General features: G+C 51.3%; 58 protein-coding genes and 1 pseudogene. 23 read left to right on the top strand and 36 right to left on the bottom strand.

Features of this window, described 5'->3' with window-relative positions:
• Positions 1–271 precede the first annotated feature (271 nt).
• The 7 genes and pseudogenes from NDI45_RS22675 to NDI45_RS22645 all read right to left on the bottom strand — a co-directional run bounded on the left by NDI45_RS22675 (position 272) and on the right by NDI45_RS22645 (position 7,218).
• The gene (locus NDI45_RS22675; protein WP_348248896.1) at positions 272–1,381 is read right to left on the bottom strand and encodes an S-(hydroxymethyl)glutathione dehydrogenase/class III alcohol dehydrogenase; all 1,110 of its coding nucleotides are present in this window, start codon (positions 1,379–1,381) and stop codon (positions 272–274) included.
• Positions 1,382–1,564: 183 nt separating this feature from the next.
• Complete coding sequence (locus tag NDI45_RS22670) at positions 1,565–2,302, bottom strand: GntR family transcriptional regulator (RefSeq protein WP_348248894.1); 738 nt, start codon at positions 2,300–2,302, stop codon at positions 1,565–1,567.
• A 20-nt stretch (positions 2,303–2,322) separates the two neighbouring features.
• The gene (locus tag NDI45_RS22665; protein ID WP_348248892.1) at positions 2,323–2,832 is read right to left on the bottom strand and encodes a hypothetical protein; all 510 of its coding nucleotides are present in this window, start codon (positions 2,830–2,832) and stop codon (positions 2,323–2,325) included.
• A gap of 8 nt (positions 2,833–2,840) precedes the next feature.
• On the bottom strand, positions 2,841–4,643 hold the full coding sequence (locus NDI45_RS22660) for a DUF1989 domain-containing protein (RefSeq protein WP_348248890.1): 1,803 nt from the start codon (positions 4,641–4,643) through the stop codon (positions 2,841–2,843).
• 73 nt (positions 4,644–4,716) lie between these two features.
• A pseudogene (locus NDI45_RS22655) lies at positions 4,717–4,867 on the bottom strand (hypothetical protein).
• Positions 4,867–5,667, bottom strand: a complete 801-nt coding sequence (locus NDI45_RS22650; RefSeq protein ID WP_348248888.1) for an MOSC domain-containing protein — start codon at positions 5,665–5,667, stop codon at positions 4,867–4,869. Before NDI45_RS22650 ends, NDI45_RS22655 begins: the two are co-directional and overlap by 1 nt.
• A gap of 114 nt (positions 5,668–5,781) precedes the next feature.
• Complete coding sequence (locus NDI45_RS22645) at positions 5,782–7,218, bottom strand: acyl-CoA dehydrogenase family protein (protein ID WP_348248886.1); 1,437 nt, start codon at positions 7,216–7,218, stop codon at positions 5,782–5,784.
• 908 nt (positions 7,219–8,126) lie between these two features.
• On the opposite strand from NDI45_RS22645, the gene NDI45_RS22640 reads away from it, so the two are divergent.
• From NDI45_RS22640 to glyQ, 3 genes are all read left to right on the top strand, one after another.
• The gene (locus tag NDI45_RS22640) at positions 8,127–9,539 is read left to right on the top strand and encodes an ammonium transporter (protein ID WP_190790704.1); all 1,413 of its coding nucleotides are present in this window, start codon (positions 8,127–8,129) and stop codon (positions 9,537–9,539) included.
• 11 nt (positions 9,540–9,550) lie between these two features.
• Positions 9,551–9,997 carry a hypothetical protein gene (locus tag NDI45_RS22635; protein ID WP_190790705.1) on the top strand — a complete coding sequence of 149 codons (447 nt, stop codon included), beginning with the start codon at positions 9,551–9,553 and terminating at the stop codon, positions 9,995–9,997.
• A 217-nt stretch (positions 9,998–10,214) separates the two neighbouring features.
• The gene (gene glyQ / locus NDI45_RS22630; protein ID WP_190790721.1) at positions 10,215–11,102 is read left to right on the top strand and encodes a glycine--tRNA ligase subunit alpha; all 888 of its coding nucleotides are present in this window, start codon (positions 10,215–10,217) and stop codon (positions 11,100–11,102) included.
• Here glyQ and NDI45_RS22625 read toward each other — a convergent pair.
• Both NDI45_RS22625 and upp read right to left on the bottom strand, forming a co-directional pair.
• Positions 11,099–12,349 (bottom strand): URC4/urg3 family protein, encoded by a 1,251-nt coding sequence (locus NDI45_RS22625; protein WP_348248884.1) that lies wholly within the window; start codon positions 12,347–12,349, stop codon positions 11,099–11,101. The genes glyQ and NDI45_RS22625 overlap by 4 nt on opposite strands.
• A 56-nt stretch (positions 12,350–12,405) precedes the next feature.
• Positions 12,406–13,041: a uracil phosphoribosyltransferase gene (gene upp, locus NDI45_RS22620; protein ID WP_190790722.1), complete on the bottom strand. Its 636-nt coding sequence runs from the start codon at positions 13,039–13,041 to the stop codon at positions 12,406–12,408.
• A 214-nt stretch (positions 13,042–13,255) separates the two neighbouring features.
• On the opposite strand from upp, the gene NDI45_RS22615 reads away from it, so the two are divergent.
• The 4 genes from NDI45_RS22615 (at position 13,256) to NDI45_RS22600 (ending at position 16,309) form a co-directional block, all read left to right on the top strand.
• Positions 13,256–14,533, top strand: a complete 1,278-nt coding sequence (locus tag NDI45_RS22615; RefSeq protein ID WP_190790707.1) for a GTP cyclohydrolase II — start codon at positions 13,256–13,258, stop codon at positions 14,531–14,533.
• Between the two features lie 164 nt (positions 14,534–14,697).
• Positions 14,698–15,399, top strand: a complete 702-nt coding sequence (locus tag NDI45_RS22610) for a MotA/TolQ/ExbB proton channel family protein (RefSeq protein WP_190790708.1) — start codon at positions 14,698–14,700, stop codon at positions 15,397–15,399.
• A 15-nt stretch (positions 15,400–15,414) separates the two neighbouring features.
• Positions 15,415–15,822 carry a biopolymer transporter ExbD gene (locus NDI45_RS22605; protein WP_348248881.1) on the top strand — a complete coding sequence of 136 codons (408 nt, stop codon included), beginning with the start codon at positions 15,415–15,417 and terminating at the stop codon, positions 15,820–15,822.
• Between the two features lie 61 nt (positions 15,823–15,883).
• The gene (locus NDI45_RS22600) at positions 15,884–16,309 is read left to right on the top strand and encodes a biopolymer transporter ExbD (protein ID WP_190790710.1); all 426 of its coding nucleotides are present in this window, start codon (positions 15,884–15,886) and stop codon (positions 16,307–16,309) included.
• Between the two features lie 59 nt (positions 16,310–16,368).
• Here the strand turns inward: NDI45_RS22600 and NDI45_RS22595 are convergent, their stop codons facing one another.
• The gene (locus NDI45_RS22595) at positions 16,369–16,932 is read right to left on the bottom strand and encodes a DM13 domain-containing protein (protein WP_242067191.1); all 564 of its coding nucleotides are present in this window, start codon (positions 16,930–16,932) and stop codon (positions 16,369–16,371) included.
• A gap of 250 nt (positions 16,933–17,182) precedes the next feature.
• Here NDI45_RS22595 and NDI45_RS22590 point away from each other — a divergent pair, with 250 nt between their 5' ends.
• Entirely contained in the window at positions 17,183–19,243 is a 2,061-nt protein-coding gene (locus NDI45_RS22590; RefSeq protein ID WP_348248879.1) for an FAD-dependent oxidoreductase, read from the top strand.
• Between the two features lie 184 nt (positions 19,244–19,427).
• Here NDI45_RS22590 and NDI45_RS22585 read toward each other — a convergent pair whose 3' ends face one another.
• From NDI45_RS22585 to NDI45_RS22565, 5 genes are all read right to left on the bottom strand, one after another.
• Positions 19,428–19,922 carry a hypothetical protein gene (locus NDI45_RS22585; RefSeq protein WP_348248877.1) on the bottom strand — a complete coding sequence of 165 codons (495 nt, stop codon included), beginning with the start codon at positions 19,920–19,922 and terminating at the stop codon, positions 19,428–19,430.
• Entirely contained in the window at positions 19,897–21,120 is a 1,224-nt protein-coding gene (locus NDI45_RS22580) for a sulfite exporter TauE/SafE family protein (RefSeq protein ID WP_348248875.1), read from the bottom strand. Before NDI45_RS22580 ends, NDI45_RS22585 begins: the two co-directional genes overlap by 26 nt.
• Before the next feature lie 4 nt (positions 21,121–21,124).
• Positions 21,125–21,394: a hypothetical protein gene (locus NDI45_RS22575; RefSeq protein WP_348248873.1), complete on the bottom strand. Its 270-nt coding sequence runs from the start codon at positions 21,392–21,394 to the stop codon at positions 21,125–21,127.
• A 151-nt stretch (positions 21,395–21,545) separates the two neighbouring features.
• Positions 21,546–22,832 (bottom strand): glycoside hydrolase family 10 protein, encoded by a 1,287-nt coding sequence (locus NDI45_RS22570; protein WP_190790714.1) that lies wholly within the window; start codon positions 22,830–22,832, stop codon positions 21,546–21,548.
• 276 nt (positions 22,833–23,108) lie between these two features.
• Positions 23,109–23,237, bottom strand: coding sequence for a hypothetical protein (locus tag NDI45_RS22565; protein ID WP_277879052.1), 129 nt, complete (start codon positions 23,235–23,237; stop codon positions 23,109–23,111).
• 125 nt (positions 23,238–23,362) lie between these two features.
• Here NDI45_RS22565 and NDI45_RS22560 point away from each other — a divergent pair, with 125 nt between their 5' ends.
• Positions 23,363–23,584, top strand: coding sequence for a hypothetical protein (locus NDI45_RS22560; protein WP_348248871.1), 222 nt, complete (start codon positions 23,363–23,365; stop codon positions 23,582–23,584).
• Positions 23,585–23,691: 107 nt separating this feature from the next.
• Here NDI45_RS22560 and NDI45_RS22555 read toward each other — a convergent pair whose 3' ends face one another.
• Positions 23,692–23,949: a hypothetical protein gene (locus NDI45_RS22555; protein ID WP_348248869.1), complete on the bottom strand. Its 258-nt coding sequence runs from the start codon at positions 23,947–23,949 to the stop codon at positions 23,692–23,694.
• 190 nt (positions 23,950–24,139) lie between these two features.
• Positions 24,140–24,955 (bottom strand): Dam family site-specific DNA-(adenine-N6)-methyltransferase, encoded by an 816-nt coding sequence (locus NDI45_RS22550; protein ID WP_348248867.1) that lies wholly within the window; start codon positions 24,953–24,955, stop codon positions 24,140–24,142.
• Between the two features lie 250 nt (positions 24,956–25,205).
• Here NDI45_RS22550 and NDI45_RS22545 point away from each other — a divergent pair, with 250 nt between their 5' ends.
• The 3 genes from NDI45_RS22545 to NDI45_RS22535 all read left to right on the top strand — a co-directional run bounded on the left by NDI45_RS22545 (position 25,206) and on the right by NDI45_RS22535 (position 27,814).
• Positions 25,206–25,409, top strand: a complete 204-nt coding sequence (locus NDI45_RS22545; RefSeq protein ID WP_348248865.1) for a DUF751 family protein — start codon at positions 25,206–25,208, stop codon at positions 25,407–25,409.
• A 183-nt stretch (positions 25,410–25,592) separates the two neighbouring features.
• Positions 25,593–26,108, top strand: coding sequence for a 30S ribosome-binding factor RbfA (gene rbfA, locus NDI45_RS22540; RefSeq protein ID WP_348248863.1), 516 nt, complete (start codon positions 25,593–25,595; stop codon positions 26,106–26,108).
• Positions 26,105–27,814 (top strand): glycoside hydrolase family 3 N-terminal domain-containing protein, encoded by a 1,710-nt coding sequence (locus NDI45_RS22535; protein ID WP_348248861.1) that lies wholly within the window; start codon positions 26,105–26,107, stop codon positions 27,812–27,814. The genes rbfA and NDI45_RS22535 overlap by 4 nt, the downstream gene beginning before the upstream one ends.
• 8 nt (positions 27,815–27,822) lie before the next feature.
• Here the strand turns inward: NDI45_RS22535 and NDI45_RS22530 are convergent, their stop codons facing one another.
• The 3 genes from NDI45_RS22530 to NDI45_RS22520 form a co-directional block, all read right to left on the bottom strand.
• Entirely contained in the window at positions 27,823–28,938 is a 1,116-nt protein-coding gene (locus NDI45_RS22530) for a DUF3086 domain-containing protein (RefSeq protein ID WP_190790150.1), read from the bottom strand.
• Positions 28,939–28,987: 49 nt separating this feature from the next.
• The gene (locus tag NDI45_RS22525) at positions 28,988–29,404 is read right to left on the bottom strand and encodes a DUF3119 family protein (RefSeq protein WP_190790151.1); all 417 of its coding nucleotides are present in this window, start codon (positions 29,402–29,404) and stop codon (positions 28,988–28,990) included.
• A gap of 194 nt (positions 29,405–29,598) precedes the next feature.
• On the bottom strand, positions 29,599–30,393 hold the full coding sequence (locus NDI45_RS22520) for an MlaE family lipid ABC transporter permease subunit (RefSeq protein ID WP_348248858.1): 795 nt from the start codon (positions 30,391–30,393) through the stop codon (positions 29,599–29,601).
• A gap of 240 nt (positions 30,394–30,633) precedes the next feature.
• On the opposite strand from NDI45_RS22520, the gene NDI45_RS22515 reads away from it, so the two are divergent.
• From NDI45_RS22515 to NDI45_RS22495, 5 genes are all read left to right on the top strand, one after another.
• Complete coding sequence (locus NDI45_RS22515; protein WP_190790153.1) at positions 30,634–30,930, top strand: hypothetical protein; 297 nt, start codon at positions 30,634–30,636, stop codon at positions 30,928–30,930.
• Between the two features lie 129 nt (positions 30,931–31,059).
• Entirely contained in the window at positions 31,060–32,145 is a 1,086-nt protein-coding gene (locus NDI45_RS22510) for a hypothetical protein (RefSeq protein ID WP_348248855.1), read from the top strand.
• Between the two features lie 51 nt (positions 32,146–32,196).
• Positions 32,197–33,417 (top strand): lipid-A-disaccharide synthase-related protein, encoded by a 1,221-nt coding sequence (locus NDI45_RS22505; RefSeq protein WP_348248853.1) that lies wholly within the window; start codon positions 32,197–32,199, stop codon positions 33,415–33,417.
• 629 nt (positions 33,418–34,046) lie between these two features.
• A complete protein-coding gene (locus NDI45_RS22500; RefSeq protein WP_190794412.1) occupies positions 34,047–35,009 on the top strand; it encodes a pentapeptide repeat-containing protein in 963 nt (320 codons plus the stop codon).
• A gap of 259 nt (positions 35,010–35,268) precedes the next feature.
• A complete protein-coding gene (locus NDI45_RS22495; protein WP_348248851.1) occupies positions 35,269–35,514 on the top strand; it encodes a hypothetical protein in 246 nt (81 codons plus the stop codon).
• A gap of 205 nt (positions 35,515–35,719) precedes the next feature.
• On the opposite strand, the gene purM is transcribed toward NDI45_RS22495, so the two are convergent.
• Together purM and NDI45_RS22485 are read right to left on the bottom strand one after the other, a co-directional pair.
• Positions 35,720–36,742, bottom strand: coding sequence for a phosphoribosylformylglycinamidine cyclo-ligase (purM, locus tag NDI45_RS22490; protein ID WP_348248849.1), 1,023 nt, complete (start codon positions 36,740–36,742; stop codon positions 35,720–35,722).
• 69 nt (positions 36,743–36,811) lie between these two features.
• The gene (locus tag NDI45_RS22485) at positions 36,812–38,776 is read right to left on the bottom strand and encodes a protein phosphatase 2C domain-containing protein (protein WP_348248847.1); all 1,965 of its coding nucleotides are present in this window, start codon (positions 38,774–38,776) and stop codon (positions 36,812–36,814) included.
• Between the two features lie 223 nt (positions 38,777–38,999).
• Here NDI45_RS22485 and NDI45_RS22480 point away from each other — a divergent pair, with 223 nt between their 5' ends.
• Positions 39,000–39,437, top strand: coding sequence for an NfeD family protein (locus NDI45_RS22480; RefSeq protein WP_190794409.1), 438 nt, complete (start codon positions 39,000–39,002; stop codon positions 39,435–39,437).
• Positions 39,438–39,777: 340 nt separating this feature from the next.
• Positions 39,778–40,740: an SPFH domain-containing protein gene (locus NDI45_RS22475; protein WP_190794408.1), complete on the top strand. Its 963-nt coding sequence runs from the start codon at positions 39,778–39,780 to the stop codon at positions 40,738–40,740.
• A gap of 74 nt (positions 40,741–40,814) precedes the next feature.
• Here the strand turns inward: NDI45_RS22475 and NDI45_RS22470 are convergent, their stop codons facing one another.
• Positions 40,815–41,363 carry a DUF6714 family protein gene (locus tag NDI45_RS22470; RefSeq protein WP_348248844.1) on the bottom strand — a complete coding sequence of 183 codons (549 nt, stop codon included), beginning with the start codon at positions 41,361–41,363 and terminating at the stop codon, positions 40,815–40,817.
• 138 nt (positions 41,364–41,501) lie between these two features.
• A complete protein-coding gene (locus NDI45_RS22465) occupies positions 41,502–43,196 on the bottom strand; it encodes a transglutaminase family protein (RefSeq protein WP_348248842.1) in 1,695 nt (564 codons plus the stop codon).
• 125 nt (positions 43,197–43,321) lie between these two features.
• On the opposite strand from NDI45_RS22465, the gene NDI45_RS22460 reads away from it, so the two are divergent.
• Positions 43,322–43,528: a hypothetical protein gene (locus NDI45_RS22460; protein WP_348248840.1), complete on the top strand. Its 207-nt coding sequence runs from the start codon at positions 43,322–43,324 to the stop codon at positions 43,526–43,528.
• Here NDI45_RS22460 and NDI45_RS22455 read toward each other — a convergent pair.
• A complete protein-coding gene (locus tag NDI45_RS22455) occupies positions 43,519–43,677 on the bottom strand; it encodes a hypothetical protein (protein ID WP_348248838.1) in 159 nt (52 codons plus the stop codon). The two genes, NDI45_RS22460 and NDI45_RS22455, sit on opposite strands and share 10 nt — an antisense overlap.
• Before the next feature lie 563 nt (positions 43,678–44,240).
• Here NDI45_RS22455 and NDI45_RS22450 point away from each other — a divergent pair.
• Together NDI45_RS22450 and NDI45_RS22445 are read left to right on the top strand one after the other, a co-directional pair.
• Positions 44,241–44,570, top strand: coding sequence for a hypothetical protein (locus tag NDI45_RS22450; protein ID WP_190794404.1), 330 nt, complete (start codon positions 44,241–44,243; stop codon positions 44,568–44,570).
• A 236-nt stretch (positions 44,571–44,806) separates the two neighbouring features.
• On the top strand, positions 44,807–45,334 hold the full coding sequence (locus tag NDI45_RS22445) for a DUF2867 domain-containing protein (protein WP_190794403.1): 528 nt from the start codon (positions 44,807–44,809) through the stop codon (positions 45,332–45,334).
• Positions 45,335–45,549: 215 nt separating this feature from the next.
• On the opposite strand, the gene NDI45_RS22440 is transcribed toward NDI45_RS22445, so the two are convergent.
• The 3 genes from NDI45_RS22440 to NDI45_RS22430 all read right to left on the bottom strand — a co-directional run bounded on the left by NDI45_RS22440 (position 45,550) and on the right by NDI45_RS22430 (position 46,942).
• Positions 45,550–45,891 (bottom strand): DUF5615 family PIN-like protein, encoded by a 342-nt coding sequence (locus NDI45_RS22440; RefSeq protein ID WP_348248835.1) that lies wholly within the window; start codon positions 45,889–45,891, stop codon positions 45,550–45,552.
• The gene (locus NDI45_RS22435) at positions 45,888–46,121 is read right to left on the bottom strand and encodes a DUF433 domain-containing protein (protein ID WP_190794401.1); all 234 of its coding nucleotides are present in this window, start codon (positions 46,119–46,121) and stop codon (positions 45,888–45,890) included. Before NDI45_RS22435 ends, NDI45_RS22440 begins: the two co-directional genes overlap by 4 nt.
• A gap of 368 nt (positions 46,122–46,489) precedes the next feature.
• Positions 46,490–46,942: a DUF2267 domain-containing protein gene (locus tag NDI45_RS22430; RefSeq protein WP_190794400.1), complete on the bottom strand. Its 453-nt coding sequence runs from the start codon at positions 46,940–46,942 to the stop codon at positions 46,490–46,492.
• A 545-nt stretch (positions 46,943–47,487) separates the two neighbouring features.
• Here NDI45_RS22430 and NDI45_RS22425 point away from each other — a divergent pair.
• Positions 47,488–48,408, top strand: a complete 921-nt coding sequence (locus NDI45_RS22425) for an ABC transporter ATP-binding protein (RefSeq protein WP_190794399.1) — start codon at positions 47,488–47,490, stop codon at positions 48,406–48,408.
• Between the two features lie 49 nt (positions 48,409–48,457).
• Here the strand turns inward: NDI45_RS22425 and NDI45_RS22420 are convergent, their stop codons facing one another.
• From NDI45_RS22420 to NDI45_RS22385, 8 genes are all read right to left on the bottom strand, one after another.
• Positions 48,458–49,090: a GDYXXLXY domain-containing protein gene (locus tag NDI45_RS22420; protein ID WP_348248832.1), complete on the bottom strand. Its 633-nt coding sequence runs from the start codon at positions 49,088–49,090 to the stop codon at positions 48,458–48,460.
• Between the two features lie 19 nt (positions 49,091–49,109).
• Positions 49,110–49,517: a hypothetical protein gene (locus NDI45_RS22415; protein WP_190794397.1), complete on the bottom strand. Its 408-nt coding sequence runs from the start codon at positions 49,515–49,517 to the stop codon at positions 49,110–49,112.
• A gap of 126 nt (positions 49,518–49,643) precedes the next feature.
• Positions 49,644–50,243, bottom strand: coding sequence for a tRNA isopentenyl-2-thiomethyl-A-37 hydroxylase MiaE (gene miaE, locus NDI45_RS22410; protein ID WP_190794396.1), 600 nt, complete (start codon positions 50,241–50,243; stop codon positions 49,644–49,646).
• Between the two features lie 269 nt (positions 50,244–50,512).
• A complete protein-coding gene (locus NDI45_RS22405) occupies positions 50,513–50,683 on the bottom strand; it encodes a Rho termination factor N-terminal domain-containing protein (RefSeq protein ID WP_199296840.1) in 171 nt (56 codons plus the stop codon).
• Positions 50,684–50,777: 94 nt separating this feature from the next.
• Positions 50,778–51,341 carry a Uma2 family endonuclease gene (locus NDI45_RS22400; protein ID WP_190794395.1) on the bottom strand — a complete coding sequence of 188 codons (564 nt, stop codon included), beginning with the start codon at positions 51,339–51,341 and terminating at the stop codon, positions 50,778–50,780.
• Positions 51,342–51,865: 524 nt separating this feature from the next.
• The gene (locus NDI45_RS22395; protein ID WP_348248829.1) at positions 51,866–52,015 is read right to left on the bottom strand and encodes a hypothetical protein; all 150 of its coding nucleotides are present in this window, start codon (positions 52,013–52,015) and stop codon (positions 51,866–51,868) included.
• A 232-nt stretch (positions 52,016–52,247) separates the two neighbouring features.
• Positions 52,248–52,481: a hypothetical protein gene (locus tag NDI45_RS22390; RefSeq protein ID WP_348248827.1), complete on the bottom strand. Its 234-nt coding sequence runs from the start codon at positions 52,479–52,481 to the stop codon at positions 52,248–52,250.
• A 94-nt stretch (positions 52,482–52,575) separates the two neighbouring features.
• A complete protein-coding gene (locus tag NDI45_RS22385) occupies positions 52,576–52,734 on the bottom strand; it encodes a hypothetical protein (protein ID WP_348248825.1) in 159 nt (52 codons plus the stop codon).
• Between the last annotated feature and the right edge of the window lie 158 nt (positions 52,735–52,892).

Raw genomic sequence — 52,892 nt, 5'->3', positions numbered from 1 at the left:
CGTTTGACTGCCTCGATTGCTTTAGTGCGGAGGTCGTAGCTGTAGGGGGCGGACATGAGCATTTCCCAACTCTCTTCTAGCCTCTATGTTACTGTCCTATCTCTGTTGCGTAGGGCTATAGTCAGTGAGAGTGCGAATCGTTTAGTAGCCTGTACTGAAGCGATCGCGAAAGAATATTTGACGATAAATCTCAAAGTCCCCCAGGATTGGGGGATTTAGGGGGCAGTGCAAAATCTCTCCCACTGACCCACCATTCTTTAAGCTACAAATTCTAGAAAGTCAGAACTGTTCGGATCGCGCCGCCCCGGTGCATTAAATCAAAGGCTTCGTTCACTTGATCGATCGGCATCACGTTCGTGATCAGATCATCAATGTTAATTTTGCCGTCCATGTACCAGTCCACAATTTTGGGAACGTCGGTGCGTCCTCTTGCGCCACCAAACGCGCTGCCTCTCCAGACCCGACCTGTCACCAATTGAAACGGACGAGTGCTAATTTCCTGCCCGGCTCCCGCTACGCCGATGATCGTACTTTCGCCCCAGCCTTTATGACAGCACTCCAACGCTTGCCGCATCACATTCACATTGCCAATGCACTCAAAGCTATAGTCTGCGCCGCCTTTCGTCAGTTCCACCAGATGGGCAACCAAATCGCCTTCAACCTCCTTGGGATTGACAAAGTGAGTCATGCCCAGCTTTTCCGCCAGTTCGCGCTTCTGCGGATTCAGATCCACACCGACAATCATATTCGCCCCGACCATGCGGCAGCCTTGAATCACGTTGAGTCCGATGCCGCCCAACCCAAAGACGACTACGTTTGAACCGGGCTGCACCTTTGCAGTGTAAATTACGGCTCCCACGCCTGTCGTCACACCACAGCCGATGTAGCAAACTTTTTCAAACGGGGCATCTTCCCGGATTTTGGCAACGGCGATTTCGGGCAGCACGGTGTAATTAGCAAAGGTAGACGTGCCCATATAGTGATGGATCATCTGACCATCGATCGAAAAACGGCTCGTTCCATCAGGCATCAGTCCTTTGCCCTGAGTCGATCGAATTGCCTGACAGAGATTTGTTTTGCGGCTGAGGCAGTATTCGCAGTTGCGGCACTCTGGCGTGTAGAGCGGAATCACATGATCTCCAGGTTTCACTGAAGTTACGCCTGCGCCCACTTCAACGACGATCCCCGCGCCCTCGTGACCCAGAATCGCCGGAAATAGCCCTTCGGGGTCTGACCCAGACAGCGTGAAAGCATCGGTGTGGCAAACGCCTGTCGCTTTGATTTCGACCAGCACTTCGCCTGCTTTTGGTCCTTCAAGCTGCACGGTTTCAATGCTCAAAGGTTTGCCTGCTTCCAAGGCTACGGCTGCTTTCACATCCATAAATTTTCTCCTGCGATCGTTTCGGTAAAGCTTGTTTAAGCTTCTTGCATGATGGGTGGTTAAACCATTCTTTGACTATGACATATCGTTCTAGAAATTAAGGTCTGGAAAATCAGACCGCATCAATTCCCTGCGCTGATTCGTGAATATTGGTTTGAAGGCTTAGGCTGAACCGCTTGTCTCTTATTCCGATCGCCCCTGCAAGTCCTGTTTTCTAATCTCCACTGAGTATGCCAATCGATCGCCTCGCGAGAGGGCTTCTCCGGTGACGATCGGCTGATGAGCGGGGGTGTAGGCAGTGTAGCAGTAGACGATCAGCGGCTCGCCCAGAGGAACGCCTAGATATTCGCTGGTTTCGGGGTTGGCACGAGTAGATTCGAGGGTGGCGGTAATGCGATCGATCAGAACGCCATTTTGCTCTAGGGTGGGAAAGGTCATGTGCTGCTTCAGGTCTTTAGCGTAGGTTTTGCCCAGGTTTGCCAGGATGTAGGTAATATCAACGGCAACGGCAACGTCGTTCAGCAGCAGCAGTTTTTTTTGCAGATAGACTTCGGATTGATTGGGCGAAAGTTGCAGCGTTTGACGAATGGTAGACGGAGGAGAGACCGATTTAAACACAAGATTGCGAATGGAACTGGTGACACCCTGGCGAAGCATATCCGCTTCAAAAAAAATCATCGGACTGGACAGCGAATAAGTGACTTTGCGCTGTTCTTTGACAAACACGCCCTTGCCGCGCTGAGAAACGACTAAGCCCTGGTTAACCAGATTGGCGATCGCTCGTCGGGCAGTAATGCGGCTGACTGCAAACTGCAGCATGAGCTGGTGTTCGCTGGGCAACTGTTCGCCCGGTTTAAACTCGCCGTTTGTGATTTGATGACGAAGCTGCTCAGAAATTGCCAGGTGAAGGGGAATCGGCATTGAGAGGGCGATCGGGTGAGTTAAAGAGGCTGAAGCTTTGCTTGAAGTTGAGGCAAATCTTTCTGAGCGGCGTGTAGTTCAAGGGCGGGTTTTCCAGCAATTGGGTGTCGCCAGATTAGCACAGAAATTCCGTTGATGCGAGCAGGGGCAGCACAGTGCAGCGGCAGATTTTCCAGTCGGTGAGGCGGTTTAGAAATCGCAATCAGCAACAGTTGAGATAAGGCGGCTTCAGGCAGAATCAACGACCCCAGCCAGTTAAATTGTTTGATCCAGACATGCTGAGTGGACAAAGTATTCAAAACTTGAGCAATTGGGGCATTGTCTCCGCAACAGGAAATCCGAAAGTTGTTTTCACAGAGCCGCAGAATTGAGCAATGCTCGCCGCCAAGCTGAGATTCAAGAGATCGAAACGGCGCAATTCGATCGATCGCTTCACCTACGATACTTTTCATTGCTTGCAGACCATCAACGCCTGCGATATCCCAGAGGTAGGTTTTGATCTCCGTTTCTGTTCTCTCTTTCGTTTCCATTTTCGTTCTCACGATCGTACTCTGCTCTTGGTTGGATCATAAGCCGCCAGCGTTCCCACGATCGCCTTGATTCGTCGCTTCATTCCATCCATCACGCCGACTTCCAACTCAGTGCCGATCGTGCTGTATTCAGGAGCCACTTGAGCCAGAGCAATACTGCGATTTAGAATTGGTGAAAAGGTTGCACTCGTAATCATACCGACGCGCCAGCGTTCCCCGATCGCATAAATAGGGTGTCCGGGTTCTGCGACTTCATTGCCGTCTAGCACCAGTCCAACAGCGACTTTAGGTGGGTGTGGCTTGATTGCTTCCAGGGCGGCTTTGCCAATAAAATCGGGTTTCTTCAGTGCCACTGACCAGCCGATTCCCGCCTGATAGGGCGATGTTAAATCGTCAAACTCTCGTCCGGCACTCAGCAATCCGGCTTCAATTCGGGCGCGATCGAGGGCAAACATTCCCATCGGCTGCAGTCCAAACGGTTTTCCGACAGCCATTAGCGCATCCCAAAGGGCAGACCCATCACGAGGATGCACAAATAATTCGTAGCCCAGTTCTCCGGTATATCCGGTGCGCGAAATCAGAACGGGAACGTTGGCAATCGTGCCGATCGCAAAATGAAAATAAGGCAGATCGTCGATCGTGTAGGGGGTGAATTTTGAATCAAACTGGGTGATCGATCGCAGAATTTGTCGGGAGAGCGGACCCTGAAGTGCCAGATTGTGAAGTCGATCGCTGCTGGGATCGATCGTCACCGAGAAACTTTGTTGCTGTGCCAGCCGTGCCAGCCATTCCCCGTCAGAGTCGCAGTTGCCCACATAGCGAAACACCTGCGCTGCCAGTCGAAACACAATCCCATCATCCACAATGCCACCGTGGGGATTGAGCAAACAGCCGTAGGCAGACTGCCCGACTTGCAGTTTGGTCACATCTCGCGAAAAGGCATACTGAAGCAGATTCAAGGCATCGTCGCCGCAGATCTCAAACTTTCGCAGTGCGGAGAGATCCAGCAAAACGGCTCGATCGCGCAGTGCCCAATATTCGTCTTGAATGCCGTGGTGGGCAAAGGTTTGAGGAACCCAGAAGCCGTTGTATTCTGCCAAATGAGCGGTGAGCGTCTCAATGCGATCGGTGAATGCGCTGGGTTGGGTTTGTCGCAGGGGCAGCGTGGGGGAAGCTCGTCGCCCAACCGATCGCGCAAAAGTTTCGCTCCTGTCATAAATTCGCACCCGGATCGGCGTGGGATGCCAGCCATTTGCCGGATCGATATCGTCTGGACAGGAGGAACTGGCGCAGAGCAAATCGCGACTTGCCCGCAACAGCACATAGTCTCCCGGACGCGACCACGATTCGGCTGAGACGATCGCCCCGCTGCAATCTACGGCAGTATTAAAAAAGAAATTTACCGCCGCCCAGCCCGATCGGGCTGCAATGCCGTAAGGCTGCAAAACTCGATTAAAGTTATCGCTACAGCTTGGATGTCCTGGATAGCCTGCGTCTTCGTAGTATTGGTTGGTGCAGGCGAGCAGGAAACTGTCGTGTCGTCCGCAGGTGTCCTGAATCACTTCAAACAACGGCTGGAGCGCTTGCGAAAAATATTTGCCCAGCAGTCCAGCCTGAGGCATTGCCAAGCCATTCAGGGTGCGAGTCGCAGTGCTGTCCAGTTCTTCCGCATCATCGATGCCCGCAAACGCCAGAAAGTCCGAACACTGCGATCCTTCCACGTCAATGATTTGAATATACTGTCCTGCCTGCACCCTGTAGGCGATCGCCGTTCCGGGTTCAATTCGATAGTCGGCAATGACACGTCCCATCGGCTGCGGAACATCAGAGCTGATTGCAAAATCAGATTTTATCGTGTTCTTAGAATTATCTTCAGAACTATCTTTAGTTTCGAGGCGCATACATCATTACCATTACACCAAGCAATGCAATCCAGCTTCCCAACCAATCAAAGCGATCCGGCTAGCCAAACAAGATAGCCGCCCCCAATCTCACACAAACCTGCCAACAGAAAATAAAACAGCGATTGAGCGATTAGACGATCGCCACCCGATCGCCCCGTCGAATCGTACCGCCCTGCCTGACACTGGCATAAATGCCCACATGACCGCTGTTGTGTTTCACGATTGTTCTCAGCACATTCACATCGTTGGACAGTTCGCCCTGCGGCAGCGTGGTCATTACACAGCGCGGGCAAGGTTCGGTAATGCTGAGCCGGACTTCATCACCGATCGCAAGCGTTTTGCCCACCCAGTCATTTTCGACAAATCCCGTTGCGCCCTCGATCGGTTTAACCACAAAATTTGGGCGAAAGCGGCGCGGCTCAAAGCGTGAAGTCGGCGTGATCGATTGAAACTGATCGAGTGTTGCCGTCGTGAGCAAATGCACGGTTGCTGCATCAAAAAACGTATTTGGACGAATAGCAGCATTCGTTTCGCAGCCTGCATCTGGAATGTCTTCAATATCGGGTGTGTACATCTCAATGCTAGGGGCTGCTGGCGCGGCGGTTTCTAGCCTGACTTTGCGCCCAAATGCCTGAGAGAGAATTTCGTTTATGTCTGATCGATCGCCCATCACGATCGACCCATCCGGCAGCGTAATTTTCACCTGTTCCAGCGAATTGAGAGCAGCGCGACAGTCAAACAATATGCCCCACTTGCGCGGCAGCTTTGCGCTAATAATTGCTCCTGTTTCTGCATCTACCAGCGCATAGGCACGATCGCCCATCAAGCCGCGCTCCATCACTTCCGTTGCATTTAACTCCTCGCCCAGCATCGATTTAACCGGATATCGCCACATCGAGACGATCGACCCAACCACAGATTCATTGTTCATTATTAAGTCTCATTGTTAAATCCCCTTATCAAATCTCATTGGGATCTTAGAACGGTATGGGCGATCGGGTTTTTCAGGGGTTGGACGATCGCTCACACTGAGCCGAATGTATTTTCAGGCAATGCTCGCGGCAAAGGACTTTGATAAAGCTTGCGCTTCGGCGGCATCCGCTTCGGCTAAAAGCTGTTCTGCCAGTTTGCGTTTGCCTGCTGCATCTAATTTTTTGACTTCGTTGTGCAGCACGCGCTCGTTCACGTTTTGATTCCAGTAGTCCAGCGAATCGAACCCTAAAAGAGCCAGTTTGCCTACAAATTGCCGCAGCACTTCGTTCGTCGGACCCATCACCCAGCCCGCTTTACCATCGCGCAGATAGCGTTCGATCTCCATGTCTTTCTTGAACCCCGAACCGCCGCAGGCGTGCAGCATCTTGTCGCAGACGTGGGCTACACTTTTAGCTGCTGCAAATTTGATTTGCCAGTACCAGGGCAGATAAGCCGATCGCGGCAAAGCCGTCAGATCCGCGTGAATTGACCAGTCGCACCCGTTCGTCAGATCATCCATCAGTTTGCCCATAGTGAAGGTAAACGATCGACAGGTGTTGGTATCAATAATCGCTTCGCCAAAATAATCCTGAATCGTTGGATAATCTGCGACGCGCATTCCCACATCAACGTGCTTTTTGCGAGTGACGTGCCGCTTGGCAATATCGATCGCCCCCATGGCAATACCGTTCCAGCAAGCCGACGAACAGAGCAGGAAAAACGGATCGACAATTTCGTCGTTAGAAGCGGTACCGTCTCCTTTGGGTCCGACCAGGCGATCGATCGGAACCGTGACCCCATCGACTAACAGCGTTCCCGACTGGTTGCCGCGCAAACCCAGCGCATCCCATTTGTGCGGTTCTGCTTTGACTTCATTGCCGTAGATCAAAAAGCAGGACAAATCCGCGTAGTTACCGTCAAAATCGGGGCTGGTAGTCTGAACAATGTACCAGTCTGCAAAGCCTGCCGAAGTCGTCCAGGAGGCTTTTTTGGTGACGTTCCAGCCTGCTTCAGACGCTTCTGCTTTCGAGGAAACAGGATACCAGAAGTGCGATCCGGTTTCTGGGTCAGAGTAGGACAGTGTCCCAATCAAGACATCGCGATCGAGGCGTTGAAGCAACTGCTGCAATTGGGAATTTTCATGGGCACGAAACAGAGCGGCGGCGACTGCGCCCAGGTGCATCGTGTAGCACATTGCTGTACTGGGACAGCCATAGCGGGCGATCGTTTCTACAATCATTGCCGCACAGACATGATTTTCGCCCAATCCGCCCCACGCTTTCGGCACAAATAGCCCCAATAAACCGAGTGATGCCAATGCCTCAAAGTTTTTGCGCGGGTAAACCAGATTGCGATCGGAATCGATGGCGTTGGGACGCAGTACGGTAGCACACAAGTCGATTAGCTTTGCCTGAAGCTCCTGCTGAGCGGGTGTGAGCAGCCATTGGGGGTCAAAGTGATAATCTAATCCCCAGAAGGGCTCCCCCTGCCAAACCTTTGTTCTCACCATAATTTTTCACCTTTTAACAAACGCAGACTGCACGATTAAGTTTCCTGTCAATTGCCCGAATGCAAGGCTTCTGAGCAATACACGACCGGAGAGCGAGAAGTCGGAGCAATCATAACAGGTCAGAACAATCAACGATTTAGAACAATCTATTTAGAACAATTAACGATTCGACTATTGATCGAAGATTATCCTGCTGAACATCGTTGAACCACTCGAACAATGCGGCGGCTGAGGACGTGAAAGACAATCGAACAGAGAATGAATGACTGGAGCGATGATTTGAGGATTAATTTGATGAACGATCGGTTCAGGCAGGATAAAGGAACACAGATGCTGCAATCTATAAGCTTTCAGGGGTACTACGCGATCGCTCACACGTCTTACAAAAAGTCATTGCCTGAAGTTCATTCCTGACAGATTGCCAAAGTTACTCAAGGATTCAGGACAAGGGCTTAGTCATGTAGCATAAACTGCTCTAATCTCCCAGATGGTTAATTAGAATACCATTTGTTATAACAAGTTAGGTTTAACATTTGGTTCAGGATTTATCGTTCCTGCGGTATGTTCATCTTTAACTCAAGATTTTGCTGATTCAAAACGCTTGGGTTTGAGCTTGTCGCGTTCGGACTTTTAATGTCTGAACTTTTAATGTTCGGGCTTTTAATGTCTGGGCTTGCAGCGTTCGGATTTTTCTAGTTTGCGATTTTGCGATCGCGTAATTAACACTTTCATCTGAGTTTTTTGTTTAGCGAATCGAGGGCTGTTCGTTCAGCCTGATTTATTGTGCCTATCACTTACTGTGCCTATCACTTAAAGAGCGTGACAGCAAGAAAGAGTGACAGGATTCCCTGGTTACGCCGTGCGAATTGTGGTGTCTTGCAACGATAGTCGTTTATCCTCCATCAACCATGTCTCCTGAAGCGCAAGAATTTCTCGGCACATTCACTTCAGAGTCTTTTTACTACTGGTCTTCGGTGTTCATGCTACTGATCCACGCAGGCTTTCTTGCCTACGAGGGCGGCGCATCGCGCACAAAAAACGTGCTGGCAACGATGGTCAAAAACCTGCTAACGCTTGCCAGTGTCGGACTCGCTTTTTTCTTCTTTGGCTGGTGGGTATACAATGCGTTTCCATTTTTCCCATTTACGGGTGGCATTTTGGGACCGTGGACTAACCCCGAACAGAGCGAAACGATCAAGACCGCAATGACCTATGTGGATGCGTCCTATCCCTGGTCGCCTGCGCTAGGTCCAAATACTGCCGATCACATTACGGGCGTGTTCTTCTTTGCGTTCGCGCTGTTTGCCATGACGACCGCCTCGATTCTCTCGGGAGCTTTGATTGAACGAGTCAAAATCGGCGCATATCTGATTCTGTCGATCATCCTTGGTTCATTTACCTGGCTGATTGGAGCTGCCTGGGGCTGGAGTGCGTTTGGCTGGATGTTTACCCGCCTGGGGTATCACGATTTTGGCTGCGCGGCGATCGTCCACGGCATCTCTGGCTTTTTCACGCTGGGCGTGCTGATGAATCTGGGTCCCCGGATTGGCAAATATGACGAGAACGGCAACCCGCGTCCAATTCTGCCGCACAACCTGCCGCTAACAATGGTGGGGCTGATGCTGATCTTTGTGGGCTTTTATGCGTTTCTGGCTGCCTGCATGATTTTCTTGCCGGGCTACGATGGAGAGACGACGATCTACGGTACGCCGATGACGCTGGCATCGATCGGAGTAAATACCACAATGGCACTCGCTGCCGGACTAGTGGGAGCTTACCTGTCTTCTAAGGGCGATCCGTTCTTTACCATCTCTGGCGGACTGGCAGGCATTATTGCGACGGGTGGCGGCATGGATCTGTACCATCCCTCGGTCGTGATTGTGCTGGCGTTTATCGCGGCTTTCATCATGCCCAAGGTGATTGTGGCGATCGAGAAAGCAGGGATTGACGATGCAGTGGGGGCAGTGGGCGTTCACGGCTTCTCTGGACTCTTTGGCTCAGTGGTGGTCGGTATTGCAGCAGCAGGCTACCCCCAGGGCGACGGCATTCCTTCGATCAATCTGGTCGGTCAGCTTGTCGGTGCGCTGGTCTGCGTCATTCTGCTGGGCTTTATCCCGGGCTATGTTTCAAGCTGGGTGCTGAAGAAATTTAACCTGTTACGCGTTCCGCCCGAAGAGGAAATCAAGGGCTTGGATATTGCGGATCTGGGCGTTGAGGGCTATCCCGAATATGCCACTACGACCTTTGTGTCGCACTTCAGCCGCAACGATGGCGCAACTGTGCCAACTCCACACAGCTCTACTGAACTTGCACCGGAATAGGGAGGCAATCCATGACCAGTCCATTTTCCACGTTTCAGGAATTCTCCGAGGCAAAAGGACCAATTTATACCTTTGCTAATAGCTCCGCTGCAATCGGCTTTTTTCTGCTCGTCTCTCTCGCGATTAGCGTTTATTTCTTTTATGCGTCGTTTGGCTTGAAACAGGAGCAATCTCCTTCTCAAACTGCCAAAACGCTTGGGGCTTTGCTGCTTGCCGGAGGAATGTCGCTGTTCAGCACGCTGTCGCAGCCACAAAAACAGCCGGATTCCACGCGCTCTACTCGCTACGAAGCCCGTTCTAATCGCCCCTCCTGGCAACCTTTTGTTGCGCTCGGTCTGATGGGCATCGGCAGCACATCGCTGGGACGCAAAACTCGTCGCAAAGTGAAGCGATCGTCCCTTCAGGGAACTGCCAAGCAATCGACCCGTGCTGGATCGAGAGGGCGATCGATCCGATAAATTCAAGTTTCAGACTTTCAGCTGGGTATAGATCGAGGAGGCATTGCCTCCTTTTTTTCGATAGACAAAACTTGGGCAGACAAAACGAGCTTTGTTTCATTTGTCCGTTCATTCATCCAGTCATTCATCTAGCGATATCAGTGGCGAGGGCAGCATCCCGTGCCGGATTTGAGGCACAATGAATTCGGTTGAAGCGAGTTTGGGGGAAGAGACTGCCGTGAATTTTCAGTCAGTGATTGCAACGCTGCATCAGTTTTGGAGCGATCGAGGCTGCTTAATCGTTCAGCCTTACGACACCGAAAAAGGAGCAGGCACGAAGAGTCCACACACGTTTTTGAGGGCGATTGGTCCAGAACCGTGGTCAGTGGCGTATGTAGAACCCTGTCGCCGTCCGGCAGATGGACGGTATGGAGAAAACCCGAATCGGGTGCAGCACTATTACCAGTACCAGGTTTTAATCAAGCCATCGCCGGATAATATTCTGGAAGTTTATCTGGATTCGCTGCGCGCATTGGGCATTCAGCCTGAAGACCACGATATTCGCTTTGTCGAAGACAACTGGGAAGACGCAGCCGTTGGAGCCTGGGGGGTAGGCTGGGAAGTCTGGCTGGACGGAATGGAGGTGACGCAGTTTACTTATTTCCAGCAGTGTGGCGGAATTGATTGTCGTCCGGTTTCGGTTGAAATCACCTACGGGCTGGAGCGGCTCACGATGTATTTGCAGGGAGTCGATTCGATTTTTGAGATTCAGTGGAACGATCGCCTCACCTACGGAGACGTGCATTTGCAGAGTGAGATCGAAAATTCCGGCTATAACTTTGAGGCATCTGACCCGGAGCTGCTGTTCACCCTGTTTGGGCTGTACGAGAAGGAAGCAGAGCGGCTGATGAAGCTTGAACTGGTTGCACCAGCATTTGACCATGTGCTGAAGTGTTCACACACGTTTAATCTACTGGATGCGCGGGGCGTTATCTCGGTCACGGAGCGGACGCGGTACATTCTGCGGATTCGGAATTTAGCAAGACAGGTGGCACAGCTTTATTTGAAGCAGCGCGAGGAAATGGGCTTTCCGCTGCTAAAGGGTGAGCTAGCGCAAGCCGCTTAAAAAACCGTGCCGTCGCTGACGATTTGAATCGGGGGAATGCCGCCCGATCGTTTTTCTTTGGCAATTTGTCGTCCGGCTGCCCAGGTTCCACCTTCCAAGACTTTTGCCAGGGGGAGGCTTTGCTGATCAAGGTTGAGCGTTGTGCGAATGCAATCGGCAATGCGATCAAGCAGGATGACGGTGAGGGCACGCCATTCGACAATGACTTCCGAGTCTGGGGAATAGGCGGTTTTGAAGATCGTTTCGTGCTTGGGCTGAAGCAAGCCACAATCAAGGCATAGTCCCCCGTTGCGATATTCGGGAAGTCCGGTGAGCTGGTCGAGGTCGGTGATGAGAATGCCCAGCTCTTGCAAGGGTTCCAGCAGCGAATAGGTGAGCCACTGGGAAAGCTTATGAAAAGGAACGAGCTGAGAGCCAATTCCCCGATCAGGCAAGGCGGGGTGAATCCAGACATCGCCCAGATTAACGCCTGCGATCGTTTGTCTGCCAGCCCAGATTTCGCTGAAGCCCGCTAAGACTGCCTCAAAGACGCGATGAGCCGAAAGTGGGGGCTGGGAGGTCTGAAGCAAATAATCGACCAGATTGCCAGGGCGCGGCGTTTCTGTGCCAAATAAACTCGGAGCCTGATGAAGAGCATTGCCGAGCTGGTGCATGAGGGCAAGCCGTCCCTCAACCCCGACGAGCGGGTTATCTGCGCTGATTTGAAATCCTGCCGCAAATTGGGATTCGCTCAAATTTTGCAGACCGATCGCATCTGCCTGAAGTGGATGGGCAGGATCGCTGGAAAAGCCACCCGATGTGAATAAGTGAAAGCTGGCGACTGCTAGCCCTTCCGATCGCTGAAAATCCTGACCGGTTTCTGCTTCGCGATAGCGCCAGTCGGCTCCTGCGCCGGCATCAAGCAAAACGCTGGTAATTGCCAGATCAAACTTTGCTTTTGCGCGTTCCAGAGGAGTTGCATCGGTCAGCAGACGATCGAGAATTGCCGATCGCGCGACGCCCCCTGCTTCAAAATGTCGCCAGCGACTGTGGAACGGCACATTAAGGTCGGGATAGTTGGCTTGCATCACTCGAATCACATAGTCTGCGGCAGAATCGAGCTGAGTCAAATCGCAGCGAAAATGGTCGAGCTGGTCTTGAGTTGCCAGATTGAATAGAGTACCGCATCGATCGCGGATTGCCTGAGTCGATCGTAAATATTGAATGACAGTTTGTTCGGTGGGGGGAAGTTGCTCTAGTCCGATCATCAAGCCTTTTCCTTCAGCCTTAGGGGGTGGGGGTTCGGGTGCAACGAGTTCGAGGATTATTTTGTGCCGTAGAGCCGATCACCTGCATCGCCCAGACCTGGAATAATGTACCCGTGTTCATCTAAGCGTTCATCGATCGAGGCGGTAAAGACCGGTACGTCAGGGTGCTGTTCGTGGAAATGTTGAAGGCCTTCCGGGGCTGCCAGCAAACAAACAAACTTGATCGAGGCGGGGTTGGCTTCTTTGAGGCGATCGACAGCAGCAACGGCAGAGTTTCCGGTTGCCAGCATCGGATCGACCACGAGCATATCGCGCTGTTCAACATCGGGCGGCAGCTTCAGGTAGTACTCGACGACCATCAGCGTTGAGGGTTGGCGATAAAGTCCAATATGTCCCACTTTTGCGGTAGGAATCAGCTCGATCATGCCGTCGAGCAAGCCCTGACCTGCCCGCATAATCGAAACTAGCACCATTTTTTTGTCTGCTGCCAGCATCGGGGCCTGCATGGTTGCCAGTGGGGTTTGGATTTCCTCTTTTTTCAGAGGGAGATCTCGCGTCACTTCGTAGGCAAGCAGCATTGCAATTTCCTTCAGCAAGCGACGGAAATCTTGAGTGTGGGTATCGGCTCGGCGCATCAGGCTCAACTTATGCTGCACCAGCGGATGGCTAATCACAGTCACGTTTGCACTCATCGCGTTTGCACTCATCGCGTCTGCACTCATCGCGTTAGAACTCATCGCGTTTATTTACCAGGCAACTCAACCCTGCTCTTTTTCTTGCCAATTCTTGCCAAAATTCCTGAAAGCAAAGTTTTTGAAAAGATTTGGAGTCTTTGAACGGATAGAAATCGAGCGGTTTCGGATACTACAATACGATACATCTCTCTAGGGGGTATTACGCGCAGCCATGACCGATCGCCCAACCCAACCCAACTCTAATCCGTCATCTCGCAAATCCAAGCATATTATTCTGACTTCGCATCAGGCTCAGAATACCTCTGTCGCCCCGATTCGCTGGGGAGCAGCAACCCCTCAAGAACGCGGTCCCATCATTGGCTCAATTAGAAGCCAGAAATATCGCAACGTGATTGGTTCCCACGCAGGCTCTTATGGTGTTTATCGTGCCCTGGCGGTCGCAAGTGGCGTGCTTGACCCGATGCACAAAGCAGACTTAACCAATACGGCTCCCACAATGGAGATTGGCCCGTTTCCAAGCTGGAGCAATCCTGACAAAATTGTGTCGATCGATCCGTTTGGGGCACTTGCCGGAGAAGCATTTGGCAATTTTGGCTCTGATGAATACGATATTCTGCCGACGATCGCCATCACCAAGGCACATATCAACATTCCTGAACTCAAAGAAGAAATGGCTCAGGGACGGTTGCAGGCAGACGGTCAGATCCTCAAAGCCGATGCCAGCCTGCTGGTGACAAAAGCGGCGCTCGATCCCGTGTGGTATCTGCCGGGCATTGCGAAGCGGCTAAACATCGACGAATGGGATCTGCGGCGAGTGCTGTTTCAGCAAACGGGCGGAATGTTTCCTGAACTTGTTACCCGTCCTGATCTGCACGTTTTTCTGCCGCCGATCGGCGGAACGACCGTGTATATCATTGGTGATCCGACAGCAGTGACCAATCCCGATTGTCCTCTCGCGGTGCGGGTGCATGACGAGTGCAACGGCTCGGATGTGTTCGGCTCGGATATTTGCACCTGTCGTCCTTATCTGGTTCACGGCATCGAAGTTTGCATTCAAACAGCACAGGAAGGCGGCGCAGGCGTGATCGTTTATTGCCGCAAAGAAGGGCGGGCACTGGGCGAGGTAACGAAATTTCTAGTGTACAACGCCCGCAAACGTCAGGAAGGCGGCGATCGAGCAGATGCCTACTTTATGCGAACCGAGTGTGTCGCCGGAGTGCAGGATATGCGCTTCCAGGAATTAATGCCCGATGTGCTGCACTGGCTGGGCGTTACGCGGATCGATCGCCTCGTCTCGATGAGCAACATGAAATACAACGCCATTACCCATTCCGGCATTGAGGTCGTGGAACGCGTCCCGATTCCGCCCGAACTGATTCCCGCCGATGCCCAGGTCGAAATCGAGGCAAAGAAAGCATCTGGCTACTTTGCAAAGGATGAAGTGCTGACTGAAGAAGAACTGGCGGAGATTAAGGGGCGATCGTATTAATTGGAACTCAAAATCTTTATCGGGCGCGGATGGCCTGGCAGTTAAACGCGGCTTGCAGAGCGAATTCCAGCCAGGGACTCTGTTATCCTAGCGTTAGGGATTCTCATGCCTAATCTGGGAGTTGCTTTTGACCGTCGATTGATTTGTTCCTTTGGCTTTTCTCTATGGCTACTTTTTTTGATCTGATGGTAAAAGGCGGTCCGGTGATGATCCCATTGATGGGATTTTCAGTGGCGACGATCGCCTGCGCACTGGAGCGGGCTTTGTTTTGGTATCAGCTTCAAAGCAAAGAAGACCGGGTAGTGCATGACGTGCTGACAGCCGCAAAATCTAGCCTGGATGATGCGCGAGGGATTGCTGAAAGAACACAGAATTTGCCGATCGGTCGATTTCTGCTTGCTCCGCTGCGGCTAAAGCAACCCACCCCCGAAACCTTCCGGCTGGCAATGGAAGCGGCAGGCGAGAAAGAATTTGCCCAGATGCGAAAAGGAGACAAACTGCTGGAAACGACGGTGGCAGTTGCGCCTTTGCTGGGGCTACTGGGAACCGTGACGGGTCTGATCGTTACCTTTGATAACCTGAATATTGGTGGCGGAGGCGGGACAGAACAGGCAACCAAAGCCGCAGGTGGAATTGGCGAGGCACTGATCACGACCGCAGCCGGGATGATTGTCGCCATTATTGCGCTGCTGATCTACCGAGTGATGGCCAGTTTCCAGACGCATCAGGTCGATTATTTCACCGAAGTGGGAACCGAACTGGAACTCATTTATCGGCAGATCTGGTACGAGCCTTCCCAGGCAAACGCTCCGTATTTGCTGCCTGCGGCTCACTCGGCTCCTGCTTTGCCCAACGACGGAAGATGATCGAACTAAGCAGATATGCGATTTAAACGAAAGCACTGCAGCGGCTCGCTTCCAGAAGTTAATCTTGTGCCGATGCTGGATGTGCTGATGACCGTGCTGACATTCTTTATCATCGTGTCGATGACGTTAGCCACCCAGCAGGGCGTACAGGTTCAGCTTCCATCCAATCAGCCCGCCACGCCTGCGGAACCCCAGCCCGAACCGCTCATCGTCCAGATGCAAGCCGAGAATCAGCTTTTGTTAAACAATCAGCCGATCGCCAAAGCAGAGCTACTGCCCAACATCCAAGCCTATCTAGAGAAAACGCCCAAAGGCGCGATCGTGCTCCAGGCAGATCAGAAGTTGCCGTACGAGCAGGTGATTCAAATACTGGGCGAAATGAAGGATGTAGGCGGCGATCGCGTGTCGCTGGCGATCGAGTAGCAGAATCTTACCCAGGCAAAACTCCAGGCAAAAACTTCAGGCAAAAACTCCAGGCAAAACGATGCGGTTTAAAAACAAACGATCGGGGGCACCACTTCCAGAAGTTAACCTTGTGCCGATGATGGACGTGCTGATGACCGTGCTGACGTTCTTTATCATCGTGTCGATGACGCTGACCGGACAGCAAATTCTCAATCTAAATCTACCGCGAACGAGCGGAGCCGGGGCAGACGGAGAATCTGCCAAGCTAAAGACCCTGGTGGTTGGACTGAACGCCGATCGCCAAACAATTATCAATAATCAACCTGTGAGTTCCGATCAGCTTGCTCAACAAATGCAGCAGTTTCTCTCTGAAAACCCAAACGGAGTAGTGCTGCTGAAAGCCGATCGCGAACTAACGTACAATGCAGTTGCTCAACTGCTCAAAACAATGCAAGGAATTGGCGGCGATCGTGTTTCTTTGGCGATCGAGCGGAGGCCAAATTAGCCCAATTCGCACAAATGAATCCCCAATTCAGACCAATCCAGACCAATTCATCGAACAAATTAAACAGATGGTTTTAGCGTTGCTGCTCCAAATGTCGCGTTGAATAGACGACACCAAATCGCCGCAGATTTAAACTCATCAAGCTTTACGTTATCGGGAATGTCATAGCTTTGCGCGCCGCTATAGCTTTTGAGCGGAGCCAACAGAACGTAATCCCCTTCATTAATTGGAAAAGCAGGCGGAACGGTAGAACCAATCACATCGGGCGATCGATGCAAAACAACGAATAAATCGGGTCCAAAAGTTGAAGTTTTAAACGCTTGATCCAGCTCTAGAACTCGTTTGCCGCTCTGGTTTGTAATGCGAACAGTGCCCTGGGTAGGATGTTCGCCAGCAACAAAACTGCCAGAACTCAGGATTAATTCCTCGCTTGCCTCAGGGGTTGGGCTAGGAGGATTTGCTGGAGAAGAAGCTGCCTCCCCGCCAGGAGAACCGTTTTGATTCAGGCGCTCTGAGGTCGGGGCAGGAGCAGATTTTTGAGAAACTGATTTGCTGGCACAGCCTGTAGCCAAAACTGCCATAAAACTTGAGCCAGCAGCCAGGACAAAGCGACGAGATTTCATATTGCTTCCTGCTTTTGTTCTCAACAAGGAATTAATTAACGTAACTGCACAAACGATCGGTAGCAGCCAAAAGGGTCTGTCAAAAGGGTCTACAGTCAGCACCACCTATACTCCGTAAACGCTCTCAGAGAATATTTTGATCCGATGTGCTACATTCGCCCCCAGGGTCAAACCTCGTTTAGGACAGCCCTTCAGGGAACCTATCCGAGGAGAGTCCATTCGATCAACAGAGCGAGATACGGTATTCATAATGCGCTTTTCTCGACCAACCTTGTTTCGACTCAAATTTTCCCGGCTTAAAGTTCGGATGGTTGCCTTTTTCGGTACGCTTCTGGCGATCGTCTCCCATCCCAGCCTAGTGTCATTGGCTCTCGCGCAAGCTCAGCCCAGCCTTTCCACGCCCGACCAAACCGTAAACTGTGAAATTTTGATTGTGGGCGGCGGACTAGCCGGAACTGCGGCTGCCTATGAAGCTTTATCAGACGGCAAAACCGTATGTCTGACTGAAATTACCGACTGGCTGGGCGGACAGCTCACTGCTCAAGGCACTTCTGCCCTGGATGAGGCACAGCGACAGCGATCGCTCTTGTTCTATCCACGCGGCTATCTGGAACTACGGCAGCGCATCGAGCAAAAATACGGCACGCTCAATCCGGGGGACTGCTGGGTGAGCGAATCCTGTTTTTTGCCCGAAGACGCGGCAGAAATTTTGCAGTCGATGCTGAAGGAGGCCGAGCGGCAGGGCAAAGGAGAGCTGAAATGGTTTCCTGCCACCGTGGTAAAGGATTTGAAGCTGAGTGCAAATGGCAAGCAGATCGAGCAGGCGATCGCCCTCCAACACCGTCCTGCCCCCGGTCAGCCGCCGCTCAATACTGCAACCCTTTCGCAGACAATCGAGGATGCCTATCGCTACGAGGATTCCGATCGGTTTCAGAAAACAGTGATTTCCTTTGTGCCTTTGGCAAATCAAAATCGCTGGTTTGTGATCGACGCGACGGAAACCGGAGAACTGGTGGCTCTGGCAGATGTGCCTTACCGACTGGGAATTGATCCGCGATCGTACCGCAATCCTTCCTCACCCAGTGAAACAAGCGATCCGTACTGCACCCAAGGCTTTACCTATACCTTTGCAATGGAGCAAACTGAGAATCCGCAGCCCCAGGAGATGCCATCGTTTTATCCGCAGTATGCCCCTTATTACAGCTACGAGCGAGATAACGCCAACTTTGATTATGTGTTTACCTATCGGCGCATTCTCAGCCCGAAACCACGTAGGGAAAAAGGTCGCAACGGTGTATCAAATCCAAAACCGGGCGATATTTCCATGCAGAACTGGACGTGGGGCAACGATTACCGCCCGGGAACGGCTGCGGATAATTTGATTTTGAGCCGCGATCAGCTTCAGCAAATCGGACAGCTTCAACCCGGTGGCTGGATGGGCGGACTGCGATCGGACACGCTGCGAAAGGGCGAGGAGAATGCGCTCGGTTACTATTACTGGTTGGTCGAGGGCACAACAGATTCTCAGTTGGGGAATGGCAAGAAGCAGCCCGCACCCAATCACCGCTACCTGAAGGGCTTCGATGCTCCGATGGGAACAGCGCACGGACTGTCGAAATATCCCTATATCCGCGAGTCGCGCCGGATTGTGGGTCGTCCGTCCTACGGGGACGAAAACGGCTTTATGATTTCAGAAATTGATATCTCTCAGGTAGATTACAACGATTCCTACTATCAGCAAACCCTGCCGGACGCGATGTATCGACAGTTGCGGATTGCCCTGGCAGGACTGGGAGCCACCAACGCGATCGTGGAAGATACTCCTGCGAACCAGATTCCGCGCCGGACGCGATCGACCATTTATCCCGATGCGGTGGGCATCGCTCAGTATGCGATCGACTTTCACCCCTGCATGACGCTTTCGCCGCCCGAAACCCCCGGCAACACCGAACGCGAAGGAATGCGGCGGGCACACGGTTCAGCTTATCCGGCACAAATTCCGCTGCGAGCAATGATTCCGCAGAAAATTGATAACCTGATCGTCACAGGCAAGAGCATTGCCACCAGCTTTGTTGCTGCCGCTGCTTATCGCGTCCATTCCTTTGAGTGGTCTGCCGGAGCCGCCGCCGGAGAAACTGCCGCTTATGCCCTGGAAAAAAATCTCTTTCCTTACGAGCTGGTAGACAATCTGCCCCTGCCCGAACCCCAGCTTGTGGAACTGCAAACCCGCCTGCGGGCACGCCAAAACCCGATCGCCTTTCCAGATACTTCGATCTTTAATTTGGATTGGGACGAGTGGCGCGTCTGGTAAATTGGGTCAAAAATTTGGCGTTGTTGAATTTGAGTATGATTCGCCCCCTAGCCCCCCAACTTTGGGGGGAGCTAATCCTCAAAGTCCCCCAGCATTGGGGGATTTAGGGGGCGATGCAGGAGCTCACTTGGGTTCTTCATATTTCTATTCAGCCACGCCAAAAATTTCAGGAATTATTGGGCGATTATTGGGCGATCGTCACCGTATAACTCAACTGAAACGGATTAAACGCGCCAGGCGTCTTTGAACTACCGCGCAGCACCACCTCATAGGTTCCAGCACGGGGAAAGGTCACGGTTGCGCTGGGAAGATTGGCTCGCCCGGCGGCAGAGGTCGCCTGTAGAGCAGGCTGCTGAATCGGTCGATCGCCTGATTGTTGGGGCTGCGTGTAAATCGACAGGGCACAGTTGCAGTCCGAAAGCGGGATTGCCTGTCCGCCGCGTTTGACTAAGGCAAACCAGACCAGGCTAGGCGTACCTGCACGGGGGCGATCGTTCGGTTCAATGTGAATCGTCGCGCCTACGTTTCCGGAGGTTTCGACTTGATGAGCCGTCACGGGCTGAAAGCCGATCGCGCCATACAAAGCAGGAGTAACCGTCAATGCCAGTCCTAAAATCGCGAAGACCCGCTTTGAGAAACGGTTTAAGGAAAAATTATTTGGTTGGATCGGGTGGAACATAAAACTTCTCTAACGCAAAAATAGACCACAGCCAGGAGCAGCGCAGCAGCAGCACGATCGCCACCGTTGCTCCTAGTCCAATCGTCCCGCCCCAGTTCCAGGCGGTTGGCTGCATTGCACCCAGAAACTCAGAGCCGACGGTAATCGTGTGAGCGGCTACCAGAATCAACGCCGGAATCGACAGCAGATGAATCGATCGCCACAGTTTCCCCAGTTTTTGCTGGGCGCGATCGAAGCTGGTTATGGCAGCAGGTAACATCAGCAGCAGCGCAACCCCGCCCAGGACAATGCCAATTTGATACGGAACGGGCATAAAAAACAGCGCGTCAAAATTCCACTGCCAGGAATGCTCGATCATGTGCAGGCTATGCGCCAATGCCAGCAGAAACGCACTCACGCCCAAGAGACGCCGATAGCGCAACAGCGTTCCCCAGAGCCGACCGAGCGGACGCGCCGCCAACGCCAGCATCAAACAGACGATCGCGCCATACCCGGTGTAGTCGGTCATGATATCGCCTGTTCGCATCAGGGTGAGAATACCAATCAGCAGCGTAATCCAGCCGCCCAACCGAAATAGCTGACTGCGGCGATTGGCACTGATTGCTCCGATCGACACCCCCACGCCCACCATCATCGGCATTGTCCCCACTCCAAATGCCAACAGACTTGCCATGCCGTACCAGAGGTTGCCGGTTTCCGCTGCTTTGATTTGCGCTGCATACAAAAACCCGCAGGGAATCAGCCCCCACACGCTGCCCAGCAAAAACGGTGTACCCCAGTGCGAGCCAAACGACAGCTTCACCATGCTCTGGCTGAGGCGATCGTGCCATTTTCCCTGAAGCAAAGGATGCAGAAACGGCAGTTTGGGCAGCAGTCCCGGAGCTACCTGACCCAAGCCAAACCAGATCAGTAAACTTCCAGTCAGCAACGCCATGCCACGTCGCAGCAGACTGCCTACACCAGCCATCTGTCCGCCCGCAATCAAGACCGACCCCAATGCGCCGATCGCCCCGCCAACCAGGGCATAGCTGAGAATGCGTCCCAGGTTGAGCAGCAGGTGATAGCGCAGCTTTGCTCCCCGCGAGGTTCGAGCTGTATCTGAAAGGGAAAACGCTGCCGCGATCGGACCACACATCCCAGCACAGTGTCCGAAACTGCCGAGAAATCCAAGGCTGGCAAGCAAAAGTAAATCGAGCATGGATTTAACCCACTGCCATCCCAACAACGCAAATCTGATCCAGCAATTCCGGGGTTTTCTGATACGTCAGCATCATGCCCTGATGACAAAAACAGTCGGCAGCCCGCTGAACATCCTGGATGGCGGCGATCGTCCCACCCAAATCGTGATGAATCATGCCCTGACTAAGCAACCCCCGACTAAGCAACGCCTGAGCAGGGCCAGGAGCCGGATTGATTACAAACCAGAGCAGGAACATTAGAGAAAATGCCGTCAACGCGAAATCACGCTTCACCAATCGACCTCTCGCCCAAAAGTTGCACTCCCCTATCCTCGTGGAGCGTAAACCCGATTGTCAAAAGACAGGCTGTAAAACTTATCGGGGACTTTGCACAAGGGCGAAACCGAATTGCAGATTTTTGGGTAGCAGCGAAAGCAACAAGAGTTTACTCAATCGCAGAGCGGAGTGCCGGATATGGAAAGAGGGCTTGAAACCCAGACTGTCGATCGGCGATTGGCTCTGAGGCGTAATTCCACAGGCTTTCGTAATAGAAAAACGATACGCCCAAGCCGCGGCTCTGCGATGCCCGCACCTGCGCCTGGATTCGCTGCATCGAGACTGGATTATTCCTCAGCCCAGTTAAAATGCCAATTCCTGTAGGAACTTTTCGCTGGGTTTCCTGGATTTCGGAACGGTTAATTTGCTCCAGAAAACTTTGTAAGTCCGATCGATACACCTGCACAATCAGTTCATCCACCAAGTTTTGCCGCACCCACGCGAGCCAATCCTGTAAGTGGAGCCGATAAGCAAAATCATAATAATTCGGAGAAACCGAAAACACTGCCTGAGGGTTCCGCTCTTTCACGGCTTTGTGCAGTCTGGTCATGAATGCCGTAATCTTATCTGCTCGCCAGCGAACCCATGCCGCATCTTGAGGATTACTTGGAGGAGCCTTCTTTGTTTCCTGAGTGTAGAGGGCGATCGTGTAATCGTCATACCCAAACTCAGCAGGCAAGCTCATGTGGTCATCAAACTGAATGCCATCAGCATCATATTGGGTAATAATTTCCAGCACCAGACTGGTAATGAACTGCTGCACCTCTGGACGAAACGGATTGAGCCAGACCACTTCACCCGCCGCACTGATCGAAGTTTGACCCCCATCTCGCTTCTGGGTCAGCCAGTCGGGATGCTGTAATGCCAGCTCTGAAGTGGGAGGAGCCATGAAGCCAAACTCAAACCAGGGAACAACCAGTAACCCTTTTTGGTGTCCCTGAGCAATCAAATCTGCAAGAATATCCTGTCCCTGCAATCCCCGGTAAACAAAATTTTGAATGCCTGCCTGCCTGACCACCGCACTGGGATACAATGCATAACCCGCATTCCAGACAACTGGATAGACAGTGTTAAAGTTTAACCGCCGCAGTTGCGCCATCGCATCTTGAACTTTGGCTCGATCGCGAAGGACGATCGTATCGTTGGTCGTGAGCCAAACTCCACGAATTTCTGAACGAAGCGGTTGAACGGTTGCCCCCGGAACGGTACTCACCAGCAGCACGGTCACCAATGACACCACAAAGAGCAGGGCAGGCAATACCCGAAGCCTCGATCGGGTCGCGCCGTTGCCGTATGCCTTATACCGTAAAGCGATTACCCTTTTGGGAAACTGCCGGGCGATTGACTGTAAGGCAAGCAGGTGTCGCCAGTGGTCAGGGATTAAACGTACTTTCATCAGTCGAACCTGGAGTGAGCGAGTCAAATACACAGATACATCTACAACAGATTTATCTGCTGGTCAGCTTGACTAGCCCTATAGTTTACTCGCAGTTGCGCTACTCTCACCATTGCCCCTGAAAAATGCGATCGCCGTTGATCACTGGTCAAGTTCCTCCCATTACCGTTGATAGTCAGATGGTATCTGAACTGCTTTAATGGCAGGACTGGCTTAAGCTTCAGCCTTCTTTAGGTAGATGAAGGAGAATGCTGTCCAAGTCTAGCTTCATACTGCTTAAACATTCTGCGAAGTGGATAGGAGCAAGATCCCCAGGATGAGGACGATCGCCATTCCGGTCAGCGCACCGTAGGAGAATTTGAGCCAGCGATTTTTCCAGAGGGGACGATCGAGTTTAGGGTTCATGGAAGTGGGGGTAAGGGAGAGAAGGAAGGAAAGCGTAAATTATTCTGTACAGAGGCTTGATTCCTGACAGAACTATAGTACATTTGTATGGTTCTTATTTGTGGTTCTTGAGCCACTTTAAGCCCATGGTGCAGCAAATTCTCCGCCTGTTTGATACTTCTCTTATTGAAGAATTGCATGAGAAACTGCATGAGGAACACGCTACGAAACGCACTGAGGAACAGCACACTGCCGCACAGACTTTGCTCGAAGAAACACAGCAGCTTTTCCATTCTGACGGCTCTGAAGCTGAGCTAGTTGCCCTAATTCAAAAAGCGATCGACGCGATTCATGAGCTGTGTGACTAAATACACAAGAATCTTCGAAAACATCCACAGGCGAAAACATCTAGCAAAGACCCATCCCGCAAAGGCATCTAGGACATGCAGCAAAAGACATTCAGCAAAAACAGTTTCTAGGAATCTTCCTTTGCTGCCTCTGCTTCCAGGGTTTCCTGAAGGTAAAGCTGCGCTAGGCGATCGTATATTCCTGCCCCAATATACATCGGGTATTTGTGCGATCGGCTATAGACCCAGACCAGTTCACCAAGCAGGTAAATTCTGACATCTTCTGTCCATTTTTTGCACTGAGGCATGAGCGACGTTGCCGTTTCGAGAGCATCGGTCCACCGCTCAAATTCCTGAGAGTAGCGGGGTGTAACAACCTTGAACATCCAATATCCTGTCGAGGGTAAACGCGATCGATTCTTCCGATTGATAATAAGCCGATTATATCCCTGTCTCAAGCGGAGCTAGAGGGAGAAGCTAGAGGGAGTTTGAGCAGTCGTAGCGTCCTGCACTGCCTCCGTTATTTCCCTTTCTTGCTATTTCCCTTTCTAATTTCCCTTGCTATCAGAGTTACGCTCAGATGCCTTTGTAGGCTAAAACCTCTTTAGCAGGAGATCGATCGCCCGTACAGGAAATGCGTCTGGGGGCATTAATGAATATGATTTCAAAACCGAGGCTTTGATAAAGATTCAGAATGCGATCGGTCGCCTGGTTGGAAGCAACTACAGGTCCAGGATGAGCCGCTAACCATTCGGCTAATCTAACCTGATCCTGCCACTTAAAATCCTGAGCACTGTAGCGAGTAAATTTCACGTCGTAGGGCGGGTCAGAATAGATAAAATCGCCTGGAAAAATGGGAATTGCAGAAAAATCGCCGCTGGTAAACTGCCAGCTTCTTAAAACAGAAGCGTAACCTGTAAAATCTCTGATGTAGTTAATGGTTTTGTAGCGTCCAAACGGAACGTTAAACTGATTGCCATTATTGAAGCGGCACAAGCCGTTATATCCCGTACGATTCATGAAGTAGAACAGCTTTGCTGACTCTAAACTGTTTGCCTGACCGTCTCGAATCAATTGGTTAAACCGTTCTCGACATCCGTAGTAATACTCCGCGCTGTTTTCTAATGGAATATCAATACAAAGTCCCTTTTGCAGCCAGCGATAAAAGTTAATCAAATGCAGATTGTGGTCATTTAACACGGCCTGCCGAGGTTGCAAACCCAGCGCAACTGCCATCCCTCCCACAAACGGTTCTACAAGTCGCTGATGCGAATAGGGTTGCCAGAAATCCATTAGCATTGGCACAAGCCATCGTTTACCGCCAGCCCACTTCAGTGGAGGATTCAGGAGTGGGGGATTGAGGAATGCTGGACTGGCGTTTGCAGTCTTCACGAATGCTGATGCTCCTTAATCGATCGCGTCAATCGAATCAATTGTCTAAACAAAATCAGGGGATCAGTACGACAGATCTACTCAAATTGTATAGCAAAGCCTGAAATTCAGTCATCCGGGAGAAATTGAACGAAAACGCATCATCGATCATTTCGGATAAATTCGATCGCGCAGTTTATCTGCATTCATCAAACCCTCAGCCTTGTTTTGTACAATAAACAAAGTCCATTGCCCGATTATTATTTGTTCCATGCAAGACTTTTTAAATAACGTTTCTCGCTATCCCCGCTATCTCATTTCATTTTCGCTGGGCGTGCTGCTGACGATGTTCAGTCCGCTGGTTCCTCTGTTTAAGCGTCCGGTCACTGCCGTGGCAACGGTTCTTTTTCTGTTGGCTGCCCTGACGTTTCTTAGCTTTACTTTGCGTGCCATGCTGGGATTGAGTCCTGCTTAATGTCCTGATGCTTAATGTCTTGAAGTATCCTGAGCCGCTCCAGGCAAAAGCAGATTATTTCTTGAAGCCAGAATACATTTGCCCAAAGAGGCATCACGATCGCAACAGGCATCCGCTAATCTTGAGCAGAGCCTGAGCCGTGCAGGGCAAAACTGACTGTCGCGAACTATTGGGAGGAGAACTATGGCTACTGGTCGTCGGGTTGCCCGCGTGTCGGAACTGATTAAGCGGGAGGTCAGCCAGCTACTCTTTAACGGAATTAAGGACGATCGCGTCGGGCTCGGCATGGTCAGCGTTACAGATGTCGATGTATCGGGCGACTTGCAGCACGCCAAAATCTTTGTCAGCATCTACGGATCGGACGAAGCGCGAACCGCAGCAATGGCAGGGCTAAAGTCGGCAACAGGCTATGTCCGCAGCGAGTTGGGACAACGGCTGAGCCTGAGACGTACCCCTGAAGTCATCTTTGTCGAAGATCGATCGATCGAGCGGGGAACCAAAGTGCTGTCGCTGCTGAATCAGCTCAGCCAGGAGCGCAAACCAGAAGATGAGGAGGCGATCGGGGTTGATGATCAAGCCGTCGCTCTTAACGACGAACTCGACGCGCAATACGACGCGGATCTGGAACTCGACGACGATCTTGAAGACGGCGAATTCGACGACGAAGACGAACTCGAAGACAAGGACAGCCAGCGTTGACAAAAACAGGTCTACTGTCGGCTCTGCCCGACTGGGAAACTTTATCACTGCGGCAGCAAATCGCCCAGATGATTGTCGTTCGCGCTTCTGGGCATTTGTTTGATCATCAGATTGAATATCTTCAATGGGAAGCACCGCATGCGGTGCTACAGCGATCGATTCAAGAGTTGGGCGTGGGCGGCGTGATTTTGCTGGGCGGCAGTGCGGCAGAAATCGGCTTGCGAACTCAGCAGCTTCAGGACTGGGCAGAGATTCCTTTGGTGATTGCGGCAGACATTGAAGAAGGGGTTGGACAGCGCTTTGCCGGGGCAACCTGGTTTCCGCCGCCGATGGCATTGGGCCAAATTGCCCGTGAGGACGCAGCATTGGCAATCGATCTTGCCTTGCAAATGGGCAAAATCACTGCTCAGGAAGCAAAGGCGATCGGCTTAAACTGGGTGCTGGCTCCGGTGGTAGATGTAAATAATAATCCAGCGAATCCGGTAATTAATGTGCGATCGTGGGGCGATACGCCAGAGCTGGTCGGGCAGCTGGGGGCGGCATTCCTCCAGGGGGCGCAGTCGGTTTCGGTTCTAACCACGGCGAAGCACTTTCCGGGGCATGGCGATACGGCGATCGATTCTCATCTGGAACTGCCCGTGATCGATCACGATTTGACTCGCTTACAGCAAATTGAACTGCCGCCGTTTCAGCAGTCGATCGGGGCTCAAGTCGATGCAATAATGACGGCCCATATTCGTCTGCCTGCCCTCGATCCCATCCATCCAGCAACCCTGTCGCGATCGATCCTCACGGGGCTGCTGCGCCAACAAATGAACTTTGACGGGCTGATTGTCACCGATGCCCTGATTATGGGCGCGATTCTCGACCGCTATGGGGCAACCGCAGCCCCAGTCATGGCAGTCGAAGCAGGGGCAGATATCGTGCTAATGCCTGCGGATCCGGAAGGAGCGATCGACGCGATTTGTGAAGCCGTTGAAACCGGACGAATTCCGCTAACGCAAATCCAAGCATCGCTCGATCGCATCTGGAAAGCAAAACAGAAGGTCAGCGATATGCCAATTACGGGCAGTAGCACCCATGACTGGGAAAGACACACGCCGCCCCCGATCGATCTCACCCAACTTGCTCAGCCCGAAGCGATCGAAACTGCCAATGTGATTTTGCAGCACTCGACGCAAATCTATCGCTCTAACGGGGACAGGCTAGAGCAGTTCTTGAGCCAGCGCCTGATCGCAGCCCTTGCCGATCGTCTTGCACCACGCAATCTGATTCTGGTAGATGATGCCTTAAATTGTGGTTTTCTAGCGCGATCGGCGCCAGCAGTCACCCTTCCTGCCGAGTTGGGCTGCTCATTACAAGTGCTCGATCGAAATACGATCGGCTTGCTGACGGCTGAGACCAATCCTCCCCCTACGCTGCTTCAGCTTTTTATTCGGGGTAATCCATTTCGCGGCAGTGCAGGACTGACTCAGACCGTACAGGAGTTGGTGAGCCGCTTAATTCGTGAGGATTCTGCTTCGTTGGGCTTGTTTGCCCTGGTGGTGTATGGCAGTCCCTACGCACTGGAATCCCTGACTACCCAGCTTCCGCCCGATCTGCCCTATGGATTTTCATACGGACAAATGCCAGCGGCTCAGACGATCGTCCTCAACCGCTTGTTCGGGAATGGGCAGCAAAAACAGAATCAACCCTTCACCGACTGAACGAACTCTTAATACATCACCGGATTCATGGGGTCGGGTGCAAAGGCAAGCCACAGCGGAAACTGCAGCAGCGATAGGCTGATCATTTCTTCGGACTCATCGACCAGAATCAGCGGCAGTTGCTTTTGCTTCACCAGCCGATCGGCTCGCTGCACAAGCGGTTCGGGAGCTTCAAACAGCACAATGCCTTCCTCTGTGCCAAAATCGCCGCGAGAAATGCCGAGACAGTCCTGCAAGCCGCGCCGCCACTCCCCCAGCCGTTCAGGAGAATTGCCCAGAATTAGCGGGCGCAGCCGCTCTCCGTATAGCTCGTTCAGAATCGAGATCACGGCTGAGGCAATCAGAATGTTTTGCAGGCGTGACCCCATCGATCGAATTGCGCCCCGCCCACCCTGCGTAAAGAACCAGTTTGCCACTCGCTCGGCGTGAATCGGCTCAAAGGTGCGGCGCAACTGCCAGGGAGGACCATAGTAATCGGGCATGGTGCGATACTGATCCAGCAGTTTGCGAATGATTTTTGTTTCGTCCTGAAACTTCTTCTCGGCGAACTGAGGCGTTGCAGCTTCGGGCTGCGGCGGTTGTCCGCCTGCTGGGGCACTGGTTGGGGCTTTAGCGGCTACCGGACGCTGCTGGATTTCCTCGATCGGCGGCGTGAGCTGAAGCTGCTCGGCGGCGGCTGCCAGATCTTGCAAACTGCCCACCAGATAATCTTTGAAGCCCTGCACACGAATGGCTAAATCCTGCGACGCTCCGGCAAAGGTAGTTCTCATCTCATTTTTAATCCGCTCCTGCCGCCGCTCTAGCTGCTCAATCGATAGCTGAAGTGCCTGTTTGCGCTGTTCCAGATCGCCCAAGCTTTCCTTTACCAGTCGCCCGATCGCTGTTTGAGCTTCGGTGACTTGCCGTTGCAGCATTGCATTATAGGAAGTTTGCAGCGATGCAATTTCCTGCTGAAGCTTTTTCTCTTGCTGGCGCAGATCCGCGACCCGCCGCTCCAAGTCGTTTACTTCTGCCGCAGATGCCGAAGACGCTGCCGCGCTGGGAGGAACGCTGCTAGAGCCGAGATTGAGAGGAATGGGAGGTCTTCCAGTTGAGTCTGAAGGAAAAGACGAATCAGAATTCATAATGCTTAATTCGCAGTTTAATGAATCACAGCCTGAAGGCTGTACAAAATTATCGATCGCTCACTGAATCAATGCGGGGACAGCGTTGCTCCAGGCAAATTCGCAGCAGTTTCGCATCAAACAGCACAGGCAAAAAGTGAATGCTCTTCACTTCCTTGAAGTACAGCAAAATCGGAACGTTAACCCAGAAAATGCGCCAGTTTTGCCATTCCTGATAGGGAAAGCAGCGAATCATCTTTTCTCCTCGATACACCTCCAGGGCGACGGGCGTAAATCGCAGCCGCAATGTTGCTGCCTGAATGAGAAGAAACAAACCCAAAAGGGCGATCGTCCCACTCACCCAGGAATTAACAAACCAGAGGGGAATCGCCGCCAGCACCAGCACGATCGGAATTGCGTAGCTGGGTTCAAGCTGAACTGTCTCAGTGGCAGCAGGTGGAGTCGAAGCGGTGGGTGAGGTAGTCATGGCGATCGCATCCCTCAAACGTTAAACAAAGCCTTTTCTATTTTAAGGGACAGGCTTAATCTGCGACGCTGAATGTGGTTTTACCTGCTCAGCCTGATGCCCCCAGAGGAAAACCGCTTGTCACCGCCTCAGCAACTCCACCGATTAACCTTACAAATTGAACCGTTGTAAATTAACCGCTACAAATTAAACCGTTATAGATTAAACAGCTCGCTACCCGGACCCTGAAACATCAGCCAGGAAAGGAAAAAGTTTGTAATAAAGATCGTGAGCAGTGCCGTGACGACTGCCGTTGTGGTCGATTGCCCTACCCCCTTTGCGCCGCCCGAAGTCGTGAGTCCCCAGCTTGAGCCAATCACGGCAATCAGCGAACCAAAGACGCCGCCTTTGATCATGCCGCTCACCAGATCCCATGGGGTCAAAAAGTCGCGCACCGAGTTGAGAAAAACTTCGTTCGAGATGTTGTAAAGCGTATCAGCAACCAGCAATCCGCCAATCAGACCTGTCATAAACGAAAGAATGGTGAGGATTGGCAGCATCAGGCAGCAGGCGACGACTCTGGGAATCACCAGATAGTCGATCGGGTCAGTTTTGAGCATATACAGCGCGTCGATTTGCTCTGTTACCTGCATTGCGCCAATTTCAGCCGCAAAGGCAGACCCCACCCGACCCGCCAGAATCACAGCAGTCAGTACCGGAGCCAGTTCTCGCGCCAGCGCGATCGCCAACACGCCTCCGATCGCCGACCCTGCCCCAAAGCGAATAAACTCGCGAGATACCTGAATCGTAAACACCATACCGACAAAGGCCGCCGTCAGCAGCGCGACCAGTACCGAAGCCGGACCGACTGCCACCATTTGATCGATCGTATTACGCCGCTGGACTTTGCCTTTCAGCAAATGAACCACCACCTGCCCGCCCAAGAGGGTTGCAGCCAGCAGACGTCGGAGCCATCGTCCCAGATCTGTTGTTTGTCCCGTTTGAGTCAATCTTCTTAATTCCTGTACAGAGCCACCGATCGAGCTAATTCTTACAGACTATAAAAAAACATACTGTAAAAAATTGTCATCTTAAACATAACCTATGTCTGTGTGGACAGCGTTTCTTAATAACCATTTAAGATTTCTGACAGGTGCTCGGAACATCGGCGATCGGCGACTATCTTAGAACTTAAGAAATTGAACATTGAATGCAGAACCTTCCCGTTGTCCGCCACCCCTTCTGCCGCTATGACTAACATCACTCATCTTTTTCGCTCCTTGGTGCTTACTGCAATCTTTAGCTTTATCGCGCCTGTTGTTCTTACAATCGTTCTGTTTGCGATCGCACGCGGGTGGGCATACTTGCCCCAGCAGGAGTCGTTAAGCCAGTTCGCAATTGCTCAAATTGCCTACTTTTTGAGTATTTTTGGAAGCGGCAGCCAAGTCCAGGGTGTTGTATTGATTGGTACTGTTTGTAGCCTGGTGGGTGTCCTATTTAATGCTTACACCCAATACCGATATCAGAACCTCGGGAATTACGAATAGCAGCCCCAAATCGCCTGCGATTGACTGTTCCGCTGCATTATTCTTAGAAGAAAGTTTCTGATTAGCTTGATAGAACCCGCATTTCGGCTTAGGTTCTATCTAGTATTAAGTTGCATCAGGGTGAGGAATGTGTCAAAGGACTGGACAGGGTCGGTAGAAATCCTGGCAATCGCAATCTCGGTGGTCTGTTTGCTGATTGCGCTATTTACTCAAGCAGTGATTCCGGCAGTGCTGGGAATGCTGCCCCTTGTGATTGCAGTGGGTTTAAACAGTCGGCATCGTCGCCAGATTGAAGTCTCCAGGACACAAAGTCAGCTTCGGATCAACCGCCTTGAGCAGGCCTGCGCTGACCAAACGGCATTTGTTAATCGCCTTGCAGGAGCAGCCCCAACCGTGCCGGGTCAGGAAGCAATTTTGATGCGGATGCGGCGGGCAATGGCAGAATCCTACGCGAAAACTCAGAATCGTCTGATTGCGCTGGAGACAGGCGAAGTCAACAGTTTACGGCAGGATGTCTCCAGTTTGCGATCGGACTACGAGACCCTTCAGCAAAGGCTGGATGAACTGCCGCAGTTGCTCGATCGGGTGCAGCACATTGAGCAGTATTTGCACCAGCTTCAGGCACATTTGAACTATTTTTCGCAGCATTTTGCGCCAGCGGCGATCGGCGAAGAGCTTGAAGCACTGAAACACCAGCTCAGCCAGTTCCCGGAACAATCCTTAAACGAGACTATCAACGAGCTAAGCTCCCGGTTGATTCACACCGAAGCAGCCATTCAAGATCTCAACTGCCGCTTTACTGATAGCCTACAGCCAGTTCTCCCGTCGCGAGCAGGAGCCTATGTATCTGAGGAAGTTTATGTACTTCAGATTTTGAGACAAAAGCTTCAGGAGCCAGAAACCATTTTGCATCCCGATCATAGCGTTGAGCTACCCACAGGGATGGGCGTACAGATGCGATTTGTGAGACTCATCCGGCAATCTGATGCAATCTCAATTTGTGAGAAACTGGTACGAAACTCGGAATTACAAGTTCCCACAGCGACGCTCTCCTGGGTCAAAAACCGCTTTACTTCGGGGGTGCGCGACCTGGAAACGGTCATCTACCGCAACCGCTATGGCAATTCAGATAAATACCTTTTTCTTTATGAGGTAATGCGGCTTGTAGACGATCTGATTGCCGAATTTGATGCCGTCCAGGTGAGTGAGCTTTAGGCTGGGTTCACCTGATTCAGCAAATTCTTTTAACCCTGCGCCTTCTTTGCCATGCGTCTCCTTTGTATTAGTAACGGACACGGGGAAGACACGATCGCGCTGCGAATTGTGCAAGCACTCCAGCAGCAGTGCACCGCGATCGAAATAGCCGCACTGCCGATCGTCGGAGCAGGACGAGCCTACCAGCAGCAGGGCATTCCGATTGTGGGAGCCGTGAAGCTGATGCCCTCAGGCGGATTTGTCTACATGGATGGGCGGCAGCTCGTAAGGGATTTACGAGGCGGACTGGTACAGCTCACCCGCACTCAACTTCAGACCGTGCGATCGTGGGCAAAACAGGGCGGCGTCATTCTGGCAGTAGGAGACATTGTGCCCCTCTTGTTTGCCTGGTGGAGTGGTGCGCCCTATGCTTTCGTGGGCACGGCGAAATCTGAATACTATTTGCGGGATGAACATGGGTTGCTGCCCCGGCGATCGTGGTTTGAGCAGCTCGAAAGCTGGTCGGGGTCGGTGTACTTGCCCTGGGAACGATGGCTGATGAGCCGTCCGCGCTGTCGGGCTGTGTTTCCCCGCGATCGAATCACGACGAACTTTTTGCAGCAATGGCAGATTCGCGCCTTCGATATGGGCAATCCAATGATGGATGGCCTGGAGCCGAGCGGTGATTCCTTTCTGCCGTCAATGGAGCCGTCGATGGAGCCGCCGCCGATGACCGTTGCCCTGCTGCCCGGCTCACGGATTCCTGAAGCGTATGACAACTGGAATCTGATTGTGGAGTCTGCGACTGCCCTGCAAAAGATGATGCCCGATCGATCCCTGCTATTTGTGGCGGCGATCGCTCCGGGGCTAGATCTGACCCAGTTTCAGCAAACGCTCCGCGTCCAGGGCTGGCGGCAGCAAACAGATGAATCTTATGGACAAACCAATGCGCGGCTGGTGCTAACCCCTGCGTTTAACAACTGCCTGCATCAGGCAGATTTAGGCATCGCAATGGCAGGAACGGGAACTGAACAGCTTGCAGGCTTGGGTAAACCCGTGATTACGCTGCCCGGAAAGGGACCCCAGTTCACACCTGCCTTTGCCGAAGCTCAAACCCGATTGCTGGGCTGCTCGGTTACGCTGGTCAACCAGCCGCACCTCGTTCCATCTGCGGTCAAGGCGTTGCTCAATGACCCCGATCGCCTGTATCAGATTCAGCAAAACGGGCAGCAGCGCATGGGAACGAGTGGAGCAGCTCAGCGAATCGCAGCCCATCTTCTGAACGCGTTTTAGCGGAAAGTAGTCCTGGCTACAATCCCTAAAAATCATTACGTTCAGGGATAGTTACACAGCTTTAACTTATAGTCAAAAGGTTTCATGATCAAAAGGTTTCATGATCAATAAGGCTCCTGATATTGCTTCTCCCAGTGAGGGCACAAAATTAGGACAATTCAAGTCAAGACAAATTCAGATCAAGATAAACTCAGGTTAGGACAGAGAGGTACGGGGCAGTGATCCTGTACCAGAATTTTGCCTTTCCTGAAGAGCGGCTTAAATCACAAACTGCATCAGCCTCGCAGCGATCGGCATCAGCAAAAGGGTGTTTAGGAAACGGATAATCTCTTTGTTAATCTATTAAGAGACGGTTGAGAGAATAGCTTCACTGGAAGTTCAACGCAACCCATGCTTTGCCAATATGTTAGGCTTCGATGTCGTGCACCTACCTCCTTGCTCATCTACCCGTTCCAGAGGCTAGCGGCAAAGCATACTATCGCTGACGTGACAAGCATTAGTCAGGGTAATGATCAATTGAGATTGAGTATTGAGCATCGATTGAGCAGCGAGCAATCAAGGCTGGCAGGATTTGGTAGAACTACCTGCGCCAGTCAGGATGCATCAAGTTTATCCATGAGGTGAGTCACATGGTAGAAGCAGATGAAATTGTAAGACTATATCAGCAGGGCGAACGCAACTTTAGCAGGCTCAATCTGAGTGGACTGTCGTTCCAGGGACAGGATTTGTCGGGCGCAGATTTCACTCAGGCAAACTTACGCGGCACCACTTTTCGGCGATCAGTGCTGCGGGGCGCCAATTTTGCAGGAGCCAGAATCGGGTTACGGTTGCGCGGCAAAATCTTACTGACGCTGGGTTTGCTGGTGCTAGCAGCTCTGCTAGGCATTGGAGCAGGCATTATGGGAACGATCGTCAATCTCGAGATCCGTGTTCATACGACCCGATTTGAAGAAATCATTGCAGGTTGGACAACGCTGCTGCTGCTGATTGGCTATACGTTTGTTTCAACGCGGCACGGGTTAAAGGCAGGCTTCAGTCTGTTTCTGATTGCCTTTGCGGTAGCGGTTTCGGTGGCGGCGACTGGACCCCTGATCGCAACTCTGATCAACCCAATTGCCTTCTCGATTGCCTTTGCGATTGCAAACGCGATCACGATCGTTCTCACCGTCTTAGCCGCAACTGTGACGGCAACAGTGCTAGCGACTGGGGGATGGGCGGCGATCGGGATGGGGTCTGCGGCTCTGATTATTGCGGTGTTTATCCTGGGGTTTGCCTCTACCGTTGCTATCACTCACATCGTTGCCTCGATCGTGGCGGTTGTGCCTTGCGTTCTAATGCTGACAGGCTATCAGTGCTGGCGTGCTCTGAAGGGTGACGGACAACATTCAATGATTCGCCAAGCCGTAACAGCTCTGACGGTTCAGTGGGGAACAAGCTTTCAATCTGCTGATCTCACCGATGCCAGTTTCACCGGAACCCGATTGCACAACGCAAACTTCGATAATGCCATTCTGACGCGCACCTGCTGGGCAAATGGGGCACGCACCGCATCTATCCACGCGATCGGCAGTCCTTTTGCCTTCCTGGGCTAGGCAGAACGCGAACTTTACTCTTTCTAGCGGAACTTCTACATAAATTTTGTGCATTGATTGTTTACTCGTTGTTTAATTAACGCGCCTATAATGAGCTTAGATTCAGCTATAGCTGGATAAACCTCAGCACAAAATCATTGTGGGTAGGAGTAACGACCGCCATTAATCGATTTCCATCATTAGATTAGTTACGGCTATCGATTATGGGAATTGGTCACCATTACGTGTTCCACCCCAGGCAGCGCATCCTCAGATTCCGGTGGAATCCACAGACGACTACCTGCGGCAATTAGGGATCAATCCTGCAAACATCAAAATTGATATTCAGTCCGAAACGCCAGAAGAGCGTCGATCGCGCCTGCGACGAGAAGAGCGCAAGGCACAGGCTGATTTAATCAAAGAGCTTCTGCTGTACGCGGTAGGAGTTCTTTTAGTGGCGGCACTAATGATTATTAGTGTGACGGTTTTCCTTAACAAAGAATATTCTCAGGAATGGCAGGACTGAGCGCGATCGACCCTGACAGCAACGTTGACGGCTGTAGTAGGCTACATTTTTGGTAAAAGCAGCGCAGCGAGCGAGGAATAGCCCGGTTTGTGCTTGAATTCACTTACCGTTCTGCAAACCGTTTCCTTCTTTTTGTTGCAGATTTTATTGCAGATAGAGAAATTGATAGGATTACAGAGAAATCAGCAACAATTTAGAGAGAATGCTACTTTAGCAACAGTTCTCCGGTTCCAGAAACCACTTCGCCGATCGCCCAGGCAGACACCCGCTGCGCGTGAAAATGCTCCAAAGTGCGATCGACTTGATCGGGCAATACCAGTACCACAAAGCCAATTCCCATATTGAACGTGTTAAACATTTCCAGGCGATCGACCTGCCCCTGCGTTGCCAGCCATTCAAAAATCGGCGGAACCGTCCAACTCTGAGCATTCACCTGGATCGACTGATTGGCTCCCAGGCAGCGCGGTAAATTTTCCGGCAGCCCGCCACCCGTGATATGCGCCATGCCGTGAATCTCCAGACCCGATCGCAGCGCAGCTAAAACGGGCTTGACATATATCTGGGTGGGGGTCAGCAGTTCCTCGCCGAGGGTTTTGCCTTGCAGAATGGCGGGGCGATCGACCAGCGATTGTCCGCTCGTTTCAATAATTTTTCGCACCAAACTGAAGCCGTTGCTGTGAACCCCTTGGCTGGCTAGACCGATCGCGATATCACCGACCTGAACCTGCGACCCGTTCAAAATTCGACTTTTCTCCACAATGCCCACACAAAAGCCTGCCAGGTCATATTCCCCCGGCTGATAAAACCCTGGCATTTCTGCCGTTTCGCCCCCCAACAGCGCACACCCCGCCTGCTGACAGCCTTCGGTGATTCCCGCGACGACTTCTGTCAACTGATCACCGTTCAGCTTTCCGGTCGCCAAATAGTCGAGGAAAAACAGCGGTTCTGCGCCAGAAGTAAGCACGTCGTTCACGCACATTGCTACCAGATCGATCCCGACCGTGTTGTGGCGATCGCCCTGCTGCGCCAGTTTAAGCTTTGTACCCACACCGTCAGTTCCAGAGACTAAGACGGGCTGCTGATAGCCGCTGGGCAGCTCGAAAAAGCCGCTAAACCCGCCCAAGCCACTGAGCACTTCGGGGCGAAAGGTGCGCTCGACCATTGTGCGAATCTGCTGCACAAATGCCCGCCCTGCTTCTACGTCAACCCCTGCCTGTCGATAGTCCATTATTTACTTGCTCGCCTGTCTTGCAGAAGATCCTATCTTGCAGAAAATATTGTACTGGCGATCGGTGACTCATTCCCGATCCGTAGGAATGACCCGCTCGATTGTCTGCTGGAATCCGATTGGATCAGCCGTGCGCCAGATTCCGACCCCGATTGCCGCCGCAGTCACCAGGGTAGCCACCAGCCCGATCGCAATCGCCCAGGGACGGGGAGCAGATTTTTCTGACGAAGGAGCCGAGTCAGCATATTCGTCGTAGAGCAGTGCCCTAGAGGATTCGGTTAAGTCAGTTTCGGGTGTAGCGTCTGACGTGACAGGCTGAGGCTCGATCGCAGGACGCGGTTCGTAGAGCTGAATCGCAGGATTGATCTGACAGTGCATTAAAACGATCGAGGCATTGTCGTGTCCGTTTTGCTCATTAGCGATCGTGATCCAGGATTCGACGGCAGATTCGAGGGTCATTTTGCCGCGCATCACTTCTTGAGTAATCGCGTTCCAGGATTGCTCAACTCGCTGATGATCGCTCAGCCCATCGGAACACAGCAGCAGCAGACTGTCTTCTTCCACCACAAATCGCTGGACGGTAATTTGCAGCGTATCTGCGTCGCGTGTGCCGATCGCCTGAACCAGGGCTGCCGCATCCGATCGCTGCCGTGCTTCTCGATAAAGACTGCGCCCCAGGCGAACCTCTCGCACCGCCACATCATCATCCGTGGTCAACCGCAAACAGGACTGCGAATTCAGCCAGTAGGCACGGCTATCCCCCACATGAACGATATAAAGCTCATGGGAATTACTGCCGGTGGGAAGCTTTTGCGGAACTTGCAGTGCCATCACCAGCGTTGTACCCATGCGCTGCCGCATCGATCGCCCCTGAACGTCGTTTTGGGCAGCAATCTGGTTGTTCACGATTCGCACCACTTCGATGAGCTGCTGAGCGATCACCGTGGGCGACACGACTTCTGTTTGTTCGGCAATTTCGGCAAAGAACGCCCGCAGCAGAGACTTGAGCGATCGCAAGGCAAGCTGGCTGGCAACTTCACCGCCTTCGTGTCCGCCTACCCCGTCACAGACGATCGCCGTATAAGGCATCAGCCCATCGTTGGTGAGCAACTGAAACTGATCGGGATAGCAGGTATCTTCGTTGTGGGTGCGCTGAGGTCCGGTATGGGTGGCTCCGGCGATCGTCAGTTTAAGCGGAAGCTGCGCCGCCTGTTCCAGCAAGAAGGTGTTGAGCTGATGGGCGATCGTCTGAAATTCATGCTGCTCTGCCGGAGTGGCCAGGGTCTGCATTTGCTGACAGAGCGCCTGTAGGAATTCCCTGATTTCTGGCTGTGCCGCGTCTGCCCAAGGCTGCCAGAACTGTCCCAAATCTACCAGAGTGGGCGCATGGATTGGAGCGTTTAAGGGAGAATCTAAATCTGGGGATTCAATATCCGGGGATTCGGTGACGGCAAGGGCAATCTCATCCGCAATTAGCTCTCTCAGCCGAACTCGCCAACCCTCAACTCGCAAATTTTCCACCATCAGCAAACTGCGCGTCATGCCCTCGCGCTGGAGCGGCTGCCATAGATCCAATAGCTGCCAGAGCCAGTACAACTGACGCACCGGACTTGCGCTCGACCAGAGAGATGCCAAAGTAGGCAGCAGTACGCCATCTGCCGTCATTGGCGCATTCTCTAGCAGCAAAATCGGCGGCGCGGTTTGACCCTGAGCATACAAGTCATACAGTCCGGGCAGATGCAGGCGATCGGTATAGAGGTGCAGGTAGGGCAGAGCTGCATCCGGCAAATTCAAGGACGCATCCGGCAACTGAGCAGGCTGAGTATCGAGCCAGATTCGGGGACTGATCACTGCATATCGACCGCCCACGATCGCTCCCACCGGAATTTGATCTGCGTTTGCGCCCACTGCCCAGAGATACTGACGCACTATTGGCGCATTGCACTGCTCGCATTGCCGATCGGTGAGCTTTGCAGGATGACGGCACTCTGGATTTGGACACTGAATTTGCATGGTCTGCATAATCGTCTGCATAACAGCACTGCTCACGGCGACACGAACTGAAACCCTGAAACTGAATCCTGACTCCCCCCTAAGGGTAAGCTGACTGGGCAGCAAAAGAACGGACAAGCTAGGATAGATTCGTTCTTGTATATCGTGTGATCTCTACTCTGGCAAGCTTCTTCCGAAATAATTCTTGATCTTTCTGTCAGAAGCGGGGTTGAACGATCGCCTTACCTAAGGGAATTTTGGGGATATGTCGCTCAGTCTTCCGATGCTGTGGCTGATTGCAGGCGTAATTCTGTGTGTGCTGGAATTTATCCTGCCGACTGCGTTTGTGGAATTAACAATGGGCATCAGCGCGATCCTGGTGGCGATCGTGGCTCAATTTGTGCCCAGTCTGGGAATTCAGGTCGGGCTATGGCTGATTCTCTCAGTTGTGCTAACGCTGCTGACTCGTCGCCTGCTGCCCCGCAAAACCCATCACTTAATCCAGGACACCCGCGAGGCTCAAACCCTCACCCCTATCCTGCCCGGTCAAACCGGACGGGTCATCTACGAAGGCAATTCCTGGCAGGCACGCTGCGACGACGAAGGGTTAACCATTCCTGCAAACCAGAAGGTTTATGTGGTCGAGCGACGCGGTACGACGCTGATTGTGATGCCTGAGAATTTGCTGCGATCGGGGCTGTGAGGAGATGGGGAAATGGGAGTTAAGAATCTTTTTTGAGAAGAATGAAGCAGGGCGATTGGGAATTTAGGGATAAACATTTGATTCTCTTAGAGGGGAGTTGCCTTGCAGATTGGAAAAAGTTGCCTGGCGATTGGAAAAAGGGGTTCTTCGCTGCCCTCAGAAGTTACGCAGCAAGTTCTTTTTTAAGAAGTTACTCAGGGCGATTACCCCGTAGAGAGAACTGCTTCGCTCGGTTGCAACGGCAAACAAGTTTCACTTGCCCCTCCCCACGCCCTCATCTTCCGACTGACCTCAATTCGAATTATTCAATTTCAATCCATCTGGATAAGGAGTATTAAAAATGGAAGCTTTTCTCGCCTTTATCGCACTGGCACTGGGCGGCGCAGGCATTGCAGGTTCCGTGCGAATTGTGAACCAGGGAAATGAAGCTCTGGTCGAGCGATTGGGCAGCTATAACCGCAAACTGACTCCCGGATTTAACTTGACGGCTCCGTTTATCGATCGCATTGCCTACCAGGAAACAATTCGGGAAAAAGTGCTGGATATTCCGCCCCAAACTTGCATTACCCGCGATAACGTTTCGATTACCGTGGACGCGGTGGTTTACTGGCGAATTGTCGATATGGAACGCGCCTTTTATAAGGTGGAAAATCTGCAATCGGCGATGGTAAATCTGGTGCTGACCCAAATTCGATCGGAGATGGGCAGACTCGAACTCGACGAAACCTTTACGGCTCGCTCTGAAATTAACGAACTGCTGCTGCGCGATTTAGATATTGCTACTGATCCCTGGGGCGTGAAAGTTACTCGGGTGGAACTGCGCGATATCATTCCCTCGAAGGCGGTGCAGGAGTCGATGGAACTGCAAATGTCAGCAGAGCGTCGCAAACGGGCAGCAATCCTGACTTCGGAGGGCGATCGCGAGTCGTCGGTCAACTCCGCCAAAGGCAAAGCCGAAGCGCAAATCCTGGATGCCGAAGCACAGCAAAAATCCCTGCTGCTGCGGGCGGAAGCCGAACAAAAAGCAACCGTTCTGCGTGCCCAGGCTGCCCGTCAAGAGCAAGTCCTCAAAGCCCAGGCAACGGCTGAAGCCCTGCAAATTATCGGCAAAACGCTGCAATCTGACCCCAATGCCCGCGAGGCTCTGCAATTCTTGATGACGCAGAACTACATGGACATGGGCAAGACGATCGGAACCAGCGACAGCAGCAAAGTCATGTTTATTGACCCGCGCAGCATCACCGCCTCGGTGGAAAGCATCCGCGCCATGATTTCAGACGATCGATCGAACGGCAAAGGCTGAACTGAGAGAAGCAATCCCCGCGCTCCAACCTGCCTTGCAGTCCCCCAACCCTTCATGCGTGGAAGACTTCCGATTCATTCAAAATTCTCCAAAGTCGGAGCCCTCTGATACCAGTAGTTTTTGAGGGCTTCATCAATTTGCTGTTGCTCAAATTCAATAATGTTCTCTGCGTTTCGCTTTAAGGTTAAGTAAGCCACGATCGCCGCTGCTTGCTCACGAGTAAAAACCGAAAATCGGTGCTGGGCGTGGTCAAACCAGGTTCGATCTCCATAACGTCTTGGATTAATGCGATCGTTTCGAGAGGAATTCGTAAGACCGTGGGTCAGGTGAAAAATTGGATTGCTGCATTGCAAACATTCATCAATATCGGCAATCAGGTAAGCGGGAAGGTAAAAGCGAAATGCCTCCTCTGAGAAGAAGCTTAATGCCGAGGCAAAACCACCCGGAGCCTGATCTATAAATTTGGGATCAAGAACTTCCCATTTATCTTTTCCTTTAAACTCCTGTTCCAGCAAAAATGGTTCGTCGCCTTCATTGCTTCTCTTCAGACACCAATCACCGGGATATTCAATCTGAGCAAAGGTGGCTCGAATTTGAGCTTTAACTTTCTCCGTATTTTGCATGCTTGAAACAAACAGTTACTCAATCCCAAATTCAATACCAAAAAGCGCACAATTGCTTCAGGATTGTTCTCAATAATGGCTTTGAAGGTTCACCATTTCCTAAAGCTGATGCGTGCGCTGCGCTAACCTATCCTCCTCTTAATCGTTTTCTTCGGGTGGGGGTAGTTCTTCCAGGATGGTGAACCGGACGTGATTCAGGGATAGATCGCCGATCGACACATTATCGGGCAAGTCTGCTGCCGTGATCCATTCAAACGTAATGCCTTTAGCAATCTCAGCGTGATACCAGGGTAGTCCCATAAAGAATCGAGTCGGATAAGGGCCACCTTCGTTCACATCATCCACGTTCGATTCCATAGGGAGCCAGCCAAAGCCGGGAATGTAAAACTCGACCCAAACGTGGTTGAAGTCCGGTTCCAGGGAAACATTCCGCTTATCGGGGTCGGGCGGACACTTATAGCGACCCACCGTGCGACAGGCAATGCCGTTGAGCCGTGCCAGAGCCAGCAGAACTCCTACATATTCACCGCAGGAACCCACTCCTCGCTCCAGGGCGACATCCGGCGTGTCGATATGCGGCTTGATGCCGTAGGACATCCGATCGTACACATAGTTCCGAATCTTCAGCGTTTTTCGCAGCAGATTGGTTTCACTGCCGATCGCCTCTCGGGCTGCCTGCTGAATCATGGGTGTATCCATTGCCAGATCATCATCATCGACCAGATAGCGATCGGCCAACTCCTGAGACAGGGGCTGACTTTTCTCCACCTGGCGCGGCGTGACTTGGTATTTGATTCCCCGCACTTCCAGCAACGCCTTCCAGCCAAAAATGCGCCCTTCGTTAGCCGCCAGCCGATCGAACCGAAACACCGCAACGTGCTGTCCGTTCTCGATTTCCTCTGTAAAGGGCATCCCAACGGGTTCCACGCTCAACACCTTCTGGCGATCGGTCGTCGCAGGCATGGCAATTCGCCATTCGAGATTGGTCAGTGTCACTTCTTCCAGGGGCGACAGCTCTTCGACATATGCCATTTCCACCAGATAGCCATTCGACAGGGCAAAGTTGCGATCGGGGTAATAGCAAAAATGAAGCGGATGAATAAAGGTGCGATCGCGAACGGCTAGCTCTTGTGGGCTTTCAGCATCGTTGGGATTGTCGCGAATGTACATTTCCTCTCCCGCATAAGCCACATAGAGAATGGGTTCCCCGGTTTGCGGATGGGGATGAAACGACAGGGCAGACGGCTTATCGTAGGGCGTTAAAACGCTAAACTGCACCTCGCCCGTTGCCCGATCCAGGCAGTACACCGTACGTTCCTCGTCGTCGCACAGCCACAGTTCCTCATCTCGAACCGTGATGTTTTCTGCCCCAACCCCCGGCAGCGGAAACTTGGTGATTTGGCGTGCCGTTTTGCGATCGAAGATCATCAGGTAGCCTGCCCTCTGACAGGTGACATAAACCGTCGATTGCCACACTGCAACCCCATTCGCATCGTAGGGCAGGCTGACAAAATGCTGCGGCTCAAAATCGGTCAAGCTGCACCAAAAAACGTCATTCTTCTGAGTGAACCAGAGGCGATCGTCTGCTAGTGCCAGCCCTGCAGCATCTTGAAAATCCTTCACTTTCAGCGGATTCACAACCGCAGTATTATCGCTACCGCAGTCTACTTCCACCACATAGCCGCGCACCGTATCCAGCGCAAGCAACCGCTTTCCGTCTGACGCTAACCCCCGCAACGCATATACGCCGATCGGACGCACGGTTCGCCGCAGATAATCGACTGGGCGGGTAGAAGCAAATTGACGAGTCGAAAAACTAGAGTCCAGCAGCATAGCATCGAGGGCGATCGGTGGATTCCCCCAATCATAAACAAATCTCTGCTATTGAACAGGCACTTACGGATACAGTCTGTCTCTGTCATTAGATAGAAGCGATTCGCTCTGACTGGCTATGAGTGGTGGCAGAGCGCTCTAAAGAACAATCCCTGCCACGAAGAACGATCGCCCCTATCTATAAACGATCGCCCTTCTGTAAAAATCGCCCCTACAACGGAATGCGCTGTGCAGGCGGATACCAGCGTTTATACACTCGCATTACGGCTCCAGGTTGCGGTTTGATGACAGAAGCATTTTCGGGTAAAGGCAAAGCTGGACTTCAGGCATAGCTATCACAAAAGCCTTTGCGCTCCAGCTCAATCACACACTGTTCCACGGCAGCAGGATTGCCAATTAGCAGAATGTTGACCGCTTCTCGCTCAAAATACGCGGACAAAATTTGACCGACAGCCGTTTGCGACTCGGTGGGATATGTCATATTCAAATCTCCTAGGGTAAAGAAACCCTAGAGACTAACTTGAAGACTTTCAAACATGACCGATCGGCTGGAACTATAATCGTTCTAGCCTTTCAGACTGCCTATACCAGTCCGGGAGGTTAGCTGGCTTTGAGTGGTGCAAACACTCTTAGTCAGCGATCGAATTTACCCTATGTGGTAATCGAAACTCCCTCAGTCAATCTCTAGAGGATGGTGGCTCACTCGTTGCAATAAAAGAGCCATCCCAACCGTATCAAAGTTTTTCTTTGGTCGCAATACTGGTCTTTCGGGCGATCGTGCATTGAGCAAAGATAGATATCTAGAACTTTGCTGTTTATCCAACCCGACTGAGCAAGATATCCAGCAGCCTTACTGCTTAAACCCGGATTTAGGGGGAACATCCAGCAGAGAATCTGTTGATTTACTCAATACGGGGAGATAGACAGATAGGGTCCCTATAATAAATTGTTAGGCTCAGAGCCAAGACGATCATATTTGTTTGCTACCGGTAGAATTAGCTTCGGCCATCAATTCATCGTAACTTATAGCAAGGAGATTAAGGAATGAATTCAGGAGGTTTTCTAGATAGATTTCGGACAGACCTTGATGACGTAATACAGGTACTTGAACGTATCAAATCTCGCTCTGACTTTATAGATCCTATTATGTTTCAGCAAATAGGTTCTTCTTTAGACATTGATGCTTCTGATTCTGAGTACTTGGAAGAATCGATGCGAAAAAGTCAAGAAGTTCCAAAAGCTCTGCAACAATCCTCAAAAATGATAGATGATTCACTATCAAAGTTAGAGGAAACTGAGCAAGCAATAGCAAAATTGAAAAATGACCTAAAGGCAGAAAAGGAAAGGCTGCGTCGGCTAATTGATGCATCATAATAAAGTCAAGTCTGTCTTGCCTAACACGTTGGTATAGCGCACAGCACGAAGACCTCTCGCATACGACCTATCTTTTTGCCGCCGCTGACCATAGTTGTTATGCCGCAAGTTTTGAGCGGGCACGCAGTTAAGACGCTATCGGTTGGTACTCAAAATTAACTTGCTTGAGTTCAGGGCTGGGGTGGTAATCCGAAGAGTATCGTTGAAGCAATCTTCCAGGTTGAGGAGGCGAACAAATGGAAAAAATCGTTGTCCAAGAAATCGATCTTCCCAGCACCAGTCTAGCTGTGCGATCGCTACCACGCCTCGATTTTGCTGATGCGTTTAGATGTCAGCTTCCAGAAGATCAACCTCAAAACATAGATTCAGTGACACGAGCAATCTTCTTGACAATGCCGCAGTGGGTCGCGCAATTATTGGAACTCCGCAATGTTATTGTTCGCCCGTTTGGTCTAAAGACATCGATTGATGCAATTCCATCCATTAGTCAGGAAGAACTTCAACCAGGAACAGCAGTCGGCGCATTCGAGATACTCGATCGTAGGCAGAACGAAGAGATTATGCTCGGCGAAGATGATAAGCATCTAGATTACCGGGTTTCGATCCAATTAGAGCGTGAGGAGAAAAAATGCTGGGTTGTTGTTTCAACTGTGGTCAAGTTCAATAACTGGCTGGGTCGAGCTTACTTTGTTCCGGTTAGACCAGTACATAAGATCATTGTTCCAGTCATGATGAGATATGGATTGGAGCGTTCAATTAAGTGATGCATTAGGCGAAACGGCATAACAATCCCAATGCACGTCGACCGTTGAGAAGGTATCTGTGAAGTATCCGAGGTTATCTGCGGCGGGTGATAGGCGTCGTTAGGTAGCTTGAGTTCTCAGTCATGAAAGTACTCCAATGCTACTTGTCAGTATCCGAGGTCAAGTTATCAGAGTGTTATCTGTAGGGTGATGTTTTGGCTTTGTCGATGAGTGATTTAAGGAGCATTGCTGATTTCCACAATCATTTCTCCTTGCCGTAGTTGTTCTAACGCATCAGGCAAAGTAGCGGTCAGCAATTGTTGCAGATAGCGATTCGTGACATTGCCACAGGTCAGCCACAGAATCTGGGGAGGTGTTCTTAAGCGACATACCAGGTCGATGAAGTCGCTGTCTTTTGTCATAATCACAGCGTTTTCAGCTCGTGCTGCTTCAAAAATTTCGATATCTTGAGCATTTCGAAGTGACAAGTCCCGCAGGGCAGCAGCTTCTAAGCCAAAGGTGTTTGTCAGCCAATTTGCTAGGATTGGAGGCAGTTGAGGATCAACCCAAATTTTCATGCCGTCAATCTAGGAAAGTCAGTGCGTCGTGCAGCGAAGAGCAAGCATGCTTGAATATCTGCCAGTTCCAAGTCGGGGAAGTCTTCTAAGATTTCAGCAACACTAACATTTTCGGCTAACATTTCTAAAATATCGGTGACTCGAATTCGCATCCCTCGAATACATGGACGACCACCACATTGACCAGGGGTTTGGGTAATGCGGGTTAGCAATCCAGTCGTTGAATTCATGAGGGTGCCTGCAGGTTACTTCGTTTATCTCTATCTTACCGATTAGTGATGCAACGTTCGTCACCTCACAATGCCCATGCACACCGATCGTCGAGAGGGTATTCGTTGTGCGTTTGAGGTTGTTTGCGGCGGGTGATGGACAACGTTAGCCCTCTGCGTTATTAGCGAGGGTGGTACTTCTGTGATAAAGCCAATCTAGTTCAACGATTGTGCAGTGTTTCCCAACAGTTGTTATGAGCGCGATCGCTTACCAGCACCATTGAAGTCAAAGCGATTGATGCGTCATTACTAACTGCTACCTAGGTACAGGACAAAAACCAGAACTCTTATTTTTTTGTCCTGTACTGAGAACTGCTACCTAAAATTAATTAGGAACGCTCCCAAATTTGTCGAATTTCACCTGGAAGTAATGCAGCAATCTCTTGGTTCCGTTCTTCAGATAAGATTTCTTTCGTAGCTGAGAACACTGCCGCTGTAACCTCCTCTGGAGGAACCCCTTCTGGTAAAGTACCTTCTTCTCTGAGGCGCAACATGAAAGTTTTTGGCTTAATATGTAGGTCTTGTGCAGGACTGATCCGACTGAAGAAAGCAACCATCACGTTAGGATCCTGCCAAAGGTCTACCACTTCATGCTCGGATTCAGGTGCTCTTTCTTCGAGTTCCTTTTCAATCTTGTCACTTGTTTTATTTAACATCATGTCTCGCAAAATTCGGAAGACTATATTTGTCGCCCGTTGAGCATCATTAATCGTTTCCAAACTACTCCGCTCTAATACTTTTTCAAGAAATGCATGCTGTTGTCGGTGTGTTTGCTGTGTCATAATCTCTCACTACAATTTGAAAAAGAATCAAATTAGTTCAATCTGGTGTGAGCTAATTTGTAAGGTTCCTATTACAGGTTGCAAGTTAAAAAGGAATGCCCCATCAATCTTCTGACAGAGTTGTTTGGAGCATGAGTGGAGTCAAGCGATCGCAATGGCAATGTATCGAGTCGCAATCCAATTGCAAGCAATCACATTAACACTGGATTGAGTTGCAATTCGTCTGTAGAGCGGACAGAAGAACTGTGAGTGCTCGCAATGGCAATGTATCGAGTCGCAATCTAATTGCAAGCGATCGCATTAACACAGAATTAGGTTGCAATTCGACTGTAGAACGACAGAAGGACTGTGAGCGGTCGCAGTAGCAAAGGAGGGCGATCGCATTAAAACTGTTGAAATGCCAACAAAAATGCGGAATCCAGCCTTAGCGACAGCCCTAATTTTTTGTTGTGATAGCCGGAAGCTACCCTTGTGGAGGTTGTTAACGCTCGATCGCCCTCGCTATACTGCAAATTCTGAGAATCTTTCAATCTTTGCTGAACCTGATGAACATCCTTGAGGCGCACCACCTGCGAAAAGCCTATCCAGACCGTAAAAAACCGACCGTTGCAGTGCAGGATGTGTCTCTCTCGATCGCCTCACGGGAAGTGCTGGCATTTCTGGGTCCGAATGGGGCAGGCAAAACAACAACGATCAAAATGATTGCCGGGCTGATTTTGCCTGATGCCGGACAAGTGCGAATTGTTGGGCGCGATCCTCACCGTGATCCGTGGGCTTTGCGATCGATCGGGGCAGTGCTGGAAGGCAATCGCAACGTTTATTGGCGGCTTACCCCTCAGGAAAATCTGGAGTATTTTGGCGTATTGCGCGGTTTGAGTCGTAAGGTTGCCCGACAGCGCGGTAAAGAACTGCTAGAGCGGTTTGATCTGGTCGAAAAACGACGAGCACTGGTACAAACCCTATCGCGGGGGATGCAGCAAAAGCTGGCGATCGCCGTTGCCCTGATTCACGATCCGCAGTTGCTCTTGCTTGATGAGCCAACTCTAGGATTGGATGTGGAAGCAACCCAGGCAGTCAAACAGCTCGTGCGCGAAATTGCCCAGGAAGGGCGAGCGATTCTGCTTACCACCCACCAGCTTGATATTGCCGAGGAACTGTCCGATCGCGTGGCAATCATCAACCGGGGCGAAATCGTTGTCGAGGAGCCAACAGCGGAGCTAATCCGGCAGTTTTCTGGCACGGCATACACAATCGAGCTAGCCGAAAATTTAACCCCGACTCAAATCAGCAAAATCGAAGCGTTGGGCGGCACAATGGACGATCGCTTTGTCTATGTGCGAGATTCGCAGTTGCTTTACCCGGTGCTCGATATCCTGAAACCTGCGGCGATCGTACGGCTAGAGCGAGATGAGGCAAACCTGACTGAGATCTTCCTCAAGTTTTTGCGGCAAAGCAAAGCCGCTTAGAAGAATCTCAACTGAATAACTTTGCAATCCCTAAAGAAGAGTTGAGCGGCTAGAACTGATACCGCTCTTGATCGACCCAAAAGCCAAGCGGCACAGAATGCCCGTCTGTACCCACCTTTGCCTCAACCTGAATCGATGCCTGCCCAACTTGTTGAAGCTGCTGATTCAGATCAACCTGCTGATCTTCCGGGATGTAATACGTTTCTAGCCCATAGCGCACCGTTCCCTGCTGATAAATACCCTGGATCGCAGTTTGATTTGGCTCAAGCCGAGTGAGATAGCGATCGGACACGGCAACGGGTTTCCAGGGCTGAGGCGGCTGAGTAATCTGATCGGGCGACTGCAAAATCACATAAAAGCTTGTGCTGGGCAAATCTAGCGTCGAGGAGCTATCTCCGGCTTTGGGCTGGGGGTTGAGCTGCGGGGCGATCGTCTCCCAACCGGGAAGCTTTTCCAGCGTTTGTAAATTCGCAATTTGATAGCTGAAGGTGAGGTGATAGCCTTGCAGCAAGTTGTAGGGATCGACGGGCAGGGTTTGCAGAACGATCGGCTTTCCCGTCAGATGCGTGTAGACTGCCTGAGCCGGAATCGTCGCAATCAACCCCGCCTGGATCAGCAGCGTTGCGGCAAACCGCAGCGGGATCGACTTTCTAATGCTTACGATTCTCTCAGCAGTGTACATTTCAAACCAATGAAACGAACTAGTTGATCTGCGTAATCGAGAGGGTGTAGGGGTGGCTTGTCTGAGCGCGATCGCCCACAAATACCGAGTAGGTTCCCTGTTGCCACACACCCGGCACATCAATCATGCCGCCCGAAAATTGATCTGCCATCACGCAGCGATTGACCGGACCTTGAATTAGCAGAGTGGGCTGTCCTTGTCCTTGCAGCTTAAAACGAAGCGATGTGGGTTGGTTGACCACCACCACCTGGTTTGGACTACCGGGAATAAACCCACACTGACTCGACTGCGAACCGCCCGAACTTCCAGTCACGGTAACGGGCGCAGCCAGGGGAGTTCGCACAGGATTACTGTGAGCAGCAGGAACCAGGCTAAACAGCGCTGCCAGTGCTGCGGGAATTGCAAGCCATCGAACAGGTCGTTTCATAAGTTCTCCTCCCTCACCAATACAGATAAATTCGCGGCGATCGGGAAGGTTTCTACCTGCATCCTAACGTTTCGCATTCCTGCTGAACCGGGAGGAGTGCCAGTTTTAAGACTGCTTGAGGTTGGGCTAGCTATGAATTCGCGGTTCGGGATGAAGGGTTTCCAGCAGACGACTTTCAACGATCGCCAGTTCCTCCAGGCGCTGATTCACAAGGTCGCGATCGAAATAGGTGATTGCCAGCGTCCAGTATGCGCCGTAGTGCCGTGCCTCGGATGCCATCAGTCCCCGATAAAATTTGGCGAGTTCTGGCTCAGGACAGTGCAGCCCTAGCAAACCCAATCGCTCATGGCTACGTGCCTCAATCAGCCCGGAAATCAGCAGCGAATCGAGCATTCGATCGGGTTCAGCTTTCCGAATCTCAGCTTTCAGCCCAGCCGCATAGGGCGGAGCAGATAAGGGGGCAAGGGCAATCTGACGACGATCGAGCCACTGATTTACCTGTTCAAAATGCTCTAGCTCTTCCTGAGCAATGGCAGTCAACGCTCTCACCAGCTTGTGGCTCGACGGATAGCGAAACATCAAATTCAATGCCACGCCCGCCGCTTTGCGCTCACAATGGGAATGATCCAGCAAAATCACGTCCAGGTGATCGATCGCCTGCTGAATCCACGCCTCAGAGGTGGGATGCTGCAAAAACTTGATTGTCGTCAGCGAAGAAGCGGTCATCGAGTTCTATTCATGCGGTGATGGATCTATGCCTATTTTATCTATGGCTACTTTAAAAGTAGCGATCGTAACAGCCGACGCGACATGAGACAGTTTTCCCTCTGGATAGATTCCTTAAGGGAATACAGGAGTATAACGGTTGCGCTCAGCGGTAGGAAGTAACATTAAACTCAGCACCGAGGACTTCTTTTATTCTGCTGGAACGCGCTTGCTAGGCTGTGAGATGGGCGATCGGGCCAGTAATCTAAACTCAAGTATTCATAATCTAGCTATTTCAAGGGAATACTCAACGCCTCAACAAAATCATCCTTTTTCATTTGGCTGATACCAGCAATTCCTCGTTTCTTCGCCATTGCCTTTAAGTCAGCCGTTGCCATTATTTCGAGAATGCCAGCATCAGTGACTGTATCTACATCGGCTGAGAAGACAGATAAGGGCAAAGTTGTGCGGCGGCAGATAACTTTGAATTCTCACCGTTAACCTCTGTTCCGTCCGTACCAAGGCAGTGTTAGCTAGCTGGAAACTACTCAAGTCCTACTCCAATAACCAAGCAAACAAATCTTTGATTGTAAGCTGTAGCTCACTTGCAAACGATGGTATCGGAATAACTTCATCTGGCTCATCCAACACTTCAGGTTCTTGTTTTGAGCGATAGACAAACACGGTTTGTTCATCTGGATCAATTAACCAACCCACTTGGGTTCCATACCGCAGACAATGAAGGATATTCTTCGTTACTTTTGTTTGGTTTTGATCAGGAGACAAGATTTCAATTGTCCAATCTGGCGCAGCAGGAAACGTGTTGGCAACCTCTCCATTCTCATCACGGGGAATCCGGTTCCAAAGAAAAACTGCAATGTCAGGAACAGTTGAACGACCACCAAAGGTGCAGCGTAACTCAGGAAATGCACGAGCAATACGCTTAGACTTAACTACTCCATTGATAGCAGGTACAAGTTCCCCTTGAATAACACTGTGTTTCCCTTGGGGCATTGGTTTCTGAATAATTTGACCATCAATATATTCACTTGCAGGTTTCGTGTCTGGTAATTGTAAAAACTCTGCCAATGTCAGTGTTTTAGATGGTGTTTGTACCATTTGGGTTTACCTCTCCATCTGCCAGATCAGAAACTAATCTCTATTCTATCTAGAAACTGGATGAGGCATAGTGCTGGTCTACAGAAGAGTTACAGCTACTTAATCTTAAAAACTAGTAAGACAAGTTAACTACTCTACCCCAGTCAGTAACCCAAGCCATCCGACGGTAAAAATCAGCGGCTGCAAGTACCCTAAAACGCAATGCCGACGCTTGAGCCAGCAGTCCGTCTGCATTGCAGGGTTAGCTGGATATCACTGCCGATCGCACTTATTCGCACTCCCTTCTATCCCTTTGATTCACTGCACTACGATATAAACGTATTCTCTTTGTTTTCGATTCTCTAACACAGAATTCAGGATGCTCATGCCAGCTCCATCAACCAGTAGACCTGCTGAATGACCACCTGGAATTATATCTATGCTCCTGCCGTACCACTCTACCTTCTTCAACGTCAATCGAATACTTGCAACAATGCCTAGTTTGGCAGCGGAGCACGATTCCCAAGTGAAGGTCTCTGGTGCGTTTAACTAAAGTGCCGGAGACCATTTAGCTTCTCCCCCACAGGGACAAAGTTCCAACCCAGCGCATTGGCTGCCAACTTGTCCCACTCGCCGTCGCCGTAGTATGTAATTGAATCAAACGGTGCGGTGAGTTGCTTGAACGCATGGGTCATGATTGCGACTTTATCAATGTGATCGTTGCACGATGCCAAGGGTATCCCATCCACTGGAAACTGCGATGATCTCAATTTTATCCGAGCAGATGCGAACCATCCGGCGGTGGCATATGCTATCTGGCAGTCTCTTGAGCTCGCTAGTTGACTAACAAAGTCCTTCGCACCCGGTATCTCCATGATCGGCCCATGCTTCTCAATGTGCCTAGAAATTCTAGCGACAAATGCCTCCTCAAGCGACAAATGCCTCCTCAACGGCACGCAGCACAGCAGCGGTATTCCCGATGTTATTGTCACCAAGAATTTCAAGGAGGGTTCCAGAACCAGAGACGTTTTTATAGTGGCTCCATGATTTTCTGAATTGCACAGGTCCCAGTACATCGTGAATCGCAGAGGCGTACGTTTCGTCATCGAGTTTACTAGAGTGAAGGAGAGTGCCGTCAATGTCGAAGATGACTGCGCGCATGGATAAAGCCTCCTCACGACTAAGTTCACCGGACACAGATAACCTTAAACCAGCACTTCGTGGCGTTCTGGTGCAGCGACTTGTTATGCTTCTGCTAGCGTCTCTGTACCTTCAATCCGAGGTTTGAAAATAATTGACTAGCAACCGCAAACTGTACCCAAGCTGTTGATAAGGTTTCTAAAGAACGAGCCACAACTAACACCCCTGCATCAATCGCTTTATATCCACATTGCTCAATTACAGCAAATTTCATGTGAATAGACCACAGTGATTGAACCAACCAATGGCGTCATCTTCAGTAATGAACTGAACTGCTTCCGTCATCGCTTGGTCGAGGGCTTGATCGGTGCGAGCCGCTTTTGAGCGAAGAAACTGCTTGAGTTTCGACCAACAGAGTTCAATCGGAGATAG

The organism is Leptolyngbya sp. GB1-A1 (assembly GCF_039962475.1).
Lineage (GTDB): Bacteria > Cyanobacteriota > Cyanobacteriia > Elainellales > Elainellaceae > Leptolyngbya_A.
The sequence above is the reverse complement of the archived record's forward strand: the minus strand, read 5'-3'. Positions and strand labels throughout refer to the sequence as shown.

Coding starts and splice junctions, on each gene's coding strand:
- NDI45_RS22450 (WP_190794404.1), top strand. CDS start 44,241: ATGAATTCAGGAGGTTTTCTAGATAGATTTCGGACAGACCTTGATGAC.
- NDI45_RS22385 (WP_348248825.1), bottom strand. CDS start 52,734: ATGAAATTTGCTGTAATTGAGCAATGTGGATATAAAGCGATTGATGCA.
- NDI45_RS22670 (WP_348248894.1), bottom strand. CDS start 2,302: ATGCCGATTCCCCTTCACCTGGCAATTTCTGAGCAGCTTCGTCATCAA.
- rbfA (WP_348248863.1), top strand. CDS start 25,593: ATGGCTACTGGTCGTCGGGTTGCCCGCGTGTCGGAACTGATTAAGCGG.
- NDI45_RS22420 (WP_348248832.1), bottom strand. CDS start 49,090: ATGTACACTGCTGAGAGAATCGTAAGCATTAGAAAGTCGATCCCGCTG.
- NDI45_RS22645 (WP_348248886.1), bottom strand. CDS start 7,218: ATGGTGAGAACAAAGGTTTGGCAGGGGGAGCCCTTCTGGGGATTAGAT.
- NDI45_RS22585 (WP_348248877.1), bottom strand. CDS start 19,922: ATGTTCCACCCGATCCAACCAAATAATTTTTCCTTAAACCGTTTCTCA.
- upp (WP_190790722.1), bottom strand. CDS start 13,041: ATGAGTGCAAACGTGACTGTGATTAGCCATCCGCTGGTGCAGCATAAG.
- NDI45_RS22555 (WP_348248869.1), bottom strand. CDS start 23,949: ATGTTCAAGGTTGTTACACCCCGCTACTCTCAGGAATTTGAGCGGTGG.
- NDI45_RS22560 (WP_348248871.1), top strand. CDS start 23,363: ATGGTGCAGCAAATTCTCCGCCTGTTTGATACTTCTCTTATTGAAGAA.
- NDI45_RS22415 (WP_190794397.1), bottom strand. CDS start 49,517: ATGAAACGACCTGTTCGATGGCTTGCAATTCCCGCAGCACTGGCAGCG.
- NDI45_RS22590 (WP_348248879.1), top strand. CDS start 17,183: ATGCGCTTTTCTCGACCAACCTTGTTTCGACTCAAATTTTCCCGGCTT.
- NDI45_RS22465 (WP_348248842.1), bottom strand. CDS start 43,196: ATGCTGCTGGACTCTAGTTTTTCGACTCGTCAATTTGCTTCTACCCGC.
- NDI45_RS22580 (WP_348248875.1), bottom strand. CDS start 21,120: ATGCTCGATTTACTTTTGCTTGCCAGCCTTGGATTTCTCGGCAGTTTC.
- NDI45_RS22530 (WP_190790150.1), bottom strand. CDS start 28,938: ATGAATTCTGATTCGTCTTTTCCTTCAGACTCAACTGGAAGACCTCCC.
- NDI45_RS22430 (WP_190794400.1), bottom strand. CDS start 46,942: ATGACACAGCAAACACACCGACAACAGCATGCATTTCTTGAAAAAGTA.
- NDI45_RS22595 (WP_242067191.1), bottom strand. CDS start 16,932: ATGAAATCTCGTCGCTTTGTCCTGGCTGCTGGCTCAAGTTTTATGGCA.
- NDI45_RS22635 (WP_190790705.1), top strand. CDS start 9,551: ATGACCAGTCCATTTTCCACGTTTCAGGAATTCTCCGAGGCAAAAGGA.
- NDI45_RS22640 (WP_190790704.1), top strand. CDS start 8,127: ATGTCTCCTGAAGCGCAAGAATTTCTCGGCACATTCACTTCAGAGTCT.
- NDI45_RS22505 (WP_348248853.1), top strand. CDS start 32,197: ATGCGTCTCCTTTGTATTAGTAACGGACACGGGGAAGACACGATCGCG.
- NDI45_RS22445 (WP_190794403.1), top strand. CDS start 44,807: ATGGAAAAAATCGTTGTCCAAGAAATCGATCTTCCCAGCACCAGTCTA.
- NDI45_RS22605 (WP_348248881.1), top strand. CDS start 15,415: ATGCGATTTAAACGAAAGCACTGCAGCGGCTCGCTTCCAGAAGTTAAT.
- NDI45_RS22470 (WP_348248844.1), bottom strand. CDS start 41,363: ATGCAAAATACGGAGAAAGTTAAAGCTCAAATTCGAGCCACCTTTGCT.
- NDI45_RS22400 (WP_190794395.1), bottom strand. CDS start 51,341: ATGGTACAAACACCATCTAAAACACTGACATTGGCAGAGTTTTTACAA.
- NDI45_RS22455 (WP_348248838.1), bottom strand. CDS start 43,677: ATGACATATCCCACCGAGTCGCAAACGGCTGTCGGTCAAATTTTGTCC.
- miaE (WP_190794396.1), bottom strand. CDS start 50,243: ATGACCGCTTCTTCGCTGACGACAATCAAGTTTTTGCAGCATCCCACC.
- NDI45_RS22525 (WP_190790151.1), bottom strand. CDS start 29,404: ATGACTACCTCACCCACCGCTTCGACTCCACCTGCTGCCACTGAGACA.
- NDI45_RS22515 (WP_190790153.1), top strand. CDS start 30,634: ATGACTAACATCACTCATCTTTTTCGCTCCTTGGTGCTTACTGCAATC.
- NDI45_RS22600 (WP_190790710.1), top strand. CDS start 15,884: ATGCGGTTTAAAAACAAACGATCGGGGGCACCACTTCCAGAAGTTAAC.
- NDI45_RS22500 (WP_190794412.1), top strand. CDS start 34,047: ATGGTAGAAGCAGATGAAATTGTAAGACTATATCAGCAGGGCGAACGC.
- NDI45_RS22625 (WP_348248884.1), bottom strand. CDS start 12,349: ATGATCGGACTAGAGCAACTTCCCCCCACCGAACAAACTGTCATTCAA.
- NDI45_RS22435 (WP_190794401.1), bottom strand. CDS start 46,121: ATGAATTCAACGACTGGATTGCTAACCCGCATTACCCAAACCCCTGGT.
- NDI45_RS22615 (WP_190790707.1), top strand. CDS start 13,256: ATGACCGATCGCCCAACCCAACCCAACTCTAATCCGTCATCTCGCAAA.
- purM (WP_348248849.1), bottom strand. CDS start 36,742: ATGGACTATCGACAGGCAGGGGTTGACGTAGAAGCAGGGCGGGCATTT.
- NDI45_RS22675 (WP_348248896.1), bottom strand. CDS start 1,381: ATGGATGTGAAAGCAGCCGTAGCCTTGGAAGCAGGCAAACCTTTGAGC.
- NDI45_RS22650 (WP_348248888.1), bottom strand. CDS start 5,667: ATGAACAATGAATCTGTGGTTGGGTCGATCGTCTCGATGTGGCGATAT.
- NDI45_RS22390 (WP_348248827.1), bottom strand. CDS start 52,481: ATGCGCGCAGTCATCTTCGACATTGACGGCACTCTCCTTCACTCTAGT.
- NDI45_RS22485 (WP_348248847.1), bottom strand. CDS start 38,776: ATGCAGACGATTATGCAGACCATGCAAATTCAGTGTCCAAATCCAGAG.
- NDI45_RS22425 (WP_190794399.1), top strand. CDS start 47,488: ATGAACATCCTTGAGGCGCACCACCTGCGAAAAGCCTATCCAGACCGT.
- NDI45_RS22545 (WP_348248865.1), top strand. CDS start 25,206: ATGCAAGACTTTTTAAATAACGTTTCTCGCTATCCCCGCTATCTCATT.
- NDI45_RS22665 (WP_348248892.1), bottom strand. CDS start 2,832: ATGGAAACGAAAGAGAGAACAGAAACGGAGATCAAAACCTACCTCTGG.
- NDI45_RS22565 (WP_277879052.1), bottom strand. CDS start 23,237: ATGAACCCTAAACTCGATCGTCCCCTCTGGAAAAATCGCTGGCTCAAA.
- NDI45_RS22660 (WP_348248890.1), bottom strand. CDS start 4,643: ATGGGACGTGTCATTGCCGACTATCGAATTGAACCCGGAACGGCGATC.
- NDI45_RS22480 (WP_190794409.1), top strand. CDS start 39,000: ATGTCGCTCAGTCTTCCGATGCTGTGGCTGATTGCAGGCGTAATTCTG.
- NDI45_RS22475 (WP_190794408.1), top strand. CDS start 39,778: ATGGAAGCTTTTCTCGCCTTTATCGCACTGGCACTGGGCGGCGCAGGC.
- NDI45_RS22570 (WP_190790714.1), bottom strand. CDS start 22,832: ATGAAAGTACGTTTAATCCCTGACCACTGGCGACACCTGCTTGCCTTA.
- NDI45_RS22440 (WP_348248835.1), bottom strand. CDS start 45,891: ATGAAAATTTGGGTTGATCCTCAACTGCCTCCAATCCTAGCAAATTGG.
- NDI45_RS22610 (WP_190790708.1), top strand. CDS start 14,698: ATGGCTACTTTTTTTGATCTGATGGTAAAAGGCGGTCCGGTGATGATC.
- NDI45_RS22395 (WP_348248829.1), bottom strand. CDS start 52,015: ATGACCCATGCGTTCAAGCAACTCACCGCACCGTTTGATTCAATTACA.